Origin of the sequence: Microbacterium sp. MRS-1 (assembly GCF_000585455.1) — a bacterium.
Lineage (GTDB): Bacteria > Actinomycetota > Actinomycetes > Actinomycetales > Microbacteriaceae > Microbacterium > Microbacterium laevaniformans.
Genome location: NZ_JAUF01000018.1, coordinates 112,897 through 156,240 on the forward strand (window position 1 = coordinate 112,897; position 43,344 = coordinate 156,240).

Genomic DNA, 43,344 nt, shown 5'->3' on the forward strand with positions numbered 1-43,344 from the left:
GGCGGTCGGGCTCGCGCTCTCGGCCGGCGTGTTGCTGCCGGACGACGCGCAGCCCGTGAGGGCGAGGGCGGCGACGGCCGCGATGGCGCCCAGCTGGGCGATACGGGTGAGCTTCACTGTGAATCCTTCACGTTGTTCGGGAATTGCGGGCCCGGTGCAGGGCACGTCCCGACGCTAGACAGCGACTCTTACCGGCCGGCGGTGCAGAGGTGAACGAGAGGTTAACGATCGCGAGCGATCGCGTGCGGAACTCGGGCCGCAGGGGCATCGGTTCCCCGTTGGTTAACGTGACACGCCTACGATGTCGGCCATGGGTACGACGAGCAAGAGCGAACGCGCCGCGCGCGATGCCATCACCGACGCTTCCGCGGCGGCCAAGACGGCGGCCAAGACGGCCAAGAACCTCCCGAAGAGGCTGGCGGCCGGGCTCGAGGAGTACATCGAGGAGGCACGCGACGCCGCCGATGTGTCGAAGAAGAAGCTGCGTCGGAAGCCCCGCACGGTGACGAAGCACGCGGAACGCGCGGTGCGGCGCCTGGAACGCGCCGTCGCGAAGGCCGTCGCCGCCGCCGATCGCAAGGCGCGGCTGCGAGCCGAGGCGCGCCGTGCGGCGCAGGAGGCGGAGGCGTCCGCTGCGCGCGCCGCGGCCGAGGTCGCGGAGGCGAAGGCCCTCAAGAAGGCCGCGCGCCTTGCGGAGGCCGCCGCCGCTCGTGCTGAGCTCGACGCGCGTGCGGCCGACGAGGCGCTCGCCGCCGAGCTCGCCGTTCCCACGGACAACGCCGCGCCGCAGTCCGCGGCCGACGATGCGGACCTGACCGCGCTCACCGTCGCACAGCTGCGCGAACGAGCGCGCGCCACGGGTCGGACAGGCTACTCACGCCTGACGAAAGCTCAGCTGATCGACTTGCTCTCCTGACGTGGACGATTCACCTCGAGCGGTCCTCGGTCGCGCGGATGCCGCGGCCCCGGCCCGCACCCTGCTGGACGTGCTGCGCGCCACGGCGCGCGCGTTTCCCGAAGCCTCCGCGATCGACGACGGATCGGGCGCGCTGAGCTACCGCGAGCTGTTGGCGCGGGTCGGCGCCACGGCGGCGCGCCTGCACGAGGCGGGCGTCCGACGCGGTGATCGCATCGAGGTGCGGATGCCGTCGGGGTCGAAGGAGCTGTACATCGCGATCCTCGGCATCCTCGCCGCCGGCGCGGCGTACGTGCCCGTTGACGCGGACGACCCCGACGAACGCGCACAGCTCGTGTTCGGGGAAGCGGCCGTGCGCGGCGTCATCACCGGGACGGGCACGTACGCTCCGGCATCCGGAGAAGCCGTCCTGAACAAGGGATTGTTCGACGGCGAGGCGCCGCACCCCGCGACACAGGCGATCGTGGCGGTGCCTCCGCCGAACGTCGATGACGACGCCTGGATCATCTTCACGTCCGGCTCGACGGGGGTGCCCAAGGGCGTTGCGGTCACTCACCGCGCGGCGGCCGCCTTCGTCGATGCCGAGGCCCGACTGTTCGTTCCCCACGCGCCGCTGGGTCCCGACGACCGTGTGCTCGCCGGGCTGTCGGTCGCCTTCGACGCCTCGTGCGAGGAGATGTGGCTCGCCTGGCGTCACGGTGCGTGTCTCGTCCCGGCCCCACGATCGCTCGTGCGCTCCGGCGAGGATCTCGCACCATGGCTGTTGCGCCAGGGCATCACGGTTGTCTCTACGGTGCCCACCCTGGCCGCGATGTGGCCGGCGGAGTCCATCGAGAATGTGCGCCTGCTCATCTTCGGCGGCGAGGCGTGCCCGCCCGAGCTCGCCGCTCGCCTGGTCGCCGAGGGACGCGAGGTGTGGAACACGTACGGCCCCACCGAAGCGACTGTCGTGGCGTGCGCGGCTCCGCTCGACGGGTCGGTGCCGGTGCGCATCGGCCTTCCGCTGGACGGGTGGACGCTTGCGGTGGTCGATGGCGACGGACAGCTCGTCGGTGAGGGAGGCGTCGGCGAGCTGATCATCGGCGGCGTGGGTCTCGCGCGCTACCTCGACCCGGCGAAGGATGCCGAGAAGTACGCCCCCTTCCCGACACTCGGCTGGGACCGCGCCTATCGTTCGGGCGACCTCGTCCGTTTCGAGTCCGAAGGCCTCGTCTTCCAGGGCCGCGCCGACGATCAGGTGAAGGTCGGCGGACGACGCATCGAACTCGGTGAGGTGGAGGCCGCCCTGCAGGATCTGCCCGGCGTCACCGGCGCCGCGGCCGCCGTGCGCACCACCGAGGCGGGGGTGCCCGTTCTCGTCGGCTACCTCGCGGCGCCTGCAGACTTCGACCGTCTCGCGGCGCGGGCGGATCTGGCGGCGCGTCTGCCGGCTCCCATGGTGCCGCTGCTGGCCGTGGTCGACGAGCTGCCCGTGCGAACGTCGGGCAAGGTCGACCGCGCCGCCCTGCCGTGGCCGCTGCCGAACGTGGAGCTTCCGGCATCCGATCTCTCACCGGGGGAGGCGTGGCTCGCCCAGCAGTGGCACGCGGTACTCGGCATGCCGGTCGTCGACCGCAAGACCGACTTCTTCGATCTCGGCGGCGGGTCACTCGCCGCGGCGCAGCTCGTGTCCCGCATCCGCACGCGCGTGCCCGAGTTCTCCGTCGCCGACATCTACGACGTGCCGCGACTGGGGGCGATGGCTAAAGCCCTCGGCACCGGTCTGCAGGAGGATGCCCCTGCCACCTTCCACCGTCCGGAGCCGACGCCGCGACGGGCCCAGTGGGCGCAGACGCTGCTCGCGGTGCCGCTGTTCATCCTCTCCGGCATCCGGTGGATGCTCTACCTGCTCACGGCATCCGCCGTCCTGCGGCTCTTCCCCGGGTTCGACGTGCTGCCCGAAGCACCACTTCCCCTTCTTGCCGTCGGACTGCTCGTGTTCGCGACGCCGTTCGGGCGCATGGCGATCGCAGCGGCATCCGCCCGACTGCTGTTGAGGGGCGTGCGACCGGGCGACTATCCGCGCGGCGGCTGGGTGCACATCCGGCTGTGGTTGGCAGAGCAGATCGCCGACCAGGTGGATGCCGTGGGGCTGGCCGGAGCGCCGTGGGTCAGCTACTACGCCCGTGCCCTCGGCGCCCGCATCGGCACCGGTGTCGACCTGCATGCGCTGCCGCCCATCACCGGCATGCTCGAGATCGGAGACGGTGCCGCGATCGAACCCGAGGTGGATCTGTCGGGGTACTGGATCGACGGTGATGTCGTCCGTATCGGCGCCATCCGCATCGGCGCCGGCGCCACCGTGGGCTCGCGCAGCACGCTCGCTCCCGGCACCCGCATCGGCCGCCGCGCCGAGATCGCGCCCGGCTCCGCCGTCTTCGGACGGGTGCGCGCCGACCAGACCTGGGCCGGCTCGCCGGCGGTCCGCGTGGGCGGGAAGTCCGCGAAGTGGCCGGCCGAGCGGGCGCCCGCGCCCACCCGCTGGCTCTGGGCGTACGCCGCCTCCGCGCTCGCCCTCGCGCTGCTGCCGCTGGTGGCGTTCGCCGCGGGCGCGCTCGTCGTTGCCCGCGGCATCGCCGGCGCGGCCTCGCTCCTCGAGGCGCTCGGCGGGGCGATGGCATGGCTCGTTCCCGGCGTCGTGGTCGCGGGCGTCGTCTTCGCCGGTGTCGTCGTCGTGACGGTTCGCCTGCTCTCGATCGGGCTGAACGAGGGCGTGCATCCGGTGCGCAGCCGGGTCGGCTGGCAGGCGTGGACCATCGAGCGCCTGCTGGACTCGGCGCGAACGATCCTGTTCCCGCTGTACTCGAGTCTGTTCACTCCCGTATGGCTGCGCCTGCTCGGCGCGCAGGTCGGCCGTGATGTCGAAGCCTCCACGGTGCTGCTCCTTCCGTCGCTGACCCGCATCGAAGACGGCGCCTTCCTCGCCGACGACACCATGGTGGCTTCCTACGAGCTGCACGGCGGCTGGATGCGCCTCGGGCCGGTGCGCATCGGCAAGCGCGCCTTCCTCGGCAATTCCGGGATGGCGGCGCCCGGACACCGCGTTCCGCGGGACGGACTCGTCGCGGTGCTCTCGGCGGCACCGGTCAAGGCCAAACCGGGCTCATCGTGGCTCGGATCACCCGCCGTGCGCCTCCGGCGCCGCTCCGCCGAAGGCGACGAGTCCCGCACGTATCAGCCGCCGGTGCGCCTGCGCGTCGCCCGGGCGCTGTGGGAGCTCGGACGATTCGTGCCGGTCGTGGTCACGTGTGCGCTGGGCCTGGTCGTCGTCGTGACGCTCGCCGCGCTGATCGACGTCGTCGGACTCGGCGGCGCGATCCTGCTGTCGGGAATCGTCATGCTCGCCGTCGGCGCGGTCGCCGCCGCGATCTCCACCGCGGCGAAATGGCTGATCGTCGGTCCGATCCGCGCGGGCGAACAGCCGCTGTGGTCGAGCTTCGTCTGGCGCACCGAGGTCTCCGACACCTTCACCGAGATGGTCGCAGCCCCCTGGTTCGCCCGGGCGGCGGCGGGGACTCCCGCGCTGGCCGTCTGGCTGCGTTCGCTGGGTTCCACCGTCGGTCGCGGCGTCTGGTGCGACAGCTACTGGTTGCCGGAGCCCGATCTGGTCACCTTGGGGGACGGATCGACGGTCAATCGGGGATGCGTCGTGCAGACGCACCTGTTCCATGATCGAATCATGAGCATGGACACCGTCGAACTCGAGGCCGGAGCCACGCTCGGCCCCCACAGTGTCATCCTCCCCGCCGCCCGCATCGCCGCCCACGCGACCGTGGGCCCGGCATCCCTCGTGATGCGCGGCGAGACGGTTCCCCTCGGCTCGCGGTGGAGCGGCAACCCCATCGGCCCCTGGCACGCGGTCAAGGTGCGCGCCTACCAGTCCACCTCGTGAGCGGGCACGACCCGTACGCGCCCGAAAGCGGCGATCCTTCGTTCGACGTCGACTCGTACGACGTGGAGATCGACTATCGCGTGCGCACCAACCGCCTCGAGGGGCGGGCGACGCTCAACGCCGTGGCGGCCATCGCGGTGTCGGCCGTGAGTGTCGACCTCGTGGGCCTGCGTGCGACGAGGGTGCGGGTCGACGGCGATCGGCGCACCCGGTTCTCGCAGGGCCCGCGGAAGCTGCGGGTCACGCTGCCGCATCGGCTGCAGCCGGGGGAGCGGTTCTCCATCGAGATCGTCTATGCCGGCGCGCCCGCACCGCGTCGTTCCCGCTGGGGCACGATCGGGTGGGAGGAGCTCGAGGACGGCGCCCTGGTGGCGTCGCAGCCGACCGGCGCTCCGACGTGGTTCCCCTGCAACGACCGCCCCGACGCGCGCGCGCCGATGCGTCTGTCGGTGACGACGGATGCCGGGTACCTGCCGGTCCTCACCGGCCGCCCGACCGGCACGACGACGGCGGGCGGTCGGGTCACGGTGACGTCCGAGTCGACCGTGCCCGTGGCCACGTACCTCGTCGCGGTGCACGTCGGCCCCTACGAGCAGACCGCGCTCGAAGGCGGCGAGGGTGTGCGCGTGTTCGCTCCGGCGGAACTGCGCCGCGACGTGACGCGGGCGTTCGCCGACGTTCCGCGCATGCTGGCACTGTTCGACGACTCCTTCGGGCCGTATCCGCAGGAAGCCTGCACACTTGTCGTGACACCGGACGAGCTGGAGATCCCGCTCGAGGCGCAGGGGCTCGCGGTCTTCGGCAGCAACCATCTGGTCCCCGACGAGCAGCGGCTGATCGCGCACGAGCTCGCCCACCAGTGGTTCGGCAACAGCGTCGGCATCGGCCGCTGGCAGGACATCTGGCTCAACGAGGGCTTCGCCTGCTTCGCCGAGTGGCTCTGGTTCGAGCGCTCCGGCGCGGCGAGCGTCGCCGAGAAGGCGGCGAAGCACCACGCTCGTCTGCGGGCGCTGCCGCAGGACCTCGTGCTGTCCGACCCAGGTCCGGACCTGATGTTCGACGACCGGGTCTACAAGCGCGGCGCCCTCACCCTGTATGCCCTGCGATGCGCTGTCGGCACTGCGGTGTTCACACGGGTGCTGCACGAATGGGTGGCGACCTACCGGCACGCCCTCGCGACGACCGACGATTTCCGCGCGCTGGCCGCCCGCGTCGCCGGTCGCGACCTCGACGACGTCTTCACGCCGTGGCTCGACCGCGTCGAGCTGCCCCCGCTGCCGCGCCCGTAGCGGTCACGAGAGCGGCAGCCCCGCCTCATCTGGCGCTCATCGGCACCGTGTCGACCACCGTGTCGACCACTGCGGCAGAGAGGAGGATCCCCGGCGGGCCGTCGAGATCCAACCCGTGAACGGTCGTCGCCACCCCGGGAACATCGGCGAACCAGTGAGCCCCGTCGGCAGACTCCTCGAGCGCGACGGATGCCGCGTCGATCCGCAGTCCCGTGCCGACGGCCTTCAGCGCGGCCTCGACCCTCACCCACCGGCGCACCCCACCCGGAACACCGCCGGCGGCTTCGCGGACCGTGTCGTGGAGCGGTTCCGCGTCGATGGCGAAGCCCCCACCGGCGCCCGGCACAACGCCGACCACAGCGAAACGCCCGCCGTAGGTCACCCCCGCTCGCCACGCGGCATCCTCCACCCGCACCGGGCCATGCGGGCCCCCGCACTGCGGACACGGGTTCGTCAGTCGCACCTCCGCCACCGCTTCCGCGCGCAGAAGGTCGCGGGTCAGCCCCCACGCCACCGCCCGTCGGCCGTCGCGTGAGGCGGGGGCCGGCGCCCAGGCGAGGCGGAGCCCCTCCACCATCTACAGCTTCGGCTCGTGCGTCTCGATCGCGATGATGCCCGAGCCGGGGTTCGTAGCCGACAGGTGTACGACCGAGAAGGCTCCCGTCTCCAGCGCGGAGGCGCTGCCGAGATACGACCCGTGGAGCGTGCCCGTTGCCAGTGCCAGCTCCGCCATGATCCCGGGAAGCACCGGACCGTGGCTGCAGAGCACGGCGGGTTTGCGGGAACGCACGCGTCGTCCGATCACCGCGCGCACATCCGATGTCCCGTCCTCCCACGCGTCCTGACTGAGCGCGCTCGTGCGATGGATCTTCTTGCCGAGGGCGGCGGCCAGCGGCGTCACGGTCGTCACGCAACGCACCGCGTCGCTCGAGACGATCTTGCGCACTCCGAACGCCCGGAGCGGTCCCACGGCGGCGGCGGCCTGCTTCGCTCCGCGCGTGGTGAGCGGTCGCGCGGCATCCGTGCCGTCCCAGTCCGCCCGGTCCAGCGCTTTCGCGTGACGCAGCACCACGATCGGGAAGGTCGCCAGCACGCCGTCGTCGACGTAGCGCAGGAACTCCTCCATGATCTCCACGTCGACCGGATACGACAGCTTGGCGAGCGCCTTGCGCGGCGAGAGCCACTCGATCGCGGCGATCTCCTTGTTGGGGACGAACGCGGACGCGCGGATCGCGGCATCCGTCGCCTCGGCCGACCAGTAGTGGACGATCTTCTGCCGCTTGTTGGGCATCCGGTAGCGCGAGACGCTGACGGGGATGCCGAGGGCCACCTGGATGCCGGTCTCCTCGAAGATCTCGCGCACGGCGGTCTCGGCCAGGCTCTCTCCGGGATCGACCTTGCCCTTCGGGATCGTCACATCGGCGTAGGCCGTGCGGTGGATCACGAGGACGCGGAGTTTGCCGTCGACGACGCGCCACACCACGCCACCGGCTGCGTAGACGGCAGTCTCGGTCATCGCACCGCCCGAGCCCGACGTCGGCGCTGCACCTGCGCCATCGTGCGGTCCTGCAGGTCGACGAGAGGCTTGCCGTCGGCATTCGTGCTGTGGCGCTTCCACTCGCCGCTGTCCTCGAGGTGCCACGAGCTCGTCTCGTCGCTCATCGCGAGGTCGAACAGATCGACGAGCTCCTTGATCTGCGCAGGCGCCACCACGCGCACGAGCGCTTCGACGCGGCGGTCGAGGTTGCGGTGCATCATGTCGGCGCTGCCGATGAACACCTGAGGATCGCCGGCGCCGGCGAAGGCGAAGATCCGCGAGTGCTCGAGGTAGCGGCCCAGGATCGAGCGCACGGTGATGTTGTCGCTCACGCCCGCCAGACCGACCTTCAAGGAGCAGATGCCGCGCACCCACACGTCGACGCGGACACCGGCCTGGCTCGCCCGGTAGAGGGCGTCGATGATCTGCTCGTCCACCATCGAGTTGACCTTGATGCGGATGTGTGCCGGCTTGCCCTCCAGGGCGTGGCGGCGCTCGTTCTCGATCTGACGCAGCAGCCCCTTGCGCAGGTGCAACGGTGCCACCAGCAGGCGCTTGAACTTCTTCTCGATCGCGTAGCCGCTGAGCTCGTTGAACAGGCGTGTGAGGTCGCGGCCCACCTGCTCGTCGGCGGTGAACAGGCCGAAGTCCTCGTAGATGCGGCTGGTCTTGGGGTTGTAATTGCCGGTGCCGATGTGGCTGTAGCTGCGCAGCATGCCGTCTTCCTCGCGGATCACGTGCAGCAGCTTGCAGTGCGTCTTGAGGCCGACCAGGCCGTACACGACGTGGACGCCGGCCTTCTCGAGCTTGCGCGCCCAGACGATGTTCGCGGCTTCGTCGAAGCGCGCCTTGACCTCCACGAGGGCGAGCACCTGCTTGCCGCGCTCGGCGGCGTCGATGAGCGCCTGGACGATGGGGCTGTCGCCCGAGGTGCGGTAGAGCGTCTGTTTGATGGCGAGCACGTGCGGGTCGCGCGCGGCCTGTTCGAGGAAGTTCACGACGCTCGTCGTGAACGACTCGTACGGGTGGTGCACGAGCACGTCGCCCTTGCGGATCGCGGCGAACAGATCGGCGCGCCCGTTCTGTTCGGCGGGCTGGAAGGCCGGAGCCGTGGTCGGCACGTGCGCCGGATAGTGCAGCTCTGGACGGTCGATGCGAGACAGGTCGAACAGACCCCGCAGGTCGAGTGGGCCGGGGAGGCGGTAGACCTCCTGCTCGGTGATGTCGAGTTCGGCGATCAGCAGGTCGAGGGTGACGTCGTCCATGTCCTCGGTGACTTCGAGACGGATCGGCGGGCCGAACCGGCGTCGCAGCAGCTCGGCCTCGAGCGCCTGGATGAGGTTCTCGGTCTCGTCCTCCTCGATCACCACGTCCTCGTTGCGGGTGAGGCGGAACGTGTGGTGCTCGAGGATCTCCATCCCCGGGAACAGGTCGCCCAGATGGTTGGCGATGAGTTGCTCGAGCGGCAGGTATCGCGCCCGTCCGGCGTCTCCCGGCACGGCGACGAAGCGCGGGAGCATGGGCGGCACCTTCAGGCGCGCGAACTCCTGACGACCCGTCTTCGCGTTGCGGATGCGGATCGCGAGGTTCAGCGAGAGTCCGGAGATGTAGGGGAAAGGGTGCGCCGGGTCCACCGCGAGCGGCATCAGCACCGGGAACACCTGGGACTGGAAGTACTCGGAGAGCTCGTTGCGGTCATCGACCGACAGGTCGTCCCAGGAGACCACCTCGATGCCGGCCGCGGCGAGGGCCGGCTGGACCACGTCGAGCCAGGCGTTCGCCTGACGCAGCTGCAGGGCGTGGGCAGCGTCGGAGATGTCGGCGAGCACGTCTTGGGGGGCGCGACCGACGTTCGTCGGCACGGCGAGACCGGTGACGATACGGCGCTTCAGACCGGCCACGCGCACCATGAAGAACTCGTCGAGGTTGCTGGCGAAGATCGCGAGGAAGTTGGCGCGCTCGAGGACCGGCAACGACGGGTCTTCCGCGAGCTCCAGCACCCGCTGGTTGAACGCGAGCCAGCTGAGCTCGCGGTCCATGTAGCGGTGCTCGGGAAGCTGGGCGTCGCCGGCTTCGACCATCTCGTCGAAGTCGTCGTCGTCCTCGTCGCCCAGCCCGGTGTCCAGAACGTCGGTGTCGATCATTCCCTCATCATGTCAGTGCCAGGTGACCGCCGCGTTAACCGCGTCGTCGCCGCCCGGCCCGACAGTCGTCATCACGCCTGGCTCGCCTCGCGGGAGGTCGGGATCTGGTCGTCCTCGTACACGTTGAACCGGTACCCCACGTTGCGCACGGTGCCGATGAGCTGTTCGAGGTCGCCGAGCTTGGCGCGCAGGCGTCGCACGTGCACGTCGACCGTCCTCGTGCCGCCGAAGTAGTCGTAACCCCACACCTCGCTCAGCAGCTGCTCTCGCGTGAACACACGCGACGGATGCGTCGCGAAGAAGTGGAGGAGCTGGAACTCCTTGTAGGTGAGATCCAGAGGCTTGCCGTGCACCTTGGCCGAGTAGGACGATTCATCGATCGTGATACCGGAGGTCTGAATGCGGCTGGAGACCTGGGATGCGGATTGGCGTCCGACCGCCAGCCGGATGCGCGCGTCGACCTCGGCGGGGCCGGCACCGACGAGGATCACGTCGTCGATGCCCCAGTCCGTCGACACCGCGGTGAGGCCCCCCTCGGTCACGACGAGCACCAGCGGTGCGTCCAGGCCCGTCGTGTTGAGGATCTTGCACAGCGACTTCGCCCCGACCAGGTCGGCGCGGGCGTCGACGAAGATGACATCCGAGCTCGGCGCGTTCACGAGCTGGGCCGGCTCGGCGGGAATCTGCCGGACGCGATGGCTGAGCAGCTCGAGCGCAGGCAGGATGGGGCCCCCGCCCGGGGCGGAACTCAAGACGAGAAGCTGAGCCAATGGGGGTCCCTTCCGGTTCGGATGCCCCCGAACCGTGCCCCCATCTTAGAACCCGCTCGCACAGGCGCCGTGCGCGGGTGGCTCGGCCGACGTGCGCGGAGTGCGCGCGTCGGTGACAATGGGAGGATGACGCTTCCTGGATTGGCGCCCCGCGCCGAGTACGGCGGCATCGTCGGAGTCTGGGCCGCCGGCGCGGTGATCGCGATCGTGATCGGCGTCGTCGCTCCGGGCGAGTGGCGCGCCGCATGGATGCCGGTGGGCATGGCCGCCTGCCTCATCCTCGCCTTCGTCGTGCAACTGGTGCAGGGACACTCGCAGGGCTTCGTGCGTCGGGTGGCGCTGAGCACTCTCGGTGCGTTCGTGGTGATGGGCCTGATCGGGCTCGGTCTCGGACTCTCCAGCATGTTCGCGTGACGGTAGAGTGAGGACATGGACCTGCTCGCGCTCGAACTCTTCTTCGTCGGGTTGCTCGCGCTCGCCTCGCTCGCGATCGTCTTCGTGTCGGGTGTCGTGATCAAGAACCTCTACCGCGGCCAGCGCTGATCGGCATGATCGACCTGCCGACCGACCTGCCGGCCGATCTCGTTCCGCTCTCGTGGCTGCTCGGCGTCTGGGAAGGCACCGGCGTCATCGACTATGAGGCCGACGGTGTCGCCTTCCGCGGCGAGTTCGCCCATCGGGTGAGCTTCAGCCATCACGGCGGCGACTACGTCAACTACGCGGCGAACGCCTGGTTCGTCGCCGATGACGAGTCCCGCACCCCTCTCGTGGCCGAGACCGGGTACTGGCGCCTCGCTCGCCCGCTCGAGCAGGCCGACGCCGGCCCGGCACTGCTGCCGCCGTCGGCGGTACGCGACGCCTCGCGCACGGCCGACGACGTCGAGGCTCTTCGCAATGCGGAGGGCGGCTTCGATCTCGAGGTCGCCATCGTCCACTCCGACGGCATCAGCGAGCTCTACGTGGGGCAGGTGCGCGGTCCGCGCATCGACCTGGCGACGGATGCCGTGGTGCGCCCCGCGAGTGCGAAGGTCTACACCGCGGCGACCCGGATGTACGGCCTCGTCGACGGTCATCTGCTCTGGGCATGGGACATCGCCGCGCTCGGCGGCGAACTCGGTTCGCACGCGTCGGCGCGACTGGCGCGGGCCGAGTGAGCATGTCCGACCTGCGTCCGTCTGCGCCCGCCGCCAGCACCTTCACCATCGTTCCAAGTGCCGTCGTCGACGAGCGTGGGCTGGCGCATGTGGCCGCGCCCGCGCGTGAACAGCGCGATCTCATCGCCGGACGGGCACTTGCGCCCCTCGAAGACCGGGTCGTGGTCGCGGTCGACGGTGTCGACCGCCTCAGCTGGCTGGATTCCATCACCTCGCAGGCGCTCACGGCGCTCGCACCGGGCACCAGCACCGAGCTGCTCGTGCTCGACCCGCAGGGCCACGTCGAACACGCCGCGGGAGTCGTGGACGACGGTGAGCGCACGTGGCTGATCGTCGATCGGTCCCGCTCCGCGGCGCTCGTGACGTGGCTCAGTCGCATGCGGTTCCGGTTGCGGGTAGAGCCGCAGGACCTTTCGGAGGAGGTGCGCGTCATCGGCGGCACCGCGCAAGCGGTTGCTGCGCTCGACCCGCTCGCGATCTGGCACGACCCGTGGCCTGCGGTCGGCACCGGCGGGTGGGGATACGCTCCCGCCGACCCGCACCCGGGGGAGTCGTACGACTGGGCGGAGGCGATCGTGCCGGTCGATGCGGCGTCCCGCCTCGCCGAGGCCGCGGCATCCGGTGATCAGCCCGTCGCCGGATGGATGGCCGTCGATGCCGTCCGCGTCGCCGCCTGGCGTCCTCGCGCCGCGACCGAGGCCGACGGACGGGCGCTGCCGCACGAGGCCGACTGGCTGCGCACCGCGGTGCACCTGGACAAGGGCTGCTACCGCGGTCAGGAGACGGTCGCGAAGGTGCACAACCTCGGTCATCCGCCGCGCCGGCTCGTCGCCCTGCAGCTGGATGGCAGCGACGCCGACCTGCCGGTGAGTGGAGCCGAGGTCTTCCTCGGCGACGAGGCGGTCGGCGCGGTGACCTCCGTCGCACGCCACTTCGAGGAGGGGCCGATCGCCCTCGCGTACGTCAAGCGCACGGTTCCGGTCGAGGCCGATCTGACCGTCGCGGTGGACGAGGGGCGGATCGCGGCAGCGCAGGAGGTCATCGTCCCGCCCGACGCCGGGCGCACCGCATCGATCCCGCGGATGCCGCGGCTCTCCCGGCGCCGCTGAGCACGGTGACGTCCGCGCCGCCGCCCTCGGAACGCCCCGGGAACACGGCTGCGCAGACCGCCGCCATCCCGACCGGGTGGCGTTCCCGCTGGCATCCGCGTGTCGGCATCGACCGTGTCATCGTGTCGGCTCCTGCGATCGCGCAGATCGTGATCGCAGCGACCGCGGCGTTCTCGTTCGCCCATTACGTGCTCGGTCACGCGGCGCCCCTGCTGGCGGCCACCGTCACGGTCTCGAGCCTCGGTCTCGTGAGGGACGCCCGACCGCGCCGGGTGCTGGAGACGGTGATCGGAATGGTCGTCGGAATCCTCGTCGCGGAGCTGATCGTGTTCGTCGCGGGAATCGGGTGGTGGCAGCTCGGCATCACGCTGACGGCCTCGCTGATCGTCGCGCGGTTCCTCTCGCCCCAGCCGGCGTTCGCGATCGCCGCGGCGATGCAGTCGGCGATCGTGATGGTCATCCCGGTGAGCGTGCCGTTCCTCCGGATGATCGACGGTCTCGTCGGGGGTGTCATGGCCCTGCTGGTGACGGCGTTGCTGCCGCGCAGCCCGCTGCGTACGGTCGCGCGGGAAGGAGCGGCGCTGTTCTCGGCGTTCGACGGCGCCGTGTCCACCCTCGTGCAGGCCCTGCGCCGCGGTGACGCGGTGTGCGCAGAGCGCGGACTCGCCAAGGCGCGCGCCCTTCAGGGGCTGGTCGACCAGTGGCGCGCCGGAATCGAGTCGGGTTCGGAGATCGCGCGCATCTCGCCGTTCCTGCGCCGCCAGCGCTCGGAGTTCCAGCGGCAGGACCGCATCCGCCTGCACCTGGACCTGGCCACCCGTAATCTGCGCGTGATCGCCAGACGCGTGGTCTATCTCTGCGACGACCGGCAGCCGCGTCCCATCGCCGCCGATCTGCTCACCGAACTCGCGGCCGGTGCGCGCCTCATTGCGGAGTCGCTCGGCGACATCTCCTATGAGCCGGCCGCCCGCGAAGCCGTCCGTGCCGTGGCGGCCCGTCTGGATCCCACCGTTCTCGCCGATCGCAGCTCGGCCGTCGACCAGACGCTCATCGGTGCGCTGCGCCCGCTGGCGGTCGACCCCATGACGGCGGCGGGGATGCCCGCCGACGAGGCGCGCGCCGCGATCCCGCGCGTCTGAGCCGCCGGCCGCCCCGAACCGCCGATGGCGCGCCCCCGAGGGCAGGCAATGTGCCGGGGAGAGGCAGAACGGCGCAGAATCGGCCTGTGCCGGGCAGATCGCCTGCGCTCGGTCGGCCGTTCGCCGGCGGGCGCCGGTCAGACGACGGGAGCGACCAGGCTCCACGGCACGGTGACCTCGCCCAGCCGCCAGCGCGCCCGGCCCTGCACAGGCCAGCCCGTCGCGTGCATCGCGTCGAGCGCGGCGCGCCAGCGCTGCACCGGTCCGAACGACGCGGTGCCGACGGCGCGTGTCCACTCCTCGTCGAGAGTGCGCAGGAAATCGTGCACCGGCTCACCGGGCACGTTGCGGTGGATGAGGGCCTTCGGCAGCCGCTCCGCGGCGATCGACGGCGAGGCGAGTTCGCTCAGACGCAACGACAGCGTGAGCGTTCGTGGCGCGGCGTCGGCGCCGATCTCGACCCACGTGCAGATCCGCCCGAGCTCGTCGCAGGTGCCTTCCACGAGGATGCCGTCGGGATGCAGGCGCCGCGTCATGCGCGCCCACGCATCCTTCACCTCGTGCTCGTCGTACTGCCGCAGCACGTTCAACGCCCGCAGCACCGCAGGTCGGCGCCCTTGCGGCGTCGGCACCTCGAACCCGCCGCGGGCGAAGGACACGTGAGCGTCGGGCGAGAACGCCGTGCGCCCCGCGCGCACGTCGAGCACCTGCGTGCGGGCCCGCTCGACGCGGGCCGGATCGATCTCCAGCCCGAGCACATCGACACCGGGGCGGGCGCGCCGCAGCCGCTCCTCGAGCTCGAGCACGGTGACGGCGCTCGCGCCGTAGCCGAGGTCGACGACGAACGGATCGGCGGCGCGCCTCAGCACGGGATGCCGGGCGATCCAACGGTCGATGCGCCGCAGCCGGTTGGTGTTCGTCGTGCCGCGCGTGATCTGACCGACGACCCCACGAGCGGGGGCTTTCTCCGGCGGCATCCCCCCATGATGCCAGCGCGCGCGCCGGTAGGATGACGAGCATGACCGCGCCGTACACGCTGATCCTCCTCCGCCACGGGCAGAGCGAGTGGAACAAGACCAACCAGTTCACCGGATGGGTGGACGTCCGCCTCACCGAGCAGGGGCGCGGCGAGGCCGCGCGCGGCGGTGAACTTCTGAAGGATTCCGGCATCCTGCCCGATGTGCTGCACACGTCGCTGCTCAGTCGGGCGATCCAGACGGCCAACATCGCGCTGGACGCGGCCGACCGTCTGTGGATCCCCGTGAAGCGGTCGTGGCGCCTCAACGAGCGTCACTACGGCGACCTCCAGGGCAAGGACAAGGCAGAGACGCTCGAGCAGTTCGGTGAGGAGCAGTTCATGCTGTGGCGCCGCTCGTTCGATGTGCCGCCGCCCGCCCTTCCCGACGACTCGCCCTACAGCCAGGTGAACGACCCGCGCTACGCCGGCATCGACGGCGACGTCCCGCGCACCGAGTCGCTGAAGATCGTGATCGACCGCCTCCTGCCGTACTGGGAGAACGAGATCGTTCCGGACCTGAAGGCGGGCAAGACCGTTCTGGTGACCGCGCACGGCAACTCGCTGCGCGGCCTGGTCAAGCACCTCGACGGCATCAGCGACGCCGACATCGCCGAGCTGAACATCCCGACCGGCATCCCGCTCGTCTACCGCCTCGGTGAAGACCTCATGCCGCTCGAGCCGGGCGCCTACCTCGATCCCGAGGCCGCCGCTGCCGGCGCCGCGGCTGTCGCGAGCCAGGGCAAGGGCTGAGGCTCAGCGGCCGTACGAACGCGAGAGGGGGATGCCGACCGGCATCCCCCTCTTCGGTTTCCGCCTCCGCCACAGCGGAGGCGACGTCTCACTCGACGCCGTCGACCGATTCGCCCTCGGCGATGATGACGGCGATCGTGTCGGTGTCGGGCGTCCAGTCGCCGGTAGCGAGGTAGGCCACCTTCTTGGCCACCGAGACGGCGTGGTCGGCGAAGCGCTCGAGGTAGCGGCTGGCCAGCGTCGCATCGACGGTGGCTCCGGCCTCGCCCTGCCAGTTCTCGCTCAGCACCTTCTCGAAGACGGCGAGGTGGTGGTCATCGACCTTGTCGTCGAGTGTGCGCAGCGTTTCGAGGTAGCTGAGGTCTTCGGTGCGCAGCAGCTCGGTGAGGGTCTTCGCGACCTCGACGTCGAGTTCACCCATCTTGGTGAAGGTCCCCTTCAGGCCCTTCGGGATGGCGCGCTCGGGGAAGCGCATGCGGGTGAGCTGAGCGATGTGCTCGGCGATGTCGCCCATGCGCTCCAAGGAGGCGCTGACGCGCAGGGCCGCGACGACGATGCGCAGATCGCGGGCGACCGGTTGCTGACGAGCGAGGATCTGGATCGCCAGCTCGTCGAGCGCAACCGCCTTGTCGTCGATCGTCTGGTCGGCTTCGATGACCTCTTCGGCAAAGGCGACGTCGCTGGTACCGAAGGCGCGGGTGGCCTTGTCGATCGCCTCCGTGACCAGCTCGGCGATCTCGACGAGACGCGACTGCACGTCCTCGAGCGACTGGTGGAACACTTCGCGCATGAGAGGGCCTCTCTTCCGGCAGGCAGGCACGGTGCCGCCTCCTGACCCGGTGATCATCGCGGGCCAAGGTTAACGATCGGTGCCGCAGCGATGAACGTTGCCGACGCGGTTTCCGGCGTTGATCCGTATCGTGAATCTGCGGTGTCCAACCACCCTACGCTGGGAGCCATGGAGTCCCTGCAGTCGGCGATCGCGCTGATCCTCGGCCTCGTCCTCGGCAGCGGAGTGGCCACGCTCGTGCTCATCGCGCTGCGGGCGCGTGACCGCGCGCGTGTCGCGGCATCCACCGCCCTGCCCGACGGGACGGCGGCGGTGCTCCAGGGGATGGACGACGTCGCGGTCGTCGTCGACACGTCGCTGCAGATCGTCGCCGTCTCGGCGCCCGCGGAGCTGTTCGGCATGCACGAGGACTACGCGCTTCCCGGCGATGAGCTGCGCGCCCTCGCCCGGACCGTCCGCCGCACCGAGGCGCCGGAGACGCAGACGATGCGCCTCAAGCGCGGCGTCGAGCCGCGACTGGTCTCGGCTCGGGCGAGCGTGATCACGCCGCGGCTGATCCTCATCGTCATCCGTGACATCACGGAGCGGGAGCGCGTCGAGGAGATGCGTCGTGACTTCGTCGCCAACACCAGTCATGAGCTGAAGACGCCGGTGGGCGCGGTGAGCCTGCTCGCGGAGGCGGTCGAGTCGGCCGCCGACGATCCCGATCAGGTGCGTCATTTCGCCAGTCGCCTCAGCGCCGAGGCGGCGCGGCTCAGCCAGCTCACGTCGCGCATCATGAACCTGTCGCGGCTGCAGTCGGCCGACGATCTGACGGAACTGCGCGACGTGTCCGTCGACGAGGTCGTCGCCGCCGCCATCGAGTCCCAGTCGGTCGCCGCAGACTCGGCCGCCATCACCGTCGCCCGCGGGGGCGAGAGGCACGCGTACGTGCGCGGTGACGTGCAGGTGCTCACCGAGGCCGTCGCCAACCTGGTGGCCAACGCGATCGCGTACTCACCTCAGGGCGGCCAGGTCGGCGTCGGCGTGAAACGGGACGGCGGGGTCGTCGAGATCGCGGTCACCGACCGGGGGATCGGCATTCCGGAGGACGAGCAGGAACGCGTGTTCGAGCGGTTCTATCGTGCCGACCAGGCGCGCTCGCGCCGCACCGGCGGCACGGGGCTGGGGCTGTCGATCGTCAAGCACGCGGTGCAGCGGCACGGGGGAGAGGTCGAGGTCTGGTCGCGTCCGGGGCGGGGCTCGACCTTCACCGTGCGACTGCCCGCCGTCCCTGCGCCCGACGACCTTCCCGCTCCCAAGAAACGCAAGAAGAAGAAGGCCGCCCGCGATGGTGCGCGGGCGAAAGGAGAGAAGAAGCGATGACCCGCGTCCTGATCGTCGAGGATGAGCCCGATCTGGCCGATCCGCTCGCCTATCTGCTGCGCCGTGAGGGATTCGAGGTCGAGATCGCCGAGGACGGCCCCGCGGCCCTCGATGCGTTCGCCTCGCGCGGCGCCGACATCATCCTGCTCGACCTCATGCTCCCGGGGATGCCGGGAACCGAGGTGTGCCGTGTGGTGCGCTCGACCTCCAAAGTGCCCATCATCATGCTGACAGCGAAGGACTCCGAGGTCGATATCGTCGTCGGTCTCGAGCTGGGCGCCGACGACTACGTGACGAAGCCCTACTCATCGCGCGAGCTGCTCGCGCGGATGCGGGCGGTGCTGCGACGCAGCGAAGGCCCCGAGCTGGGGCTGGACGACAGCGTCGTCGACGGCGGAAGGGTCGTGCTGGACATCGATCGGCACACCGTCGCCGTCGACGGTGAGACCATCCCGATGCCGCTGAAGGAGTTCGAGCTGCTCGAGGTGCTCATGCGCAACGCGGGGCGCGTGCTGACGCGCGGCCAGTTGATCGACCGGGTCTGGGGGAGCGATTACTTCGGCGACACCAAGACGCTCGACGTGCACATCAAGCGCATCCGGTCACGGATCGAACGCAATCCGAGCGAGCCGGTCATGCTCCTGACCGTGCGCGGGCTCGGCTACCGCTTCGAAGCCTGACGCGCCCTTCCCCGCGACACGAAGATCGGCGGCGCCCCTCGTGAGGAGGGACGCCGCCGATATCCGTGAGCACGATCAGTTCGCGGGAACGAAGTCCTTCAGGTACGACAGGGTGCCGTCCAAGACCGGAACGCGGTCTTCCACGGCCTCGCCGGTGCCGGACTGGAACGTGGTGCGCACGTCGGTGCCGGGCTTGGCCGACAGGCCGGTGAACAGCAGCGGCTCTGCGCCGTCGAAGCCGAGGCTGACGGTCGAGTGCGCGGCGACCGGCACCCGCTGCGTCGTGCCCTCGATGCCCACCAGCAGCGTCTTGTCGGTGTCGGTGTCGTTGACGATCGCGGCGAGGAAGTTGGCTTCGGTGCCCTTCTCGTTGGCGACGAAGAGCGCGTTGCGCACCTTCAGGGGTGCCGAGTGCGTGATGTTGACGCCCTCAGCGGCCGAGTAGCTGATGGTCGTGGCCTGCGGTGAGATCATGCTGCAGCCGGCGGTGGAGAGGACCACAGCGGCGGCGAGGGCGACGGACGCGAGACGGCGCGTGTTCACGGATCCTCCTGGACGAGTCGGTGTGTGCTCATTCTATGCCGCGACGCGGCGCCACCCCGGCGCCCCCGCCGCGGATGCTCAGCCGGCGAACCTTAGCGTATGTCGCCTGTGGTATTCTGGACTTTGCCGAAAGGACATAACTGCATGCTTTTTGAGGTTGGCGAGACGGTCGTCTATCCGCACCACGGGGCCGCGACGATCATCGAGGTCAAGGACCGGATCATCAAGGGCGAGACCAAGAAGTACTTGAAGCTGAACGTCACGCAGGGAGACCTCATCATCGAGGTCCCTGCTGACAACGTCGACCTGGTCGGTGTTCGTGACGTGATCGGCAAGGACGGTCTCGAGAAAGTGTTCGACGTGCTGCGCGCACCGTTCACCGAAGAGCCCACCAACTGGTCGCGCCGTTACAAGGCCAACCTCGAGAAGCTCGCCTCCGGCGATGTCATCAAGGTGAGCGAGGTCGTTCGCGACCTGTGGCGTCGTGACCAGGACCGCGGCCTGTCCGCCGGTGAGAAGCGCATGCTTGCCAAGGCGCGCCAGATCCTCGTGTCCGAGATCGCTCTGGCGCTGAAGGCCGATGAGGATCACGCCTCGGGGGTCCTCGACGAGGTTCTCGCGAGCTGATCCCGGCATCCGCCGGAAGACGGCGCGCCACGTCGGTAGTGTCGGGTACATGAGCGACCCGTTGGTTCCCGTGCCCCACACCGCCGTAATCGTCGTCGCGGCTGGATCCGGTCAGCGGTTGGGCGCGGGTGTTCCGAAGGCGTTCGTGGGTCTCGACACCCACACGGTTCTGCGCCACGCGCTGGAGGGTGTGTTCGCCGCCCCGGCCGCGCAGGTTGTGATCGTCGCTCCCTCAGACCGCGTCGGTGATGCCCTGACCGAGGCGCGCGCCGTCGCCGGCGAACGGCACGACCTGGTCACGGTCGTCGCCGGCGGGCTCAGCCGGCAGGAGTCGGTGGCTGCCGGACTGCGGGCCGTGTGGCCCGACGTCGAGCGCGTGCTGGTCCATGACGCCGCGCGGGCTCTGACTCCGCCCGAGGTCTTCGCGCGCGTCATCGACGCGCTCACAGACGGCAAAGATGCGGTGCTTCCGGTGCTTCCTGTGGTCGACACCGTCAAACGGGTGTCCGGCGATCGCGTGCGCGAGCCGATCGATCGTTCCGAACTGGCGGCCGCGCAGACCCCGCAGGGATTCCGCCGCACGATTCTCGACGCGGCGTATGCCGCGGCATCCGCCGAGCACACCGACGACGCCGCACTCGTGCAGAGCATGGGAACACCGGTGTGGACGGTGCCCGGCGATGAGCGGAGCTTCAAGATCACCACTCCGGGCGATCTCGACCGCGCGCGAGCCCTCCTGGCTGTCGCGCCGGTGAGGCGCAGCGCGCCGGTGCCGCGCGTCGGCGTCGGCACCGACGTGCATGCCGTCGGCGGTAGCGGCGATCTCTGGCTGGCCGGACTGCACTGGCCCGGTGAACCCTCGCTGCACGGTCATTCGGACGGGGATGCCGTCGCGCACGCCATCGTGGACGCCGTGCTCGCCGCCGCGGGACTCGGCGACATCGGCACCCATTTCGGAACCGATCAACCGCAGTACGCCGGCGCCCACGCCGAGGCGTTCATGGCCCGCACGCGGGAGCTGGTCGAGGCCGCCGGCTTCTCGATCGGCAACGTCTCGGTGCAGGTGCAGGCGCGCCGCCCGCGCTTTGCCGCGCGCCGCGCGGAAGCCGAACATGCCCTGTCTGCGGCGCTCGGTGCGCCCGTCGCCGTATCGGCGACCACGACCGATGGGCTCGGCTATACGGGAACGGGCGACGGCGTCGCCGCCTTCGCCGTCGCGCTCGTCTACTCTGTGTGAGCCCCCACGCCCGCGCCGCTGTCGCGTCTCGCGCGCGCGGGTAGGCTGGAGCGGTGACGGTCCGGCTCTACGACACCCAGGTGCAGGCGTTGCGCGACTTCGCGCCGCAGGATCCGGCGAACGTCACGATGTACGTGTGCGGTCCGACGGTGCAGTCGGGTCCCGGCATCCATCATCTGCGTGCGGCGCTCGCGTTCGACCTGCTGCGTCGCTGGCTCACCCGCCGCTTCGGACGCGTGACGTTCGTGCGCAACGTCACCGACATCGACGACAAAGTCCTGCAGAACGCCACCGCTGATGAGCCCTGGTGGGCGCTGGCGTATCGCGTGGAGCGCGAGTTCGCGTACGCGTATGCCGCGATCGGCATCCTCGCGCCGACCTACGAGCCGCGCGCCACCGGATCGATCCCGCAGATGCAGGAGCTGATCGCCACCCTCATCGAACGCGGTCATGCCTACGCCGCGGCCGGTGACGTCTACTTCGAGGTGCGTTCGTGGTCCGCCTACGGAGAGTTGACCCATCAGAGCATCGACGCGATGGAGCCGGCGACCGATGCGGACCCGCGCGGTAAGCGCGACCCGCGGGATTTCGCCCTCTGGAAGAGCGCGAAGAGCGATGAGCCGGCGGATGCCGTGTGGGAGAGCCCCTGGGGGCCGGGCAGACCCGGCTGGCACATCGAGTGCTCCGCCATGAGCCGCCGCTACCTCGGCGACTCCTTCGACATTCACGGCGGCGGCATCGACCTGCGCTTCCCGCACCACGAGAACGAGTTGGCGCAGTCGCGTGCGGCGGGTGACGCGTTCGCGCGCTACTGGGTGCACAACGGCCTGGTCACGGTCGGCGACCAGAAGATGTCGAAGTCGCTCGGCAATCATCTGCTCGCGCTGGACGTGCTGGCCGACCGCGACCCGCTCGTCGTGCGCTACGCCCTCGGCGCGGCGCACTACCGGTCCACGCTCGATCTCACCGCGGCATCCTTCGACGAGGCCGAGGCGGCCCTCGAGCGCATCCGAACGTTCCAGCAGCGGGCCGCGCGGGTGCTCGGCACTGCGGTGCCGCTGGTGGCCGCCGATATCCCCGAGGCGTTCGCTGCCGCGATGGACGATGACCTCGGCGTTCCGCAGGCGCTCGCGGTCGTCCACGAGACCGTGCGCGCCGGAAACGCGGCGTTGGATGCGGGTGATCGGGATGCCGCGGCCCGCGCTTTCGTCGAAGTGGGCCGCATGACCGGCGTTCTCGGTATGAATCCGGCCGACCCGAAATGGCGACCCGAAGCAGGTGCTGCCGAGGCGCGCGCCCTGGACGCGCTGCTGCAAGTAATGATCACCCAGCGTGCGCAGGCGCGCGCGAACAAGGACTGGGCGGCCGCCGACCGTCTTCGCGACGCGATCGCGGCGGCCGGCGTCGTCCTCGAGGACGGTCCCGACGGGACCCATTGGAGTCTGAATGATGGCTAAGCCGGGCAACCCCTCCGCGGGCAAGGGCAAGAAGAAGGGCCCACTCAAGGGCACGGGCGGCAACGGACGCAAGGCGCTCGAGGGCAAGGGGCCGACTCCCAAGGCCGAGGACCGCAGCTGGCACGTCGCCGGCAAGCGCAAGGCCGCCATGGAGCGCTACGCCGCCGCCGGCGGCAAGGGGCGCCCCGGTCAGAAGCCGGCGCCGTCCCGCGCGCCGAAGGCCAAGGCCGGCGACGACACCGAGAACGTGACCGGGCGCAACTCCGTGCTCGAAGCTCTGCGTGCACGCATCCCGGCGACGGCGTTCTACATCGCCCAGCGCGTCGAGATGGACGATCGCGTCAAGGAGATGCTGTCGATCGTGACCCAGCGCGGTATCCCCGTGATGGAGGTCACCCGCCCCGAGCTCGACCGTATGGCCGGCTTCGACGGCGTGCACCAGGGTGTCGCGCTCAAGGTGCCGCCGTACGAGTACGCGCACCCCCAGGACCTGCTGGAGGAGATCATCGGAAAGGGGCAGACGCCGCTGATGGTCGCGTTGGACGGCATCACCGATCCGCGCAACCTCGGCGCGATCATCCGCTCCACCGCCGCCTTCGGCGGTCAGGGACTCATCATTCCCCAGCGCCGTTCGGCCGGCGTCAACTCGGCCGCGTGGAAGACGAGCGCCGGCGCCGCGGCCCGGGTTCCGGTCGCGATGGCACCGAATCTGACCACGACGCTCAAAGAGTTCAAGAAGCAGGGCGTGTTCGTGCTCGGTCTCGATGGCGGCGGCGACGTCGCGCTGCCCCAGCTCGAACTGGCAGATCGGCCCGTCGTCATCGTCGTCGGCTCGGAGGGCAAGGGGCTGTCACGGCTGGTCACCGAGACGTGCGACCAGATCGTGTCGATCCCGATCTCCTCCGCCGCAGAGTCGCTCAACGCCGGCATCGCGGCATCCGTCGCGCTCTACCAGGTCTCCACCATCCGCGCCGCGTCCGAGTGACGCCCGCTCCACCTGCACGCCCATCCGAAAGGAAGCACTGAGATGGCCATCATCGCCGTTCTGGGAGGCACCGGCTTCGCCGGTCGCCACATCGTCTCCGAGGCTGTGGACCGCGGGCACACCGTGCTGTCGGTGTCACGGTCGGTGGCCGCAGACCGCGTGCCCGGTGCGACCTACGTCGAGGGGACGCTGCTGGACATCCCCGGGCTGGTGACGCAGCTGGAGGGCGCGGACGTGGTCATCAGCGCCGTCGCGCCGCGCGGTGCGATGGAGGGCCTCGTCCGGCCCAACCTGGAGGCGCTGAACACCGTGCTGCCCGAGAGCGTGCGGCTGGGCGTCATCGGCGGCGCCGGCGGGAGCCTCGTCGCTCCCGAGGGCCCTCGCGTCGTCGACGTCGACTTCCCCGACGCCTTCAAGGCCGAGGCGCTGGAGATGATCGGTGTTCTGGAGGACCTTCAGGCCGAACAGACCGGTCGCGACTGGTTCTTCGTCCATCCCGCCGGCGGCTTCGGCGGCTTCAACCCGGGCGAGCGGACGGGCACCTACCGGGTCGGTGGCGATGTCATCGTCACGGATGCCGAGGGGCAGTCCTACATCTCCGGCGCCGATCTCGCGGTGGCGGTGCTCGACGAGATCGAGAACCCGCAGCACTCGCGCCAGCGCTTCACCGTCGGGTACTGACGCGCTCTCTCGCCGGGTTCAGACCAGGTCGCGCCAGTCGACGTCCTCGTCTTCGTCGTCGTCGTCGATCGTCGAGTTCGCCGAGGTGATCACCGGAATCGCCATCGTCTCGGTGGGGGGACCCATCACCGTGGCCTCGTCCCGGCGGTGACGCAGCACGTCGTCGATGTAGGACGAGACGACCTCGGCGATCGGCACCGACTGCCCTCGCGCTTGCGACATGTACCAGCGGTGTTCGAGGACCTGGTGGAACACCTCGGCGGGTTCGAGTTTGGCGCGCAGATCCCAGGGGATCGCCTTCACGACCGGTTCGAACACGCGGGTGAGCCACTCGTGCGCCACCATCTCCTCGTCGGAGCCGAGTCGTGAGACGCGGGCACGGAACGCGTCCATGTCGTTGAGCAGGCGCCGGGCCTGGTTCTCCTCGACGTCCAGTCCCGTCAGACGCAGAAGGCGCCGCTGGTGGTGGCCGGCGTCGACGACCTTGGGCTGAATCGACACCGTGGTGCCGTCCGGCGTGGTGCGGATCGACATCTCGCCGATGTCGAAGCCGAGATCGTTCAGGCGTTTGACCCGCTCGGTGATGTGCCAGGCCTCACCGGCGGCGAAGGTCTCCTTGTCGGTCAGCGCCGCCCAGAGCGAGTGGTACGACGACATGATGCCGTCGGCGATCGCGACGGCATCCACGCCGCCATCGAGGCGGCCGCCGGCTTCGAGGTCCATGATCTCGCCGGCGATGTTAGTGCGCGCGACGTCGAGGTCGTGCTCGCGCTGACCGCGCGTCAGGCCGCTCTCGTGCAGCTCGCCGGTCTCGGCGTCGACGAGGTAGGCCGCGAACGCCCCGGCATCCCGTCGGAAGAGCGTGTTCGACAGTGACACGTCACCCCAGAAGAAGCCGACGGTGTGCAGGCGCACGAGCAGCGCGGCGAGGGCGTCGACGAGCCGGCCGGCGGTGTCGGGTCGCAGCACCTGTGTGAACAGGGCGCGGTAGGGGAGCGAGAACTTCAGATGCGCCGTCACGAGCGCGGCCGGCAGGGGGTCGCCCTTCGGCGTGCGGCGACCGTCGATGACCGCGACCCGTTCCACGCACGGAACGTCGAGGCGGCCGAGGGAGCCGAGCATGTCGTACTCGCGGCGGGCCATCTCGCCGGTCGTCTCTTTGACGGCGACCACGCGGCCGGACAGATCCGCGAAGCGGACGAGGTGGCGCGACAGGCCCTTGGGCAGGGAGACGATGGTGTCCTTGCCCCACTCGTCGAGGGGTGTGGACCAGGGCAGCGCCAGCAGGCCTGCGTCGACACTGCTCGCGGTGATCGTGAGGGAGTGGGCCACGCGGGTCTTCGCTTTCGTGGGGGATACGCCGCGGCGCGGGGGTCCGGTCCGTGGAACCGGGCCCCCGCGCCGCGTCTGGTCGGATCAGGCCGAGGCGATCGCCTTCTTGGTGAGACGCTCGCCCGACTCGATGTCGAACGCGTGCACGTGGTGCGGCACGGGGGCGAGCACGACGGTCTCGCCCGCGTTCGGGTGGTTGCGGCCGTCGACACGCGCGACGATGTCGGTGCGCTTGCCGGCGATCTCGGTGTGGCCGTAGAGGTAACCGTCCGCGCCGAGCTCCTCGACGAGGTCGACCCTCACCGAGAGACCCTGGCCGTCGGCCGGGTTCACGATGATGTCCTCGGGGCGGATGCCGGCGGTGACCTGCGTCGCGCTGGTGGGACGGTCGATGTCGGCGTCGACGACGGCGGTGCCGAACTGGATGCCGCCGGCGCTCGCCAGGTCGACCTGGAACAGGTTCATGGCGGGCGAGCCGATGAAGCCGGCGACGAAGACGTTGTTCGGCTTCTCGTACAGGTCACGCGGCGTGCCGACCTGCTGCAGCAGACCGTCCTTGAGAACCGCGATGCGGTCGCCCATGGTCAGAGCCTCGGTCTGGTCGTGGGTCACGTACACCGTGGTGACGCCGAGGTTGCGCTGCAGCGACGCGATCTGGGTGCGCGTCTGCACGCGCAGCTTCGCGTCGAGGTTCGACAGGGGCTCGTCCATGAGGAACACCTGGGGTTTGCGCACGATCGCGCGGCCCATCGCGACGCGCTGACGCTGACCACCGGAGAGGGCCTTCGGCTTGCGGGTCAGGTAATCCTCGAGGTCGAGGAGCTTCGCGGCCTCGAGCACGCGCTGCGCGCGCTCTTCCTTGCCGACGCCGGCGATCTTGAGCGCGAAGCCCATGTTCTCGGCGACCGTCATGTGCGGGTACAGCGCGTAGTTCTGGAACACCATCGCGATGTCGCGGTCCTTCGGCGGGATGTCGGTGACATCGCGATCGCCGATCAGGATGCGGCCGGAGTTGACCTCTTCGAGGCCGGCCAGCATGCGCAGCGACGTCGACTTTCCACAACCGGACGGTCCGACGAGGACGAGGAACTCGCCGTCACCGACCTCGAGGTTGAGCTTGTCGACGGCCGGGCGGGTGCCTCCCGGGTACAGACGGGTTGCGTTGTCAAAGGTGACGGACGCCATGTTTTCTTCTCCTTCACCGGCAGGTACGTGCCGGACGATCCGTAGTGATGGAATGAGCGGGGGCTTGGCCCGCACGTCCTGCGATGGACGCGTTCTCAGTATCGCACGTTCTCCTCTGCGAGGAAGAGGCCTCGTCTGGGCATTTCACAGGCTCGCTGGCTAGCATCGACACATCGCCTTGCTCCGTCCGCGACGCTGGACCCGATCCGGATCGTGACGACCGGGATGCACCGCGATGTGCCCTCGAGCTGCCTCCCACAGAAGGTCCCATGTCCCACGACGACGCCCCGAACGAGCCCACGCCTGCTGGCCGCCGCGATGCGGTGCGCGAGAAGGCGCAGCTCGTCCACGCGAAGCAGTCGCGGGCACGCGTGCTGCGCCGCTCGGCGCTCGCCGTCGTCGCCGCTGCCGCCGTCGTCGCGGTCGCGGTCGCGGTGTCGTGGGCGGTGCGCTCCAACAGCGACCGGCCGCAGCTGCAGCCGGCCGACGCCACCGCCGACGGCTTCCGGGTGACGTCGGTGTCTTCGGTCTCGCCGGGAACGCCGATCGACGGTGCGAGCTCGGCGCCCACGGCTGCGGCCGAGCCGCAGGCGACACCCTCGCCGTCCACCTCGGCATCCGTCGTCGACATCCACGTCTACGTCGATTACCTCTCGCCGGCGGCGCGACAGTGGCAGCTCGCCAACGCGAAGCAGCTGGCGTCGTGGGTGTCGGACGGGGCGGCAACCCTGACCTACCACCCGGTCTCGATGCTCACCGCCAAGTCGAACGGAACGAAGTACTCGTTGCGCGCGGCGAGCGCAGCCGCTTGTGTCGCGACTCTCGATCCGTCGAAGTTCTTCAGCTTCAACAACGACCTCCTCACCCGTCAGCCGGCTGTCGACTCCGACGGCTTCTCCGACAAGGAACTCGCCGACATCGCCCAGGCGAACGGCTCTGACGATCCGAAGCGCCTTCGCGACTGCATCGAGACCGAGTCGTACTCGTCGTGGGTGAAGGGTGCCACCGAGCGCGCGATCAGCGGCATCCCCGGGACGAACGGGCTCACCCTGACGGGGACGCCGATGGTCGTCGTGAACGGCCAGCAGTACGTGGGCGACATGACGGATGCCGCGGAGTTCTCGCAGTTCGTGCTCACGAGCGCGAGCGGGGCGTACTACAAGTCGCAGACCGCGACGCCCACGCCCACCGTGAAGCCGACGGCCGCGCCGTAAGTCGGGCCCCGGCCCGGATAGACTGGCAATCGCCTCGCCGGCTTGGCGCAATTGGTAGCGCACCGTACTTGTAATACGGGGGTTGCAGGTTCAAGTCCTGTAGCCGGCACCGCTTTCATGCAATGCCCGCCGTCGCGACCTCCGTTCAGCCGAGGCTGACCGACTGATAGTAGGCGACGGCTGCCCAGACGAGAACGCCCACGCCGATCATCAGAGTGCCGACGCCGACGAACTGCCAGATGACGAGTCGGCGCTCGGGGGCGGGGAGGTCGCGAAAGGCCATGCGGTGATCGTAGCGAGTCCGCTGTGTCCATCGCGTCTCCAGCGCGTTATCCACGGCGATGCGCTCGGCATCCGCCGGCCCGCACCTCTAGATTGAGTTCCGTGGACGAGCACGAGCCGCGTACCGAACCCGACACCGTCACCGAAGCGATCTGCATTCTGGGCTACGACTGACCGATCGGCTCCTCTCCCACGCGCACGGCTAGGCTGAGGAGTCGTGACCGCACCGGCGACGCCCCGGCTTCCCGCCGGTGTGGCTCTTGGCGGTGCCGTGCTGGTGGGGGTGCTGACGGCGCTCCAAGCCCGCATCAACGGGCAACTCGGTCTGCGCATCGGCGACGGATTCGTCGCGGCGGTCATTTCCTTCGGGTCGGGACTGCTCGTGCTGGCCGTGTTGTCGGCGCTGCTGCCGGCGGGCCGCCGAGGCTTCGGCGCGCTGGTCAGCGGCGTCCGCGCACGCACGATCCCGTGGTGGATGCTGGGAGGCGGGCTGGCCGGAGCGCTCACCGTCGCGACCCAGGGCCTCGCCGTCGCTGTGATCGGCGTATCCCTGTTCACCGTCGGGGTTGTGGCCGGGCAGACACTGAACGGCCTGGTGCTCGACCGCATCGGGTACGGCCCGGCCGGCGTCGTCGCGGTCACCATGCCGCGTGTCGCGGGCGGCGCGCTGGCCCTCATCGCCGTCGGTATCTCGTTGCAGGGCGGCGTGGTGGAGCGCGTGCCGGTGTGGATGCTGGTGCTGCCCTTTCTGGCGGGCGTCGGCATCGCGTGGCAGCAGGCGACAAACGGGCGGCTGCGCCAGCGCGTCGGGACGCCGTTGACCGCGACCCTCGTCAATTTTCTGGGGGGAACGGTGGTGCTCGCCGTCGCCGCCGTCGTCCACGTCGCGTTCGTCGGTGTGCCGCCGGCGCTGCCGACCGAGGCGTGGCTCTACCTCGGCGGCGTGGTCGGCGTGATCTACATCTTCCTGTCGGCGGCGCTCGTCGCGCACACCGGGGTGTTGCTGCTCGGCCTCGGCGTCGTGGTCGGCCAGCTCGCCACCGCGTTCACGCTGGATGCGTTCTGGCCCGCGGATGCCGGTCCCGGCTGGGGAACCGAACTGTTGATGGTCGCTGTCGCGGCGAGCTCGGTCGTCGTCGCTCTCGCGCCCTGGCGGCGACGACGAACCTGAGCGGACGACGGGAGCGTCAGCTCTTCTTCTTGTCTTTCTTCGCGCCGGTCTTCGTCGCCCCGCCGTCCTTGTCGGCGCCCTTGGCGGGGGCCGGCATTCGACTGAGATGCGCACGGGGATCGACGCTCTTGCGGCGACCGGGTCGCGCACCGGTGGGCTTGCCGCCGACGTACAGCCAGCCGAGCAGCTCCTCGTCCTTCGCGAGTCCGTGCGCCTTGGCCACCGCCTTCGCCCGCGTGTAATGACCGGTGCGCCAGATGACACCCCATCCCGCCTCATCCAGCAGAAGGCTGAGCGTGTGGGCGACACCCGAGGCGACCGCCTCCTGCTCCCAGCGGGGAACCTTCTCGCTCTTGCGGTAGCTGGCGACCACGGCGAGCAGCAGTGGCGCGCGCAACGGCTTCGTCGACGGCTTGTCGTCGCCCTCGACCTTCGCGATCGCCGCCCCGAGCGTCGCCCGGTCCTCGCCACGCAGCTCGATGACGCGCCACGGTCGCAGGGACGAGTGGTCGGCGACCCGCCCCGCCGCCGCGATCAGGGTGAGAAGCTCGGCGCGGGTGGGCGCGGCATCCGTCACCTTCGACCATGAGCGACGGTTTCGCACCGCCGCCAGGGCCGGGTAGTCCGTGACCGTCTCGATCACGACGCATCCGCCTCCGGCGCCGGGGTGAACGACAGCGACAGCGAGTTCATGCAGTACCGGTCGCCCGTGGGGGTGCCGAACCCGTCGGGGAAGACGTGTCCGAGATGCGAGCCGCAGTTCGCGCACCGCACCTCGGTGCGGACCATCCCGTGGCTGCGATCTTCGATGAGCTCGACGGCCTCGGGGCGCACCGACTCGTAGAAGCTCGGCCACCCGCAATGCGAGTCGAACTTCGTTCCACTCTGGAACAGCTCCGCGCCACACGCGGCGCACGTGTAGAGACCCGCGCGGCTCTCGTCGAGGAGCTCGCCGGTCCATGCGCGCTCCGTCCCTGCCTGACGGAGGACGGCGTACTGCTCGGGGGTCAGCTCCGAACGCCACTCGTCGTCGGTCTTGGTCACGCGGTAGGTCATGTCTGGCTCCTTACTCCACCCACCATTCAACCCGACGCGGGCCGCGGTCGGCTCGGCCCGCGAGAATGTCACCCATGAGTTCCCTCCCAGAATCGGTGTCGGCGCGTTACGCCCGGTTCGCCCGCGACGAGGCTCCCGGACGTTCCGCGCTGTACGGCGAGTGGGCCGCCGGAGTCGCCGCGGATGCCGCGGTGCAGGAGGTGCTGGAAAGGATCTCGCCTTCGCATCGTCAGCCGCCCCTCGTCTTCGCCGTCGCGCGGATGCTCGGATCCGGCGAGAGTGGGTACCCCGAGTGGCGGGAGTGGATGCTCGCCCACAGCGACAGACTGATCACGGAGTGCGCGGCGCGGTCTCTGCAGACGAACGAACCCCTGCGGTGCGCCGCTCTGCTGCCCGCGTTGGCCGGCATCGACGGGCCGATCGCGCTGCTGGAGGTCGGCGCGAGTGCGGGACTGTGTCTCTACCCCGACCGATACTCCTACCGCTATCGCGGCGTCGCGGGCGAGATCGCGCACGATCCGCTCGACGGGGTGTCGGCCGTCGTGCTCGAGAGCGAGCTGCGCGGTCAGCACGTGCCCCCGTTGCGGCATCCGGAGATCGTCTGGCGAGCGGGCATCGATCTCGCGCCACTGGATGCGGCCGACCCCGCCACCGAGGCGTGGTTGGCGGCTCTCGTCTGGCCGGGCGAGACCGGACGCGCGGATCGGGTGCGTTCCGCCCTGCGCATCGCGGCGGCGGAGCCGCCCCTCATGTTCGCGGGTGACGGCGTCGACCAGCTCGCTCACGCCGTCGCGGCGGCGCCGCCCGAGGCGACGCTGGTCGTTCAGACCCCCGGCGTGCTGGCGCACCTCGGCTGGCACGCGCGCCACGCGCTGATCGAGCAGGCGTCCGCCGCGGGGCGATGGATCACCCTCGACGCGCCCTCGCTGCACGAGGGATGGCGCGGCGGGCGGATCGCATCGAACGCTCCCGCTGAGGGCTTCGCACTCGCGCGCGACGGCGTCGTCCTCGCCCACGCCGACCCACTCGGGCGATGGCTGGAGTGGCGTCCCGGCGAGCGCGCTGCGCGTGGTTAACGTGAGCAGGTGCCCCTCTCCGAGCGTGATCGCCTCCTCCTCGACTTCGAGTCGCGGTGGACCGTGCACGACGCCGTCAAGGAGGAGGCCATCCGTGCCGAGCTCGCCCTGGCGCCCGCCCGGTACTACCAGCTGCTGGCTCGCATCATCGACCAACCGGATGCCGCGGCGCACGACGCCATGCTGGTGCACCGCCTCCGTCGGCTCCGCGATGCGCGCGCAAGCGAGCGTGCGGGACGCGCGGCCGTTCCCGCCGTCCGCACCGGAACAGGCCGGTAGCATTCTGGGGTGCCGAGTAAGCCCCCGCAGAAGGACCGCTTCGATGATCTCGCCCTCGAGGGGGGACGCATCGGTGCGCATCGCGCCGAGAATCCGCGCCTGCGGGGAGGAATCGTGGTGCTGTGGTCGGTCATCGCGATCGTCGTGCTGGTCGCGCTGGGCATCTTCGGCACGCTGATCGCCACCGGGCGCGTCACCCTCTTTCCCACCCCGAGCGCCACGCCGACGACCATCTCGACCGCCGAGCCGGTCGTCGACACGTCGTACCCGGTCACCGTTCTCAACGCGACGACACAGTCGGGTCTGGCCGGCTCCCTCGCGCAGACCATCGTCGGGGCCGGCTGGTCGCCCGACAGCGTCACGGCCGGCGACGCCAGCTCCAAGGACTTCCCGACCACGACGGTCTTCTACTCCGACCCCGCCGAAGAAGGTGCGGCGCGGGGGCTCGCACAGGTGATCGGCGGGGCGGTCGTGACACTCAGCGATGCGTACAAGGGCCTCGCGAGCGGCGACGGCGCCAAGCTCCTCGTGGTCGTGATCGGTGCCGATCGCACGGATGCCGGGGCCACTCCGGCCGGCTGACCACCCCGCCCTGCGGGTATCAGCGGGGAGCGTGTTTCGCGCGTGTGAACAGTTCGATGCGCCTGTGTCAACACTTGCCGGAACGGCGATTTCGCCGCTCTCACGCTGGTTAGCATTGCGACGTCCCACCGCAGCATCAGGAGATTCGCATGGCCCAAGGTACCGTCAAGTGGTTCAACGCCGAGAAGGGTTTCGGCTTCATCACCGTGACCGACGGCCAGGACGTGTTCGTCCACTACTCCAACATCGACATGTCGGGATTCCGCGTCCTGGAGGAGGGGCAGACGGTCGAGTTCACCGTCGGCGCCGGTCAGAAGGGCCCGCAGGCCGAGTCGGTCCGCGTCGTCGCCTGACGTCGTTCGGCCCTCCCGTCGCGCCCGCTCGGCGCGGCTTGCACTCGTCATGCCAGAGTGCCAGAATGAGTTAGCACTCAATCATCGCGAGTGCTAAAGACTCATCCTCACGTCCGGGAGGGACGACACACTTATGGCAAAGATCATCGCTTTCGACGAGGAGGCCCGCCGTGGCCTCGAGCGTGGCCTGAACATCCTGGCCGACGCCGTCAAGGTGACCCTGGGCCCGCGCGGTCGCAACGTCGTGCTCGAGAAGAAGTGGGGCGCCCCCACGATCACGAACGACGGTGTCTCGATCGCCAAGGAGATCGAGCTCGACGACCCGTACGAGAAGATCGGCGCGGAGCTCGTCAAGGAGGTCGCCAAGAAGACGGACGACGTCGCCGGTGACGGCACCACGACGGCTACCGTCCTCGCCCAGGCTCTCGTGCGCGAAGGGCTGCGCAACGTCGCGGCCGGCGCAGACCCCATCTCCCTGAAGAAGGGCATCGAGAAGGCCGTCAAGGCGCTCTCCGACGAGCTGCTCGCCTCCGCGAAGGAGGTCGAGACCAAGGAGGAGATCGCCGCCACGGCATCCATCTCCGCCGCCGACCCCGAGATCGGCGCGCTGATCGCCGAGGCGATCGACAAGGTCGGCAAGGAGGGCGTCGTCACGGTCGAGGAGTCGAACACGTTCGGCACCGAGCTCGAGCTCACCGAGGGCATGCGCTTCGACAAGGGCTACATCAACCCCTACTTCGTCACGGACCCGGAGCGCCAGGAGGCTGTCTTCGAGGACCCGTACATCCTCATCGCGAACCAGAAGATCTCCAACATCAAGGACCTGCTGCCGATCGTCGACAAGGTGATCCAGGAGGGCAAGGAGCTCGTCATCATCGCCGAGGACGTCGAGGGTGAGGCTCTCGCGACCCTCGTTCTCAACAAGATCCGCGGCATCTTCAAGTCGGTCGCCGTCAAGGCTCCCGGCTTCGGTGACCGTCGCAAGGCGCAGCTCCAGGACATCGCCATCCTCACCGGCGGCCAGGTCATCACGGAGGAGGTCGGTCTCAAGCTCGAGAACGCCACCACCGACCTGCTCGGCAAGGCGCGCAAGGTCATCGTCACCAAGGACGAGACCACGATCGTCGAGGGTGCGGGCGAGTCGGCGCAGATCGAGGGTCGCGTGACCCAGATCAAGCGCGAGATCGAGAACACCGACAGCGACTACGACCGCGAGAAGCTGCAGGAGCGCCTCGCCAAGCTCGCCGGCGGCGTCGCCGTCATCAAGGCGGGTGCGGCCACCGAGGTCGAGCTCAAGGAGCGCAAGCACCGCATCGAGGACGCCGTTCGCAACGCGAAGGCCGCCGTCGAGGAGGGCATCGTCCCCGGTGGCGGTGTCGCCCTCATCCAGGCCGGCAAGCGTGCGTTCGAGAAGCTCGCGCTCACGGGCGACGAGGCGACGGGTGCGAACATCGTCAAGGTCGCCATCGAGGCGCCCCTGAAGCAGATCGCCCTCAACGCCGGCCTCGAGCCGGGTGTCGTCGCCAACAAGGTGTCGGAGCTTCCCGTCGGCCAGGGCCTGAACGCCGCGACCGGTGAGTACGTCGACATGTTCGCCGCAGGCATCATCGACCCGGCCAAGGTGACGCGCTCGGCGCTGCAGAACGCCGCGTCGATCGCGGGTCTGTTCCTCACCACCGAGGTCGTCGTCGCCGACAAGCCCGAGAAGGCCGCCGCTCCCGCGGGCGACCCCACGGGTGGCATGGACTTCTGAGTCCGGATCTCAACGGAAAGGCCCCTCTTCGGAGGGGCCTTTCTGCGTGGAGCGGTGCTCAGTCGGGCGGGCTCAGCGGAACATGCTCGCGGCGGCGCTCTCGGTCTGCGCATACTGTGCGCCGGCGTGCCCCAGCGCGGTGCCGATGTCTCCGAGCGCGCTCTCCAGCTCGGTCTGTGCGGCCCGCCACCGATCGACCAACCCTTGGAAGGCAACGGCCGCGCTGCCCGTCCACGCACCCTGGAGCTGGGTGAGTTGGCCGAGCATCGCGGCGGTCTCTGACTGCAGGCGATCGGCGGTGGCGCGAATCGCCCCGGTGGCACTGAGTACGGCTTCCGAGTCCACACTGAACGCGGTCATGGTGACGTCCTTTCGTCGGTGTGGGTTCACGCTAGCCAGCGGTGGGCAGGCCTGAGATGGCCCAGAGCGCGGGTGTGCACAATGCGGTCGCGGAGGGGCTCCGGGGAGGAAGCCTCGAGCGGAGCTCGCAGCCTCGGTGCCTCAGGAGTCGATGTGCAGCCGAGGCAGGGGCTGCGTCTCGATGAAGAGATGCTCCGCGGCGTCGCGGCGCTGCGCGAGCGGGAACGCGACGCGGAAAGTGGCGCCGCCGCCGGGCGTCTCGCTGACCACGATCGATCCGTGCAGCGCGTCGACCACCGACGCCACGATCGACAGCCCCAGGCCGGAGCCGCCCGTCTCACGCGTGCGCGAGGTGTCGGCGCGCCAGAACCGCTGGAAGATCTTCTCCCGCAGCTGCGGAGCGATGCCTTCGCCGTGATCGATGACCGAGATCCATCCCATTCCACCGGGTTCGTCGACGCCCACGGCGAGCTCGATGGGCGAGCCCGCCGGCGTGTACCGGCGCGCGTTGCCGAGCAGGTTCGCGACGACCTGACGGATGCGGTTCTCGTCGCCCAGGACGATGGGTTCCCGCTCGGAGGGTAGGGGCATCGCAGGGGCGGGGGAAGGTGCCGTGACCGTCTCGCCGTCGGCGCGCGGCCGGCGTCGCAGCAGTGCACCGATCGCCGCGGTCGGGGGCCGTCGACGCGTCGGGGCGCTGGCCGTCGGCGGCGCGGATGCCGGACGCAGCACCGCCGGGCGTGGGTCGTCGTCGATGAACGAGACGGTCCGTTCCGGCGAGGTCGCGCGCGCATCCAGCACCGCGTCGCGGGCGATCGGGCGCAGGTCTACGGGAGCGACGACGATGTCACGGCGCTCGTCGAGGCGGGCGAGGGCGAGCAGGTCTTCGACGAGGCCGCCCATGCGGATGGCCTCTTTCTCGATGCGTTCCATCGATTGCGCCGTCTGCTCGTCGCCCGAGATGGCGCCCATCCGGTACAGCTCGGCGTATCCGCGCACGGTCACCAGGGGTGTGCGCAGTTCATGACTGGCGTCGCCGATGAAGCGTCGCATCTGCAGCACGGTGGCGTCGCGCTGGCCGAGCGCCTGATCCACGCGGTCGAGCATGGCGTTGATCGCCGTCTTGAGCTTGCCGACTTCGGTGCCGGGAGCGATGTCGCCCATGCGCTGGCCGAAGTCGCCCCGCGCGATGGACATCGCCGTCTGCTCCACCTGCCCGAGGCTCCGGAACGCCAGCGTGACGAGCCAGCGGGTGAGCAGGGCGCTCACCAGGATCGTCATGAGCGCCAGAATCGTGTAGATGCCGACGAAGCTCGCCACCGTCTGATTCACGGGCGTCAACGGCAGGGCGAGCAGCTGGACGTTGTTCTCGCGTGCTCCCGGGATCTGCAGGATGTCGACGGCGGCATGGAAGGTCGTCTTGCCGTCGGCCGAGGTGAGATCGAACGGAGTCGTTCCCTGCATGAGGGTGCTGTCGAGACCGAACGTGGTCGGGAACACCGGCGGATTGTCGGACGGCGGGCCTCCGGTGGCCAGCCTCGTGCCGTCGGGCCCGTAGACGGCGATGTAGAAGGATGTCAGCGGCGGATAGTCGGCGGGCTCGAATTTGGCGACCCCGTCGACGACCGCGACGTTGAGCAGACTGCTGGCCTGATCGAGCGTCACCGTCTGGCTGATCGACTGGTCGCGCTCGGCGATCTGGGCGTTGCGCAGGAACACCGCCGTACCGAACCCGGCGACGAGCAGTCCGCCGGTCAGCACGGCCACGGTGACGCCCGTGACCTTGGCCCGCAGGCTGATGCCGCGCCACCACGAGGTGAGGCGGTCGTTCTTCTTCGCGTGTGCCGCGTACACGCCGTCCGCCGTCATCGCCCCGCGATCAGGCGGTCTTGCCGGCCTTCAGCATGTAGCCGAAGCCGCGCTTGGTCTGGATGAGCGGCTCCGAGGAGTACGGGTCGATCTTGCGGCGCAGGTACGAGATGTAGCTCTCCACGATGCCCGCGTCGCCGTTGAAGTCGTACTCCCAGACGTGATCGAGGATCTGCGCCTTGCTGAGCACCCGGTTGGGGTTGAGCATGAGGTAGCGCAGGAGCTTGAACTCGGTGGGGGACAGGTCGATCGAGACGTCTCCCACCGTGACGTCGTGCGTGTCCTGGTCCATGGTCAGCTCGCCGGCGCGGATGGTCGACTCCTCGTCGGCCTGCATGGTGCGTCGGAGAATGGCCTGGAGTCGCGCGACGATCTCGTCGAGGGAGAAGGGCTTGGTGACGTAGTCGTCGCCACCGGCGTTCAGCCCTTCGATCTTGTCCTCGGTCTCGTCCTTCGCCGTGAGGAAGAGGATGGGGGCCGTGTACCCCGCGCCGCGGAGGCGCTTGGTGACGCTGAACCCGTTCATGTCGGGGAGCATCACGTCGAGGATGATGAGGTCTGGTTCCTCTTCGAGCACGGCCGAGATGGTCTGCGCGCCGTTCGCGACGGCACGCACCTGGTAGCCGGCGAACCTGAGGCTCGTGACCAGCAGGTCCCGGATGTTCGGTTCGTCGTCCACGACGAGGATGCGCGGTGCGGTCATAGCCCCATCCTGGCATCGCAACCCTTCCCTTTGCTGGATATCGGAGAAGATGGATGGATGACGACGCCCGCGCCGCAGGTCCCCGTCCCCCCGTCGGCACCGCTGTTCGCGCCCGCGATGCCGCCCGTCCCGCCCACGATCGTCCGGACGGCCCGCGCCCTCCCGGTCGACGCCGTGATCGGTGGTCTCGCCTTCCACCGCCTGATCTTTGCACGCCGACGCTCGGGATGGTGGACGCCGCTGGTGATCGGCATCCTGGGCCTCGCGATCTACCTCGGGTTGCTGGTGGTCGTCATGGTCGTCATCGGCATCGCGCTCTTCCGCGACCCGGAGCGCCTGGACGACCTCGCACGCCTCGGTCAGTCGGGCGGCGTCGACATGGGCGACCCGCTCATGGTCGCGATCCTGCTCGGCACGATCGCCCTCATGCTTCCGGCCTACATCCTCGCGTCACTGATCGTGAACGGACGCCGGGTCGGGCTCGTCTCCTCCGCCGCGGGACGGCTGCGCTGGCGCTGGATGTTGCTCTGCGGCGCGCTCGCCGTCGGCGTGTCGGTCGTGCTGACCGCGGTGGGCTTTCTCCTTCCCGGCGCAATGGAGGAGCCCGGGATGCCCGTCTCGACCTCGACCTGGCCGATCACGCTGGTGGTCGTGCTGCTGCTCGTTCCCGTGCAAGCGGCCGCGGAGGAGTACATCTTCCGCGGATACCTCATGCAGAGCATCGGGCGCTGGCTGCGGCATCCGGCGTTCGCAATCCTCCTGCCGGTGCCGCTGTTCGTCCTCGGCCACGGCTACGACCTGCTCGGCCAGATCGGTGTCGGGCTGTTCGCCGTCGCCGCCGGCTGGCTCACGTGGCGCACCGGCGGACTGGAGGCGGCGATCGCCCTGCACGTCGTGAACAACCTGTCGGCGTTCCTGCTCTCGCTCGCGTCGGGGTCGAGCCCCACCGAGAGCACAACCGGACTGGTCAGCTTCCTGTGGTCGTTCCTGCTGATCGCCGGATACGTCGCGCTCGTCGAGTGGATGCTGACGCGTCGCCCCCTGCCGCGCACGCTCCTGCTGCCGCCGCCGGCTCCCGCGTGGGGGACCTACGCGGCGGCGATGCCCTCGGCATCCAGGATCGTGTAGCTGTAGCCCTGCTCGGCGAGGAAGCGCTGCCGGTTCTGCGCGAAGTCCTGGTCGACCGTGTCGCGTGCGATGAGCGTGTAGAAGCTCGCCGTGTGCCCGTTCGACTTGGGACGAAGCAGCCGGCCGAGCCGCTGCGCCTCCTCCTGACGTGAGCCGAACGACCCCGACACCTGGATCGCGACCGAGGCGTCGGGCAGATCGATCGAGAAGTTCGCGACCTTCGAGACGACGAGGACAGGCAGGCGCGCCTCGCGGAAGGCGGCGAACAGCTCCTCGCGCTCGTCCACGGGCGTCGCTCCGGTGATCTTCGGTGCGTCCAGCGCCTCGGACAGCACGTCGATCTGATCGAGATACTGGCCGATGACGAGGATCTGCTCTCCCGCGTGACGGGCGACGAGATCCTTGACCACGCCGATCTTCGCGTGGGCCGTGGCGGCGAGACGGTAGCGCTCGTCGTCGGCCGATGCCGCGTACTCCATGCGGTCGGACGGCGGGAGGTCGACGCGCACCTCGTAGCAGACGGCCGGAGAGATGAAGCCCTGGGCCTCGATCTCCTTCCACGGGGCGTCGAAGCGCTTGGGGCCGATGAGGCTGAACACGTCCCCCTCGCGGCCGTCCTCCCGGACGAGCGTCGCGGTCAGTCCGAGGCGGCGACGTGCCTGCAGATCGGCGGTGAGCTTGAAAACCGGAGCGGGAAGCAAATGCACCTCGTCGTAGACGATGAGGCCCCAATCCAGCGCGTCCAGCAACGCCAGGTGCGCGTACTGGCCTTTCCGCTTGGCCGTGAGGATCTGATAGGTCGCGATGGTGACCGGCTTGACCTCCTTGGACTGACCGGAGTACTCGCCGATCTCCTCGGGGGTCAGCGTGGTGCGCTTGAGCAGCTCGTCGCGCCACTGGCGCGCGCTGACGGTGTTGGTGACGAGGATGAGGGTCGTCGTCTTCGTCGCGGCCATCGCCGCAGCGCCCACGAGCGTTTTGCCGGCGCCGCAGGGGAGCACGACGACACCCGAGCCGCCCTCGCTGAAGATGTCGACGGCGTGGCGCTGGTACGGACGCAAGGTCCACCCGTCCTCGTGCAGGTAGATCTCGTGCGGGGTGCCGGGGGTGTAGCCGGCGTGATCCTCCGCCGGCCACCCGATCTTCAGCAGCTCCTGCTTGATGTGACCGCGCGCCCAGGCGTCGATCACGTAGGTGTCGGGGGAGGGGTGGCCGATCAGCAGCGGCTGAATGCGCTTGTTCTTGGCCATCTCGGCGAGAACGGCGGGATCGGAGCCCCGCAGCACGAGCGCGCCCTCGGCATCCCGCTCGATGACCAGACGCCCGTAGCGGTTGACGGTCTCGCGGATGTCGATCGACACCGAGGCGGGCACCGGGAAGCGGGACCAGCGGTCGAGCGTGGCGAGCATGTCGTCGGCGCTGTGGCCGGCGGCGCGTGCGTTCCAGAGCCCCAGCCGGGTGACCCGGTAGGTGTGGATGTGCTCGGGTGCGCGCTCGAGCTCGGCGAAGACCGCGAGCTCGTGCCGCGCTGTCTCCGCCTGGGGGTGAGCGACTTCGAGCAGCACGGTGCGGTCGCTTTGCACGATGAGGGGGCCGTCAGCCATAGCGTCCCAGTCTACCGACCTCGCAGCGGCCGGGGCTCGCGTCGCCAGCCGTGCGTGCGCGGGGGGCCGGTCAGAGGGGGCGGATGCCGCTGATGCTGGATACCGGCAGGGTGCGCTCCACATCGACCGCCCGGTCGAGTCCCCGCAGGCGTCCGCCGCCGAGGCCGGTGGCCTCGATCGTGAACTCGCGCTCGGTGCCGTCGGGCATGCGGACGGCGACGACGATGGTGGCGCGCGCCTTGACCGCGTGATCCAGTTCGCGGCCGAGCCAGGCCGCGTCGGCATCGTCAGCGGGCGCGGCGCGCAGCCGTGCGAGGAGCGCGGCATACGTGTCGCGCGCGGGCGCGGGCTGCGACGGCGACGGTGCCAGGCGGTGGCGGTCGAGGCGTCGGCGTTCGCCGTCGGCATCCACCGCGACGACCGGATATCGGGCGTCGGCGATCATCCAGAACGCCGTGTCGGCCCCGCTGCGGGTCACGAGGCCGTCGCCGTCCGGCACGAGCCCGAGGGGACGAAGAGCCTGATCGACGGCGAGGGTGCGCAGCAGCGCCTCGTCGTCGCTCCAGACCCGGGTGCGGCCCCCGTCGTCGGGACCGACGCGGACCATGCCGTGCGTGCGAGAGGTGCGTTCGATCTCGTACGCCAGCGGCTGGGGCAGGCCGGTGAGCGAAAGCTCGGTGAGAAAGGCGCGCAGCGACTCGGCGCTCTCGCCCGCCGTGAGGGCGTCGGCGATGCTCTCGGTCGTGAAGCGGTAGCTCGACGCCTGCGCGCGCGACTCCCGCCGCGCCATCGACCGCAGCCGCATGTCGAGGTGCGGCGACAGCGGCCCGGGCGCGATGGCGGTCAGATCGTTCTGCAGGTACACCCGGTCGACCTCGCTCGGCAGCAGCCGCGCGAGGGTGTCGAGGGCGGCGGCCGGGAACGGCGATCCCGCGCCGTCGAGGAATGCACCCCGCGCCCACGAGGTGGGGCGCCCAGCGTCGTCGAGGACGCCCCAGCGTCGCAGGAGCCCACGAAGATCCGCCGCTGTCTCTGGCCAGAGCACGTCCCACGGGTAGGCCTGCGCCCACGCGGCGGGCGCGATCCAGCCGCCGGTCGGTCGCCGCAGTCCGCGCGGCAGCCCTTCGAGGAACGCGGTGGCGACGGCGCTCCACCGTGCGATCGTGTCGGAGTGCAGCCACTGAACACCCGCGGGCGTCACGAGCCAGCTCTTGTCCTGACCCGACAGCAGACCCGTCCGCTCGGCGATCTTGACGAGGTCATCGGCGGTGGCGCCGTCGTCGACGATCCCGTCCTCCATCAGTCGGCGGCGGTCGGCGGCCCCGAGCGCTCCGGAACCGATGCGGCCGAACGGGTGCGTGAGCGCAGCATGCAGGATGTCGCCGAGTGAGCCGAGCGAGGAGAACGCCCGCTCGGCGGCAGCGGCGTCGTCCGGCCGTGCCGCGGCATCCGTGTCCTCGGCTTCGTCGACGTCGGCCGCGGGCGTCGATGCCGCGGTGAGGGCCGTCAGTGCGGACGACACCGCCTCGTACATCATTCCCTGCTCGTCGACGAGCGCCAGCTGCTGCAGCCGCGAGCGGGCAGCGTCGTCCGTGTCGAGGGCGGCGTCGGCGAGGGCGGAGATCTCGCCCGAGGTCAGGCCCCGCAGTGCGCGCTCGATCGACGAGGGCTCCAGAAGCGCCTCGGCCGCGTCGAAGGCGTCGTTCCATGCGACGGTCGGCGACACCTGTCGCGCCGAGAACAGCGTAGCCAGGGCGTCGTCGCTGCGCTGCACGAGATGCTGTGCGAGAGCGCGCGCGTCCGACCCGGTCACGTCAGCGGCCCTTGCCGACCCGGGCCTTCCGCACGAAGGTCATGATGAGCACTGCCATGAGCAGGATGAACGCGACGATCGGCGCGATATAGACGAGCGTGCCGACCAGCGGCCACATGCCCTGCCCGAAGTCGTCGTGCTTCATGCCCGCAGCCGAGCCGATCATGATCGCGACGAAGCAGATCACGGACAGCAGCAACAGACCCAGGGACATGAACGCGAGGACGCGGTCGATGCGGCGGACGGGAAGATCGTCGGCCGAGCCGGGGGTGCGAGAAGACGAAGAGGGCATCGGGATCACCCTACTGCGTCCCCGCGTCGGGCGTGGCGGTGTCGTAGGCTGGAGTGGGCATGATGCCCACCCTCGTGCCCTCGCGGCACGGGTCACGATGTCACCGCGCCTCAGGGCGCCGACGAGCGAGGTTTTTGCGATGCCCACCGGCAAGGTCAGGTTCTACGACGACGAGAAGGGGTTCGGCTTCATCACCACCGATGACGGCCAGGACGTCTTCCTGCACGCCACGGCCCTCCCCGCGGGCACCGAGGGGCTGAAGGCCGGAACGCGCCTCGACTTCGGCGTTGCCGACGGCAAGCGCGGGTTGCAGGCGCTGGCGGTGCGGGTGCTCGACGCTCCCGTGAGCCTCGCCAAGCGCAACCGGATGAAGCCGGATGACATGGCGATCGTGGTCGAGGACCTCGTCAAGCTGCTCGACAAGGTCGGCGGCGACCTGCGTCACGGTCACTATCCGAACGCGGGACAGGGCAAGAAGGTCGCCGCGATCCTGCGCAAGGTCGCCGATGAACTCGACGCCTGAGTCGGTCGACTCCGGCGCGGATGCCGAGGGCGAGGCGCCGGCGCTCGTCGCCGACGACCGCCTGCTCGCGGCCCACGACCTGGCACTGTCCGCGCTGCGGGAGATCACGCCGGCGGCGACGATCGGCGAGCCCGCCGGATACACGGTCGAGGCCGACGGCGTCGTCTCCTTGCGTTTCGCCACGACGATGGAGGGCTATCCCGGCTGGTTCTGGACGGTGAGCCTGGCCGTCGTCGACGACGCCGAGCCGACGGTGCTCGAGGCCGAGCTCCTACCGGGCGAGGGTGCGCTCTTGGCTCCGGAGTGGGTGCCGTGGGCGGTTCGTCTGGCGGAGTATCAGGCCGCGCAGGCGGCGCTGGCCGCCGAACGCGGTGTCGAGGCCGAAGACGCCGAGGGCGTCGACGACGATGAGTCCGACGAGGAACTCGACGACGACGACCTCGACGACGTGGATGATCTGGATGCCGCCGACTTCGACGACGACGGATCGCCGATCCTGCACGCCGGTGACGTCGACGGCGTCGACATCGACGTGCTGGACGACGATTCCGACGAGGACGAGGACGAGGACGAGGACGACGAGGACTAGGCCGTGTTGCTAAATCCATTGCAAGGCTGCGGAGAGGCAGAGCCCGGCTGCGTATGAA

General features: G+C 69.9%; 44 protein-coding genes and 1 tRNA gene (1 of these 45 only partly in view). 26 read left to right on the top strand and 19 right to left on the bottom strand.

Annotation, left to right across the window (positions count from 1 at the left end; all coding sequences use genetic code 11):
* On the bottom strand, positions 1–117 hold the 5' end (the start) of the coding sequence (locus tag AS96_RS05085) for a phosphate ABC transporter substrate-binding protein PstS (RefSeq protein ID WP_005051159.1). The gene continues 1,011 nt to the left of window position 1, outside the view; only the first 117 of its 1,128 coding nucleotides appear in the window; the start codon lies at positions 115–117; its stop codon lies beyond the left edge, outside the window.
* 193 nt (positions 118–310) lie between these two features.
* Here AS96_RS05085 and AS96_RS05090 point away from each other — a divergent pair, with 193 nt between their 5' ends.
* The 3 genes from AS96_RS05090 to AS96_RS05100 are packed head-to-tail and all read left to right on the top strand — an operon-like array spanning position 311 to position 6,136.
* Entirely contained in the window at positions 311–916 is a 606-nt protein-coding gene (locus AS96_RS05090; RefSeq protein ID WP_231477116.1) for a hypothetical protein, read from the top strand.
* A 1-nt stretch (position 917) separates the two neighbouring features.
* Positions 918–4,847, top strand: coding sequence for a Pls/PosA family non-ribosomal peptide synthetase (locus AS96_RS05095; RefSeq protein WP_036286353.1), 3,930 nt, complete (start codon positions 918–920; stop codon positions 4,845–4,847).
* The gene (locus AS96_RS05100; protein ID WP_036286356.1) at positions 4,844–6,136 is read left to right on the top strand and encodes a M1 family metallopeptidase; all 1,293 of its coding nucleotides are present in this window, start codon (positions 4,844–4,846) and stop codon (positions 6,134–6,136) included. The genes AS96_RS05095 and AS96_RS05100 overlap by 4 nt, the downstream gene beginning before the upstream one ends.
* Positions 6,137–6,161: 25 nt before the next feature.
* On the opposite strand, the gene AS96_RS05105 is transcribed toward AS96_RS05100, so the two are convergent.
* From AS96_RS05105 to AS96_RS05120, 4 genes are all read right to left on the bottom strand, one after another.
* Positions 6,162–6,710: a hypothetical protein gene (locus AS96_RS05105; protein WP_036286464.1), complete on the bottom strand. Its 549-nt coding sequence runs from the start codon at positions 6,708–6,710 to the stop codon at positions 6,162–6,164.
* Between the two features lie 3 nt (positions 6,711–6,713).
* Positions 6,714–7,652, bottom strand: coding sequence for an NUDIX hydrolase (locus AS96_RS05110; protein ID WP_036286359.1), 939 nt, complete (start codon positions 7,650–7,652; stop codon positions 6,714–6,716).
* Positions 7,649–9,817, bottom strand: a complete 2,169-nt coding sequence (locus tag AS96_RS05115; RefSeq protein WP_036286362.1) for an RNA degradosome polyphosphate kinase — start codon at positions 9,815–9,817, stop codon at positions 7,649–7,651. Before AS96_RS05115 ends, AS96_RS05110 begins: the two co-directional genes overlap by 4 nt.
* A 71-nt stretch (positions 9,818–9,888) precedes the next feature.
* Positions 9,889–10,587, bottom strand: a complete 699-nt coding sequence (locus AS96_RS05120; protein ID WP_036286365.1) for a response regulator transcription factor — start codon at positions 10,585–10,587, stop codon at positions 9,889–9,891.
* A gap of 126 nt (positions 10,588–10,713) precedes the next feature.
* Between AS96_RS05120 and AS96_RS05125 the strand changes: the two genes are divergently transcribed.
* The 4 genes from AS96_RS05125 (at position 10,714) to AS96_RS05145 (ending at position 13,989) form a co-directional block, all read left to right on the top strand.
* Positions 10,714–11,001, top strand: a complete 288-nt coding sequence (locus AS96_RS05125; RefSeq protein ID WP_005051143.1) for a hypothetical protein — start codon at positions 10,714–10,716, stop codon at positions 10,999–11,001.
* Positions 11,002–11,135: 134 nt separating this feature from the next.
* Complete coding sequence (locus tag AS96_RS05135; protein WP_036286367.1) at positions 11,136–11,741, top strand: FABP family protein; 606 nt, start codon at positions 11,136–11,138, stop codon at positions 11,739–11,741.
* Positions 11,742–11,743: 2 nt separating this feature from the next.
* Positions 11,744–12,850, top strand: a complete 1,107-nt coding sequence (gene ygfZ, locus AS96_RS05140; RefSeq protein WP_036286369.1) for a CAF17-like 4Fe-4S cluster assembly/insertion protein YgfZ — start codon at positions 11,744–11,746, stop codon at positions 12,848–12,850.
* A gap of 5 nt (positions 12,851–12,855) precedes the next feature.
* A complete protein-coding gene (locus AS96_RS05145; protein WP_036286370.1) occupies positions 12,856–13,989 on the top strand; it encodes an FUSC family protein in 1,134 nt (377 codons plus the stop codon).
* A gap of 137 nt (positions 13,990–14,126) precedes the next feature.
* Here the strand turns inward: AS96_RS05145 and AS96_RS05150 are convergent, their stop codons facing one another.
* Positions 14,127–14,966 carry a class I SAM-dependent methyltransferase gene (locus tag AS96_RS05150; protein WP_036286372.1) on the bottom strand — a complete coding sequence of 280 codons (840 nt, stop codon included), beginning with the start codon at positions 14,964–14,966 and terminating at the stop codon, positions 14,127–14,129.
* Positions 14,967–15,007: 41 nt separating this feature from the next.
* Here AS96_RS05150 and AS96_RS05155 point away from each other — a divergent pair, with 41 nt between their 5' ends.
* Positions 15,008–15,757, top strand: a complete 750-nt coding sequence (locus AS96_RS05155) for a phosphoglyceromutase (RefSeq protein WP_036286374.1) — start codon at positions 15,008–15,010, stop codon at positions 15,755–15,757.
* 88 nt (positions 15,758–15,845) lie between these two features.
* Here AS96_RS05155 and phoU read toward each other — a convergent pair whose 3' ends face one another.
* Positions 15,846–16,547 (bottom strand): phosphate signaling complex protein PhoU, encoded by a 702-nt coding sequence (phoU, locus tag AS96_RS05160; RefSeq protein ID WP_036286376.1) that lies wholly within the window; start codon positions 16,545–16,547, stop codon positions 15,846–15,848.
* Between the two features lie 168 nt (positions 16,548–16,715).
* On the opposite strand from phoU, the gene AS96_RS05165 reads away from it, so the two are divergent.
* On the top strand, positions 16,716–17,912 hold the full coding sequence (locus AS96_RS05165; protein ID WP_036286377.1) for a sensor histidine kinase: 1,197 nt from the start codon (positions 16,716–16,718) through the stop codon (positions 17,910–17,912).
* Entirely contained in the window at positions 17,909–18,592 is a 684-nt protein-coding gene (locus AS96_RS05170; protein WP_005051122.1) for a response regulator transcription factor, read from the top strand. Before AS96_RS05165 ends, AS96_RS05170 begins: the two co-directional genes overlap by 4 nt.
* Positions 18,593–18,667: 75 nt before the next feature.
* Here the strand turns inward: AS96_RS05170 and AS96_RS05175 are convergent, their stop codons facing one another.
* On the bottom strand, positions 18,668–19,135 hold the full coding sequence (locus AS96_RS05175) for a hypothetical protein (protein WP_036286378.1): 468 nt from the start codon (positions 19,133–19,135) through the stop codon (positions 18,668–18,670).
* Between the two features lie 144 nt (positions 19,136–19,279).
* Between AS96_RS05175 and AS96_RS05180 the strand changes: the two genes are divergently transcribed.
* From AS96_RS05180 to AS96_RS05200, 5 genes are read left to right on the top strand one after another with little or no spacing between them, the layout of a single operon-like run.
* The gene (locus AS96_RS05180) at positions 19,280–19,762 is read left to right on the top strand and encodes a CarD family transcriptional regulator (RefSeq protein WP_005051117.1); all 483 of its coding nucleotides are present in this window, start codon (positions 19,280–19,282) and stop codon (positions 19,760–19,762) included.
* A gap of 49 nt (positions 19,763–19,811) precedes the next feature.
* On the top strand, positions 19,812–20,999 hold the full coding sequence (ispD, locus tag AS96_RS05185; protein WP_036286379.1) for a 2-C-methyl-D-erythritol 4-phosphate cytidylyltransferase: 1,188 nt from the start codon (positions 19,812–19,814) through the stop codon (positions 20,997–20,999).
* A gap of 53 nt (positions 21,000–21,052) precedes the next feature.
* Complete coding sequence (cysS, locus tag AS96_RS05190) at positions 21,053–22,456, top strand: cysteine--tRNA ligase (protein WP_036286380.1); 1,404 nt, start codon at positions 21,053–21,055, stop codon at positions 22,454–22,456.
* The gene (rlmB, locus tag AS96_RS05195) at positions 22,449–23,441 is read left to right on the top strand and encodes a 23S rRNA (guanosine(2251)-2'-O)-methyltransferase RlmB (RefSeq protein ID WP_036286382.1); all 993 of its coding nucleotides are present in this window, start codon (positions 22,449–22,451) and stop codon (positions 23,439–23,441) included. The genes cysS and rlmB overlap by 8 nt, the downstream gene beginning before the upstream one ends.
* Before the next feature lie 42 nt (positions 23,442–23,483).
* A complete protein-coding gene (locus AS96_RS05200; protein ID WP_036286384.1) occupies positions 23,484–24,122 on the top strand; it encodes an NAD(P)-dependent oxidoreductase in 639 nt (212 codons plus the stop codon).
* An 18-nt stretch (positions 24,123–24,140) separates the two neighbouring features.
* On the opposite strand, the gene AS96_RS05205 is transcribed toward AS96_RS05200, so the two are convergent.
* Both AS96_RS05205 and AS96_RS05210 read right to left on the bottom strand, forming a co-directional pair.
* Positions 24,141–25,454: a DUF4032 domain-containing protein gene (locus AS96_RS05205; RefSeq protein WP_036286386.1), complete on the bottom strand. Its 1,314-nt coding sequence runs from the start codon at positions 25,452–25,454 to the stop codon at positions 24,141–24,143.
* Between the two features lie 84 nt (positions 25,455–25,538).
* Positions 25,539–26,639 (bottom strand): ABC transporter ATP-binding protein, encoded by a 1,101-nt coding sequence (locus AS96_RS05210; protein WP_036286390.1) that lies wholly within the window; start codon positions 26,637–26,639, stop codon positions 25,539–25,541.
* 269 nt (positions 26,640–26,908) lie between these two features.
* Between AS96_RS05210 and AS96_RS05215 the strand changes: the two genes are divergently transcribed.
* Positions 26,909–27,853, top strand: a complete 945-nt coding sequence (locus tag AS96_RS05215; protein ID WP_036286393.1) for a DsbA family protein — start codon at positions 26,909–26,911, stop codon at positions 27,851–27,853.
* 36 nt (positions 27,854–27,889) lie between these two features.
* Positions 27,890–27,962: transfer RNA gene (locus tag AS96_RS05220), tRNA-Thr, on the top strand.
* A gap of 36 nt (positions 27,963–27,998) precedes the next feature.
* Here the strand turns inward: AS96_RS05220 and AS96_RS14900 are convergent.
* Positions 27,999–28,136, bottom strand: a complete 138-nt coding sequence (locus AS96_RS14900; protein ID WP_198013032.1) for a hypothetical protein — start codon at positions 28,134–28,136, stop codon at positions 27,999–28,001.
* Positions 28,137–28,352: 216 nt separating this feature from the next.
* On the opposite strand from AS96_RS14900, the gene AS96_RS05230 reads away from it, so the two are divergent.
* Positions 28,353–29,306 (top strand): DMT family transporter, encoded by a 954-nt coding sequence (locus AS96_RS05230; RefSeq protein WP_081767975.1) that lies wholly within the window; start codon positions 28,353–28,355, stop codon positions 29,304–29,306.
* A gap of 16 nt (positions 29,307–29,322) precedes the next feature.
* Here AS96_RS05230 and AS96_RS05235 read toward each other — a convergent pair whose 3' ends face one another.
* Together AS96_RS05235 and msrB are read right to left on the bottom strand one after the other, a co-directional pair.
* The gene (locus AS96_RS05235; protein ID WP_036286400.1) at positions 29,323–29,949 is read right to left on the bottom strand and encodes a nitroreductase family protein; all 627 of its coding nucleotides are present in this window, start codon (positions 29,947–29,949) and stop codon (positions 29,323–29,325) included.
* Positions 29,946–30,362, bottom strand: a complete 417-nt coding sequence (msrB, locus tag AS96_RS05240; protein ID WP_036286403.1) for a peptide-methionine (R)-S-oxide reductase MsrB — start codon at positions 30,360–30,362, stop codon at positions 29,946–29,948. Before msrB ends, AS96_RS05235 begins: the two co-directional genes overlap by 4 nt.
* 74 nt (positions 30,363–30,436) lie before the next feature.
* On the opposite strand from msrB, the gene AS96_RS05245 reads away from it, so the two are divergent.
* From AS96_RS05245 to groL, 5 genes are all read left to right on the top strand, one after another.
* Positions 30,437–31,438 carry a DUF2332 domain-containing protein gene (locus AS96_RS05245; RefSeq protein ID WP_036286406.1) on the top strand — a complete coding sequence of 334 codons (1,002 nt, stop codon included), beginning with the start codon at positions 30,437–30,439 and terminating at the stop codon, positions 31,436–31,438.
* A 9-nt stretch (positions 31,439–31,447) separates the two neighbouring features.
* Positions 31,448–31,717: a DUF3263 domain-containing protein gene (locus AS96_RS05250; protein WP_036286411.1), complete on the top strand. Its 270-nt coding sequence runs from the start codon at positions 31,448–31,450 to the stop codon at positions 31,715–31,717.
* A gap of 9 nt (positions 31,718–31,726) precedes the next feature.
* A complete protein-coding gene (locus tag AS96_RS05255; RefSeq protein WP_036286414.1) occupies positions 31,727–32,299 on the top strand; it encodes a LytR C-terminal domain-containing protein in 573 nt (190 codons plus the stop codon).
* A 149-nt stretch (positions 32,300–32,448) separates the two neighbouring features.
* On the top strand, positions 32,449–32,652 hold the full coding sequence (locus AS96_RS05260; protein ID WP_005051075.1) for a cold-shock protein: 204 nt from the start codon (positions 32,449–32,451) through the stop codon (positions 32,650–32,652).
* Between the two features lie 133 nt (positions 32,653–32,785).
* Positions 32,786–34,405 carry a chaperonin GroEL gene (groL, locus tag AS96_RS05265; RefSeq protein ID WP_036286416.1) on the top strand — a complete coding sequence of 540 codons (1,620 nt, stop codon included), beginning with the start codon at positions 32,786–32,788 and terminating at the stop codon, positions 34,403–34,405.
* A gap of 72 nt (positions 34,406–34,477) precedes the next feature.
* Here groL and AS96_RS05270 read toward each other — a convergent pair whose 3' ends face one another.
* The 3 genes from AS96_RS05270 to AS96_RS05280 all read right to left on the bottom strand — a co-directional run bounded on the left by AS96_RS05270 (position 34,478) and on the right by AS96_RS05280 (position 37,337).
* The gene (locus AS96_RS05270) at positions 34,478–34,765 is read right to left on the bottom strand and encodes a WXG100 family type VII secretion target (RefSeq protein WP_016464508.1); all 288 of its coding nucleotides are present in this window, start codon (positions 34,763–34,765) and stop codon (positions 34,478–34,480) included.
* A gap of 141 nt (positions 34,766–34,906) precedes the next feature.
* Positions 34,907–36,634 carry a sensor histidine kinase gene (locus AS96_RS05275; RefSeq protein WP_036286417.1) on the bottom strand — a complete coding sequence of 576 codons (1,728 nt, stop codon included), beginning with the start codon at positions 36,632–36,634 and terminating at the stop codon, positions 34,907–34,909.
* Between the two features lie 10 nt (positions 36,635–36,644).
* Positions 36,645–37,337: a response regulator transcription factor gene (locus tag AS96_RS05280; RefSeq protein ID WP_036286419.1), complete on the bottom strand. Its 693-nt coding sequence runs from the start codon at positions 37,335–37,337 to the stop codon at positions 36,645–36,647.
* A 57-nt stretch (positions 37,338–37,394) separates the two neighbouring features.
* Here AS96_RS05280 and AS96_RS05285 point away from each other — a divergent pair, with 57 nt between their 5' ends.
* A complete protein-coding gene (locus AS96_RS05285) occupies positions 37,395–38,465 on the top strand; it encodes a CPBP family intramembrane glutamic endopeptidase (RefSeq protein ID WP_231477119.1) in 1,071 nt (356 codons plus the stop codon).
* Here AS96_RS05285 and AS96_RS05290 read toward each other — a convergent pair.
* The 3 genes from AS96_RS05290 to AS96_RS05300 all read right to left on the bottom strand — a co-directional run bounded on the left by AS96_RS05290 (position 38,426) and on the right by AS96_RS05300 (position 42,174).
* Positions 38,426–40,069 carry a DNA repair helicase XPB gene (locus tag AS96_RS05290; RefSeq protein ID WP_036286421.1) on the bottom strand — a complete coding sequence of 548 codons (1,644 nt, stop codon included), beginning with the start codon at positions 40,067–40,069 and terminating at the stop codon, positions 38,426–38,428. The two genes, AS96_RS05285 and AS96_RS05290, sit on opposite strands and share 40 nt — an antisense overlap.
* 70 nt (positions 40,070–40,139) lie before the next feature.
* Positions 40,140–41,882, bottom strand: a complete 1,743-nt coding sequence (locus AS96_RS05295; protein WP_036286423.1) for a helicase-associated domain-containing protein — start codon at positions 41,880–41,882, stop codon at positions 40,140–40,142.
* 1 nt (position 41,883) lies between these two features.
* Entirely contained in the window at positions 41,884–42,174 is a 291-nt protein-coding gene (locus AS96_RS05300; RefSeq protein ID WP_036286425.1) for a hypothetical protein, read from the bottom strand.
* 139 nt (positions 42,175–42,313) lie between these two features.
* On the opposite strand from AS96_RS05300, the gene AS96_RS05305 reads away from it, so the two are divergent.
* Both AS96_RS05305 and AS96_RS05310 read left to right on the top strand, forming a co-directional pair.
* Positions 42,314–42,697 (top strand): cold-shock protein, encoded by a 384-nt coding sequence (locus AS96_RS05305; protein ID WP_005051055.1) that lies wholly within the window; start codon positions 42,314–42,316, stop codon positions 42,695–42,697.
* Positions 42,681–43,286: a DUF3027 domain-containing protein gene (locus tag AS96_RS05310; protein ID WP_036286428.1), complete on the top strand. Its 606-nt coding sequence runs from the start codon at positions 42,681–42,683 to the stop codon at positions 43,284–43,286. The genes AS96_RS05305 and AS96_RS05310 overlap by 17 nt, the downstream gene beginning before the upstream one ends.
* Positions 43,287–43,344: the final 58 nt, after the last annotated feature.

Coding starts and splice junctions, on each gene's coding strand:
- AS96_RS05090 (WP_231477116.1), top strand. CDS start 311: ATGGGTACGACGAGCAAGAGCGAACGCGCCGCGCGCGATGCCATCACC.
- AS96_RS05110 (WP_036286359.1), bottom strand. CDS start 7,652: ATGACCGAGACTGCCGTCTACGCAGCCGGTGGCGTGGTGTGGCGCGTC.
- AS96_RS05115 (WP_036286362.1), bottom strand. CDS start 9,817: ATGATCGACACCGACGTTCTGGACACCGGGCTGGGCGACGAGGACGAC.
- AS96_RS05125 (WP_005051143.1), top strand. CDS start 10,714: ATGACGCTTCCTGGATTGGCGCCCCGCGCCGAGTACGGCGGCATCGTC.
- AS96_RS05135 (WP_036286367.1), top strand. CDS start 11,136: ATGATCGACCTGCCGACCGACCTGCCGGCCGATCTCGTTCCGCTCTCG.
- ygfZ (WP_036286369.1), top strand. CDS start 11,744: ATGTCCGACCTGCGTCCGTCTGCGCCCGCCGCCAGCACCTTCACCATC.
- AS96_RS05150 (WP_036286372.1), bottom strand. CDS start 14,966: ATGCCGCCGGAGAAAGCCCCCGCTCGTGGGGTCGTCGGTCAGATCACG.
- AS96_RS05155 (WP_036286374.1), top strand. CDS start 15,008: ATGACCGCGCCGTACACGCTGATCCTCCTCCGCCACGGGCAGAGCGAG.
- phoU (WP_036286376.1), bottom strand. CDS start 16,547: ATGCGCGAAGTGTTCCACCAGTCGCTCGAGGACGTGCAGTCGCGTCTC.
- AS96_RS05165 (WP_036286377.1), top strand. CDS start 16,716: ATGGAGTCCCTGCAGTCGGCGATCGCGCTGATCCTCGGCCTCGTCCTC.
- AS96_RS05170 (WP_005051122.1), top strand. CDS start 17,909: ATGACCCGCGTCCTGATCGTCGAGGATGAGCCCGATCTGGCCGATCCG.
- AS96_RS05180 (WP_005051117.1), top strand. CDS start 19,280: ATGCTTTTTGAGGTTGGCGAGACGGTCGTCTATCCGCACCACGGGGCC.
- ispD (WP_036286379.1), top strand. CDS start 19,812: ATGAGCGACCCGTTGGTTCCCGTGCCCCACACCGCCGTAATCGTCGTC.
- rlmB (WP_036286382.1), top strand. CDS start 22,449: ATGGCTAAGCCGGGCAACCCCTCCGCGGGCAAGGGCAAGAAGAAGGGC.
- AS96_RS05200 (WP_036286384.1), top strand. CDS start 23,484: ATGGCCATCATCGCCGTTCTGGGAGGCACCGGCTTCGCCGGTCGCCAC.
- AS96_RS05210 (WP_036286390.1), bottom strand. CDS start 26,639: ATGGCGTCCGTCACCTTTGACAACGCAACCCGTCTGTACCCGGGAGGC.
- AS96_RS05215 (WP_036286393.1), top strand. CDS start 26,909: ATGTCCCACGACGACGCCCCGAACGAGCCCACGCCTGCTGGCCGCCGC.
- AS96_RS14900 (WP_198013032.1), bottom strand. CDS start 28,136: ATGGCCTTTCGCGACCTCCCCGCCCCCGAGCGCCGACTCGTCATCTGG.
- msrB (WP_036286403.1), bottom strand. CDS start 30,362: ATGACCTACCGCGTGACCAAGACCGACGACGAGTGGCGTTCGGAGCTG.
- AS96_RS05245 (WP_036286406.1), top strand. CDS start 30,437: ATGAGTTCCCTCCCAGAATCGGTGTCGGCGCGTTACGCCCGGTTCGCC.
- AS96_RS05260 (WP_005051075.1), top strand. CDS start 32,449: ATGGCCCAAGGTACCGTCAAGTGGTTCAACGCCGAGAAGGGTTTCGGC.
- groL (WP_036286416.1), top strand. CDS start 32,786: ATGGCAAAGATCATCGCTTTCGACGAGGAGGCCCGCCGTGGCCTCGAG.
- AS96_RS05270 (WP_016464508.1), bottom strand. CDS start 34,765: ATGACCGCGTTCAGTGTGGACTCGGAAGCCGTACTCAGTGCCACCGGG.
- AS96_RS05275 (WP_036286417.1), bottom strand. CDS start 36,634: ATGACGGCGGACGGCGTGTACGCGGCACACGCGAAGAAGAACGACCGC.
- AS96_RS05280 (WP_036286419.1), bottom strand. CDS start 37,337: ATGACCGCACCGCGCATCCTCGTCGTGGACGACGAACCGAACATCCGG.
- AS96_RS05285 (WP_231477119.1), top strand. CDS start 37,395: ATGACGACGCCCGCGCCGCAGGTCCCCGTCCCCCCGTCGGCACCGCTG.
- AS96_RS05290 (WP_036286421.1), bottom strand. CDS start 40,069: ATGGCTGACGGCCCCCTCATCGTGCAAAGCGACCGCACCGTGCTGCTC.
- AS96_RS05300 (WP_036286425.1), bottom strand. CDS start 42,174: ATGCCCTCTTCGTCTTCTCGCACCCCCGGCTCGGCCGACGATCTTCCC.
- AS96_RS05305 (WP_005051055.1), top strand. CDS start 42,314: ATGCCCACCGGCAAGGTCAGGTTCTACGACGACGAGAAGGGGTTCGGC.
- AS96_RS05310 (WP_036286428.1), top strand. CDS start 42,681: ATGAACTCGACGCCTGAGTCGGTCGACTCCGGCGCGGATGCCGAGGGC.